52 protein-coding genes and 2 pseudogenes (1 of these 54 running past the window's edge) are annotated in these 57,671 nt (G+C 37.0%); 15 read left to right on the top strand and 39 right to left on the bottom strand.

Annotated elements, in window-relative coordinates; all coding sequences use genetic code 11:
• Nucleotides 1-475, bottom strand: the 5' portion of a protein-coding gene (gene map, locus I2F17_RS08640; RefSeq protein WP_211139612.1) for a type I methionyl aminopeptidase. 320 nt of this gene lie to the left of the window's left edge; only the first 475 of its 795 coding nucleotides appear in the window; its start codon is at nucleotides 473-475; its stop codon lies beyond the left edge, outside the window.
• Nucleotides 476-721: 246 nt separating this feature from the next.
• Between map and brnQ the strand changes: the two genes are divergently transcribed.
• The 3 genes and pseudogenes from brnQ to I2F17_RS12750 form a co-directional block, all read left to right on the top strand.
• Complete coding sequence (gene brnQ / locus I2F17_RS08635; RefSeq protein ID WP_211139611.1) at nucleotides 722-2,017, top strand: branched-chain amino acid transport system II carrier protein; 1,296 nt, start codon at nucleotides 722-724, stop codon at nucleotides 2,015-2,017.
• Between the two features lie 223 nt (nucleotides 2,018-2,240).
• Nucleotides 2,241-2,465 (top strand): hypothetical protein, encoded by a 225-nt coding sequence (locus I2F17_RS08630; protein ID WP_196422340.1) that lies wholly within the window; start codon nucleotides 2,241-2,243, stop codon nucleotides 2,463-2,465.
• Between the two features lie 137 nt (nucleotides 2,466-2,602).
• Nucleotides 2,603-2,738: pseudogene (locus tag I2F17_RS12750) on the top strand (hypothetical protein); the annotation flags it as partial.
• Between the two features lie 131 nt (nucleotides 2,739-2,869).
• Here the strand turns inward: I2F17_RS12750 and I2F17_RS08620 are convergent.
• Complete coding sequence (locus tag I2F17_RS08620) at nucleotides 2,870-3,337, bottom strand: hypothetical protein (protein WP_211139609.1); 468 nt, start codon at nucleotides 3,335-3,337, stop codon at nucleotides 2,870-2,872.
• A gap of 183 nt (nucleotides 3,338-3,520) precedes the next feature.
• On the opposite strand from I2F17_RS08620, the gene purT reads away from it, so the two are divergent.
• From purT to dapC, 3 genes are read left to right on the top strand one after another with little or no spacing between them, the layout of a single operon-like run.
• A complete protein-coding gene (gene purT, locus I2F17_RS08615) occupies nucleotides 3,521-4,723 on the top strand; it encodes a formate-dependent phosphoribosylglycinamide formyltransferase (RefSeq protein ID WP_211139608.1) in 1,203 nt (400 codons plus the stop codon).
• A 24-nt stretch (nucleotides 4,724-4,747) separates the two neighbouring features.
• Complete coding sequence (gene glnD, locus I2F17_RS08610) at nucleotides 4,748-7,420, top strand: [protein-PII] uridylyltransferase (protein ID WP_211139618.1); 2,673 nt, start codon at nucleotides 4,748-4,750, stop codon at nucleotides 7,418-7,420.
• Between the two features lie 16 nt (nucleotides 7,421-7,436).
• Entirely contained in the window at nucleotides 7,437-8,600 is a 1,164-nt protein-coding gene (gene dapC / locus I2F17_RS08605; RefSeq protein ID WP_211139607.1) for a succinyldiaminopimelate transaminase, read from the top strand.
• Nucleotides 8,601-8,644: 44 nt separating this feature from the next.
• On the opposite strand, the gene I2F17_RS08600 is transcribed toward dapC, so the two are convergent.
• Nucleotides 8,645-9,115, bottom strand: coding sequence for an Lrp/AsnC family transcriptional regulator (locus I2F17_RS08600; RefSeq protein WP_196422334.1), 471 nt, complete (start codon nucleotides 9,113-9,115; stop codon nucleotides 8,645-8,647).
• Nucleotides 9,116-9,708: 593 nt separating this feature from the next.
• On the opposite strand from I2F17_RS08600, the gene I2F17_RS08595 reads away from it, so the two are divergent.
• Together I2F17_RS08595 and I2F17_RS08590 are read left to right on the top strand one after the other, a co-directional pair.
• Nucleotides 9,709-10,011 carry an ArsR/SmtB family transcription factor gene (locus I2F17_RS08595; protein WP_196422333.1) on the top strand — a complete coding sequence of 101 codons (303 nt, stop codon included), beginning with the start codon at nucleotides 9,709-9,711 and terminating at the stop codon, nucleotides 10,009-10,011.
• 778 nt (nucleotides 10,012-10,789) lie between these two features.
• Complete coding sequence (locus I2F17_RS08590; RefSeq protein WP_196422332.1) at nucleotides 10,790-11,323, top strand: DUF2058 domain-containing protein; 534 nt, start codon at nucleotides 10,790-10,792, stop codon at nucleotides 11,321-11,323.
• A 39-nt stretch (nucleotides 11,324-11,362) separates the two neighbouring features.
• On the opposite strand, the gene miaE is transcribed toward I2F17_RS08590, so the two are convergent.
• The 10 genes from miaE to cysD all read right to left on the bottom strand — a co-directional run bounded on the left by miaE (nucleotide 11,363) and on the right by cysD (nucleotide 21,406).
• Nucleotides 11,363-12,010, bottom strand: a complete 648-nt coding sequence (gene miaE, locus I2F17_RS08585) for a tRNA-(ms[2]io[6]A)-hydroxylase (protein ID WP_211139606.1) — start codon at nucleotides 12,008-12,010, stop codon at nucleotides 11,363-11,365.
• Nucleotides 11,998-12,735, bottom strand: a complete 738-nt coding sequence (gene pdxJ / locus I2F17_RS08580; protein ID WP_196422330.1) for a pyridoxine 5'-phosphate synthase — start codon at nucleotides 12,733-12,735, stop codon at nucleotides 11,998-12,000. Before pdxJ ends, miaE begins: the two co-directional genes overlap by 13 nt.
• A 13-nt stretch (nucleotides 12,736-12,748) precedes the next feature.
• Complete coding sequence (gene recO / locus I2F17_RS08575) at nucleotides 12,749-13,453, bottom strand: DNA repair protein RecO (protein ID WP_211139605.1); 705 nt, start codon at nucleotides 13,451-13,453, stop codon at nucleotides 12,749-12,751.
• Nucleotides 13,454-13,630 carry an NF038104 family lipoprotein gene (locus tag I2F17_RS08570; RefSeq protein ID WP_196422328.1) on the bottom strand — a complete coding sequence of 59 codons (177 nt, stop codon included), beginning with the start codon at nucleotides 13,628-13,630 and terminating at the stop codon, nucleotides 13,454-13,456.
• 25 nt (nucleotides 13,631-13,655) lie between these two features.
• Nucleotides 13,656-14,678 carry a GTPase Era gene (gene era, locus I2F17_RS08565; RefSeq protein ID WP_196422485.1) on the bottom strand — a complete coding sequence of 341 codons (1,023 nt, stop codon included), beginning with the start codon at nucleotides 14,676-14,678 and terminating at the stop codon, nucleotides 13,656-13,658.
• A 2-nt stretch (nucleotides 14,679-14,680) separates the two neighbouring features.
• Entirely contained in the window at nucleotides 14,681-15,385 is a 705-nt protein-coding gene (gene rnc, locus I2F17_RS08560) for a ribonuclease III (RefSeq protein WP_196422327.1), read from the bottom strand.
• Between the two features lie 196 nt (nucleotides 15,386-15,581).
• On the bottom strand, nucleotides 15,582-16,445 hold the full coding sequence (gene lepB / locus I2F17_RS08555; RefSeq protein ID WP_211139604.1) for a signal peptidase I: 864 nt from the start codon (nucleotides 16,443-16,445) through the stop codon (nucleotides 15,582-15,584).
• Between the two features lie 16 nt (nucleotides 16,446-16,461).
• The gene (gene lepA / locus I2F17_RS08550; RefSeq protein ID WP_196422325.1) at nucleotides 16,462-18,282 is read right to left on the bottom strand and encodes a translation elongation factor 4; all 1,821 of its coding nucleotides are present in this window, start codon (nucleotides 18,280-18,282) and stop codon (nucleotides 16,462-16,464) included.
• A 584-nt stretch (nucleotides 18,283-18,866) separates the two neighbouring features.
• On the bottom strand, nucleotides 18,867-20,480 hold the full coding sequence (gene cysN, locus I2F17_RS08545; protein ID WP_211139603.1) for a sulfate adenylyltransferase subunit CysN: 1,614 nt from the start codon (nucleotides 20,478-20,480) through the stop codon (nucleotides 18,867-18,869).
• 17 nt (nucleotides 20,481-20,497) lie between these two features.
• A complete protein-coding gene (cysD, locus tag I2F17_RS08540; RefSeq protein ID WP_196422323.1) occupies nucleotides 20,498-21,406 on the bottom strand; it encodes a sulfate adenylyltransferase subunit CysD in 909 nt (302 codons plus the stop codon).
• 219 nt (nucleotides 21,407-21,625) lie between these two features.
• Between cysD and nfsB the strand changes: the two genes are divergently transcribed.
• Nucleotides 21,626-22,279, top strand: coding sequence for an oxygen-insensitive NAD(P)H nitroreductase (gene nfsB / locus I2F17_RS08535; protein ID WP_211139602.1), 654 nt, complete (start codon nucleotides 21,626-21,628; stop codon nucleotides 22,277-22,279).
• A 9-nt stretch (nucleotides 22,280-22,288) separates the two neighbouring features.
• On the opposite strand, the gene I2F17_RS08530 is transcribed toward nfsB, so the two are convergent.
• From I2F17_RS08530 to I2F17_RS08520, 3 genes are all read right to left on the bottom strand, one after another.
• The gene (locus I2F17_RS08530; protein ID WP_211139601.1) at nucleotides 22,289-23,152 is read right to left on the bottom strand and encodes a DMT family transporter; all 864 of its coding nucleotides are present in this window, start codon (nucleotides 23,150-23,152) and stop codon (nucleotides 22,289-22,291) included.
• A 103-nt stretch (nucleotides 23,153-23,255) separates the two neighbouring features.
• A complete protein-coding gene (locus I2F17_RS08525; RefSeq protein WP_196422320.1) occupies nucleotides 23,256-23,480 on the bottom strand; it encodes a hypothetical protein in 225 nt (74 codons plus the stop codon).
• Between the two features lie 16 nt (nucleotides 23,481-23,496).
• Nucleotides 23,497-24,681 (bottom strand): phosphoglycerate kinase, encoded by a 1,185-nt coding sequence (locus I2F17_RS08520; protein WP_211139600.1) that lies wholly within the window; start codon nucleotides 24,679-24,681, stop codon nucleotides 23,497-23,499.
• Between the two features lie 144 nt (nucleotides 24,682-24,825).
• Between I2F17_RS08520 and I2F17_RS08515 the strand changes: the two genes are divergently transcribed.
• Together I2F17_RS08515 and I2F17_RS08510 are read left to right on the top strand one after the other, a co-directional pair.
• A complete protein-coding gene (locus I2F17_RS08515) occupies nucleotides 24,826-25,209 on the top strand; it encodes a DUF2237 family protein (RefSeq protein WP_196422318.1) in 384 nt (127 codons plus the stop codon).
• 82 nt (nucleotides 25,210-25,291) lie between these two features.
• Complete coding sequence (locus I2F17_RS08510; RefSeq protein ID WP_196422317.1) at nucleotides 25,292-26,470, top strand: ribosomal protein uL16 3-hydroxylase; 1,179 nt, start codon at nucleotides 25,292-25,294, stop codon at nucleotides 26,468-26,470.
• Here I2F17_RS08510 and I2F17_RS08505 read toward each other — a convergent pair.
• The 20 genes from I2F17_RS08505 to I2F17_RS08410 all read right to left on the bottom strand — a co-directional run bounded on the left by I2F17_RS08505 (nucleotide 26,467) and on the right by I2F17_RS08410 (nucleotide 49,988).
• Nucleotides 26,467-27,495 carry an alpha/beta hydrolase gene (locus I2F17_RS08505; protein ID WP_196422316.1) on the bottom strand — a complete coding sequence of 343 codons (1,029 nt, stop codon included), beginning with the start codon at nucleotides 27,493-27,495 and terminating at the stop codon, nucleotides 26,467-26,469. The two genes, I2F17_RS08510 and I2F17_RS08505, sit on opposite strands and share 4 nt — an antisense overlap.
• Entirely contained in the window at nucleotides 27,496-28,653 is a 1,158-nt protein-coding gene (locus I2F17_RS08500) for a YdcF family protein (protein ID WP_211139599.1), read from the bottom strand.
• 10 nt (nucleotides 28,654-28,663) lie between these two features.
• The gene (murB, locus tag I2F17_RS08495) at nucleotides 28,664-29,701 is read right to left on the bottom strand and encodes a UDP-N-acetylmuramate dehydrogenase (RefSeq protein ID WP_211139598.1); all 1,038 of its coding nucleotides are present in this window, start codon (nucleotides 29,699-29,701) and stop codon (nucleotides 28,664-28,666) included.
• Between the two features lie 8 nt (nucleotides 29,702-29,709).
• A complete protein-coding gene (locus tag I2F17_RS08490; RefSeq protein WP_196422313.1) occupies nucleotides 29,710-30,216 on the bottom strand; it encodes a low molecular weight protein-tyrosine-phosphatase in 507 nt (168 codons plus the stop codon).
• Between the two features lie 9 nt (nucleotides 30,217-30,225).
• The gene (dnaX, locus tag I2F17_RS08485; protein ID WP_211139597.1) at nucleotides 30,226-32,202 is read right to left on the bottom strand and encodes a DNA polymerase III subunit gamma/tau; all 1,977 of its coding nucleotides are present in this window, start codon (nucleotides 32,200-32,202) and stop codon (nucleotides 30,226-30,228) included.
• 228 nt (nucleotides 32,203-32,430) lie between these two features.
• Nucleotides 32,431-33,264 (bottom strand): MaoC/PaaZ C-terminal domain-containing protein, encoded by an 834-nt coding sequence (locus I2F17_RS12700; protein ID WP_211139596.1) that lies wholly within the window; start codon nucleotides 33,262-33,264, stop codon nucleotides 32,431-32,433.
• Nucleotides 33,265-33,282: 18 nt separating this feature from the next.
• Nucleotides 33,283-34,284 carry a tRNA dihydrouridine synthase DusB gene (gene dusB / locus I2F17_RS08475; protein WP_268920048.1) on the bottom strand — a complete coding sequence of 334 codons (1,002 nt, stop codon included), beginning with the start codon at nucleotides 34,282-34,284 and terminating at the stop codon, nucleotides 33,283-33,285.
• 664 nt (nucleotides 34,285-34,948) lie between these two features.
• Nucleotides 34,949-35,641 (bottom strand): ATP-binding cassette domain-containing protein, encoded by a 693-nt coding sequence (locus I2F17_RS08470; protein WP_196422932.1) that lies wholly within the window; start codon nucleotides 35,639-35,641, stop codon nucleotides 34,949-34,951.
• A gap of 2 nt (nucleotides 35,642-35,643) precedes the next feature.
• Nucleotides 35,644-36,327 carry a molybdate ABC transporter permease subunit gene (gene modB / locus I2F17_RS08465; protein WP_211139594.1) on the bottom strand — a complete coding sequence of 228 codons (684 nt, stop codon included), beginning with the start codon at nucleotides 36,325-36,327 and terminating at the stop codon, nucleotides 35,644-35,646.
• A gap of 13 nt (nucleotides 36,328-36,340) precedes the next feature.
• On the bottom strand, nucleotides 36,341-37,096 hold the full coding sequence (gene modA, locus I2F17_RS08460; protein ID WP_211139593.1) for a molybdate ABC transporter substrate-binding protein: 756 nt from the start codon (nucleotides 37,094-37,096) through the stop codon (nucleotides 36,341-36,343).
• Between the two features lie 12 nt (nucleotides 37,097-37,108).
• Nucleotides 37,109-38,344 carry a molybdopterin molybdotransferase MoeA gene (locus tag I2F17_RS08455; protein ID WP_211139592.1) on the bottom strand — a complete coding sequence of 412 codons (1,236 nt, stop codon included), beginning with the start codon at nucleotides 38,342-38,344 and terminating at the stop codon, nucleotides 37,109-37,111.
• A complete protein-coding gene (gene moaCB / locus I2F17_RS08450) occupies nucleotides 38,344-39,267 on the bottom strand; it encodes a bifunctional molybdenum cofactor biosynthesis protein MoaC/MoaB (RefSeq protein ID WP_211139591.1) in 924 nt (307 codons plus the stop codon). Before moaCB ends, I2F17_RS08455 begins: the two co-directional genes overlap by 1 nt.
• Before the next feature lie 31 nt (nucleotides 39,268-39,298).
• On the bottom strand, nucleotides 39,299-39,763 hold the full coding sequence (locus tag I2F17_RS08445; RefSeq protein ID WP_235985936.1) for a molybdenum cofactor biosynthesis protein MoaE: 465 nt from the start codon (nucleotides 39,761-39,763) through the stop codon (nucleotides 39,299-39,301).
• A 4-nt stretch (nucleotides 39,764-39,767) separates the two neighbouring features.
• Nucleotides 39,768-40,019, bottom strand: a complete 252-nt coding sequence (locus I2F17_RS08440; protein WP_211139590.1) for a MoaD/ThiS family protein — start codon at nucleotides 40,017-40,019, stop codon at nucleotides 39,768-39,770.
• A gap of 1 nt (nucleotide 40,020) precedes the next feature.
• Nucleotides 40,021-41,040, bottom strand: coding sequence for a GTP 3',8-cyclase MoaA (gene moaA, locus I2F17_RS08435; protein WP_211139589.1), 1,020 nt, complete (start codon nucleotides 41,038-41,040; stop codon nucleotides 40,021-40,023).
• 26 nt (nucleotides 41,041-41,066) lie between these two features.
• A complete protein-coding gene (gene mobA / locus I2F17_RS08430) occupies nucleotides 41,067-41,666 on the bottom strand; it encodes a molybdenum cofactor guanylyltransferase (protein WP_211139588.1) in 600 nt (199 codons plus the stop codon).
• Nucleotides 41,663-44,437, bottom strand: coding sequence for a nitrate reductase (locus I2F17_RS08425; protein ID WP_211139587.1), 2,775 nt, complete (start codon nucleotides 44,435-44,437; stop codon nucleotides 41,663-41,665). Before I2F17_RS08425 ends, mobA begins: the two co-directional genes overlap by 4 nt.
• Nucleotides 44,438-44,466: 29 nt before the next feature.
• Nucleotides 44,467-46,077: a nitrite reductase small subunit NirD gene (gene nirD, locus I2F17_RS08420; RefSeq protein WP_211139586.1), complete on the bottom strand. Its 1,611-nt coding sequence runs from the start codon at nucleotides 46,075-46,077 to the stop codon at nucleotides 44,467-44,469.
• A gap of 3 nt (nucleotides 46,078-46,080) precedes the next feature.
• On the bottom strand, nucleotides 46,081-48,621 hold the full coding sequence (nirB, locus tag I2F17_RS08415) for a nitrite reductase large subunit NirB (RefSeq protein ID WP_211139585.1): 2,541 nt from the start codon (nucleotides 48,619-48,621) through the stop codon (nucleotides 46,081-46,083).
• A 26-nt stretch (nucleotides 48,622-48,647) separates the two neighbouring features.
• Nucleotides 48,648-49,988: an MFS transporter gene (locus tag I2F17_RS08410; RefSeq protein ID WP_211139584.1), complete on the bottom strand. Its 1,341-nt coding sequence runs from the start codon at nucleotides 49,986-49,988 to the stop codon at nucleotides 48,648-48,650.
• Nucleotides 49,989-50,326: 338 nt separating this feature from the next.
• Here I2F17_RS08410 and I2F17_RS08405 point away from each other — a divergent pair, with 338 nt between their 5' ends.
• Nucleotides 50,327-50,914 carry an ANTAR domain-containing response regulator gene (locus tag I2F17_RS08405; RefSeq protein WP_211139583.1) on the top strand — a complete coding sequence of 196 codons (588 nt, stop codon included), beginning with the start codon at nucleotides 50,327-50,329 and terminating at the stop codon, nucleotides 50,912-50,914.
• 2 nt (nucleotides 50,915-50,916) lie between these two features.
• On the top strand, nucleotides 50,917-51,924 hold the full coding sequence (locus I2F17_RS08400) for an ABC transporter substrate-binding protein (RefSeq protein ID WP_211139582.1): 1,008 nt from the start codon (nucleotides 50,917-50,919) through the stop codon (nucleotides 51,922-51,924).
• 64 nt (nucleotides 51,925-51,988) lie between these two features.
• Here the strand turns inward: I2F17_RS08400 and I2F17_RS08395 are convergent, their stop codons facing one another.
• Nucleotides 51,989-54,628: a bifunctional aconitate hydratase 2/2-methylisocitrate dehydratase gene (locus I2F17_RS08395; protein ID WP_211139581.1), complete on the bottom strand. Its 2,640-nt coding sequence runs from the start codon at nucleotides 54,626-54,628 to the stop codon at nucleotides 51,989-51,991.
• A gap of 427 nt (nucleotides 54,629-55,055) precedes the next feature.
• Nucleotides 55,056-56,126: pseudogene (locus I2F17_RS08390) on the bottom strand (RNA-guided endonuclease InsQ/TnpB family protein).
• Nucleotides 56,127-56,288: 162 nt separating this feature from the next.
• Between I2F17_RS08390 and I2F17_RS08385 the strand changes: the two are divergent.
• Together I2F17_RS08385 and I2F17_RS08380 are read left to right on the top strand one after the other, a co-directional pair.
• A complete protein-coding gene (locus I2F17_RS08385) occupies nucleotides 56,289-57,152 on the top strand; it encodes a LysR family transcriptional regulator (RefSeq protein WP_211139580.1) in 864 nt (287 codons plus the stop codon).
• Nucleotides 57,153-57,264: 112 nt separating this feature from the next.
• Complete coding sequence (locus I2F17_RS08380) at nucleotides 57,265-57,477, top strand: DoxX family protein (RefSeq protein WP_211139579.1); 213 nt, start codon at nucleotides 57,265-57,267, stop codon at nucleotides 57,475-57,477.
• 9 nt (nucleotides 57,478-57,486) lie between these two features.
• On the opposite strand, the gene I2F17_RS08375 is transcribed toward I2F17_RS08380, so the two are convergent.
• Nucleotides 57,487-57,671: transposase (locus tag I2F17_RS08375; protein ID WP_211139578.1), on the bottom strand; the 185-nt coding region annotated here is incomplete at its 5' end.

Genomic DNA, 57,671 nt, shown 5'->3' with positions numbered 1-57,671 from the left:
CAGATTGGATTGCAAATCCAATATCACCAAGTGTTGCTCCGGGTTTTACTTGATGTATTCCTGCTCTCATTGCTTCATATGTGGTTAAAATAAGTGATTCATATTCTGGCTTTATCTTCCCTACTGCATACATTCTGCTTGTGTCACCATAGTAGCCATCTTTAATAATCGCAATATCAATATTTACAATGTCACCTTCTTTTAAGATATCTTGGTCTGATGGAATACCATGACATACAACCTCATTCTTTGAAATACAGGTTGTTTTACTATATCCATGATAACCGATGTTTGCAGGTATGACTTTAAGCTGTTGAATAATAAAATGATGGCATATTTGATCTAAGTAAGCTGTAGATACCCCAGGTTTTACATGTTCTTTAATCATCTCAAGAACTTCAGCTGCGTATTTTCCGGCTATTCGTAGTTTTTCAATATCTTTTTCGGTTTTAATATTTACTTTACTATTTAGCATTTTGTCTCTCTTTAGAATATATAATTTACTTAGGCTATTTTGAGTAATCTAAGAATAAAAACTTACTTTTCAGTAAAGTACTCATTTAATATGTGCTCACTTTAACATTAAAAATACAGATTTAGTCTTTACATGATTTATTTTGAATAGATTGAGTTGCACCAAAATTAATCAAAAGGTAATTAATTTAATGTGTAATAGTATTTTTTGCACTAGAATAAAGCAATTTAGATTTTAGGCAAATTCATGAATCAATTGAATATCAAAGATATTTTAGCATTAGGTTTTATGACCTTTGCTTTATTTATTGGTGCAGGTAATATTATTTTCCCCCCAATTGTTGCACAACAAGCCGGTGAGCATGTTTGGTTGGCCTCTTTCGGGTTTCTAATTACAGCTGTAGGTTTACCTGTATTAACCATTATTGCGTTGGCTCGCGTAGGGGGTTCAATAGAATCATTGAGTTCTCCATTAGGTAAAGTTGCCAGTCTTATTTTAACGTTGACTTGTTATTTAGCTGTAGGCCCATTATTTGCGACCCCACGTACAGCTACTGTTTCATATGCAATAGGTATTGAGCCTCACTTTGGGCATGGTACTACCCCAACACTTATTTATAGTGCGATTTATTTTACTATTGTTGCAATTATCTCGTTATATCCACATAAAATTTTAGATACGATTGGTTATGTACTTGCACCATTGAAATTGATCGCTTTAAGTATCTTATGTATTAGCACTTTATTTATTTCACTACACTTTTTCTCTGCACCGACTGGGAACTATATAGATCGCCCTATTTCAGAAGGTTTAGTGAATGGTTACTTAACTATGGATACTTTAGGTGCTTTGGTTTTTGGTATTGTTATTGTACAAGCCGTTAAGTCACGTGGTGTTACAGAGTCCAAATTTGTTTTCAAATATACTGTCATTGCAAGTATTATTGCGGGTATTGGCCTCACTGCATTATATTTATGTCTATTTCGCTTGGGTGTACAAAGCTACCCTCTCACTCCAAATGCAACAAACGGCGCTGTTATTTTAAATGCCTATGTTGAACATGCTTTTGGTTCTTCAGGTACGATGTTTTTAACGGCATTAATTATTTTAGCATGTGTAGTGACTGCTATTGGTTTAACCTGTTCTTGTGCAAGTTATTTCCATCAATTGACTAAAATCTCTTATAAATTGCTTGTTTTAATACTTGCAGGCTTTGCTTTTATTATTTCAAATCTAGGTTTGGATCAACTTATTGCCTTTTCTGTTCCTGTGCTTACCGCAATTTACCCGCCTGCAATCATTGTTATTATTTTAAGCTTCTTTACACGCTTTTTTTCCAACCCACAACAGATTTTTATTCCTGTAACTGCAGTGGCTTTTATTTTTGGTGTTGTAGAAGGGCTAAAAGCATCTCGTTTTCAAAGTGTCGTTCCAAGCGTATTGCAAAAATTACCGCTTTCAGACCAAAATCTTGCGTGGTTCATTCCGTGTGTTATCGTTTTAATTATTGCTATTGTCTTTAGCAAAATTAAGAAATCTTAAATAAATGAGGGGGGAATTCCCCCCCTTACCGATATTATTTATTGATCTTTCACAATATACAATCATAAAAATTCAGCCATTTAATTATTTTAATTTCCATATTGGCCAACTATACACCAAGCTGTCATATTTTAGTAACAAAACAGTGGTAGCAATTTTTATTGCATTAATCATATAATAAACACACAATAATTTTTAATGTTTTGACTGGAGGACTGTCTTTATGAATTCAATCAAAGTTCAAGTAGATCAAATAAAATCTTACCCGAATATGATGCTTTATGTACTCACAACATGTGCGCTTATGCTGACTTTGGCAATACAAGGTACAATACAAGGTAATCTACAAGTAACTCACTTCTTTTATGCATTCTTGGCTTGTATTGCATTTGCTGTTTGGGCAATTGCCGACTTAAAAGCAAGACAATCACGAAAAAATCAAAGTTAATTGAGTATTAAATTTTACACTAGAATAACAGCAAGTTTATAAAGCCTTACGTTTATAAACTTGCTTAGTCCATCCAATATTCTTTATTCTTTCTAAAGGTAATATTACCTTTTATCTTTATACATATAGGGGTCAGAATGAAAAAAATCACCAGCTCTATCATTGCGTTAACTTTATCTGTTGTTAGTGCAACTGCTTTTGCGTGCCCTAAAGGCACAACACTACAAGGTGGACAAGGCCCGCACCATAAAGGCGGCAAATGTGTTACAGCGCAGGGAAATTCAATCAAAAAATCGAATGTAGAGAAGAAAACGGACACAACAGCAAAAAGTAAAATTGAAAAGCAAAAAGTATAATCATTCTACACAATTAGAAAAGGAAGGCTTAAGCCTTCCTTTTTCTCGTTAAAGGTCTTTACTATTTCCAAGCTCAGGGTTGTCTAGAGCACTTTTACACAATGTTTTATCTCTTAAATACGTTTTTTTTGTATTTTCTAAAATAGAAGGATTTTCTTGTGCCTGTATCGCACGTGCCACACTGTCTAAACTGACCATTGCCTTACGACACAATGCAAAATTTCCTTCAGCAACAGAATCCCCCATTTTTACATTAATCATCCAGCGGTTACCTAGCTCTCGTAAAGGCTTACGTACTTCATCGTCTATCTGATTTTGTTTAAATGAACCATCTAGCAGTTTTTCATCTAATGAAGTCATCAGTCCCCAACTTTCTTTGGCATACTGTGTTGCATCTTTAGTAAGTTTAGGTGCAGGTTTAATTACAACCTTTGGTTCATCTTTTTGATTACAACCTGTTAGTACAACAGCAGATATCATGATCAACATGACAGTTTGTTTCGTAATCGCCCACATGTGATTCATCTCTTATCATCATTACCTATGTTGAGTATGCTATAAGATTAATGAAATTGCCTCAATACTATGCTAGTTGTTCGATTGTCAAGCAAGCAACATTTATAATAGATTATTCAAATAATATGAATTGGGTTAGTATATTTAACCTTCGTGATACAACAATATATAAAGGAAAGGTCAATGAGCGTTACCATTGGTACACCACTACAATCTACCGCATTTAAAGTTTTACTTTTGGGCTCTGGTGAGTTAGGTAAAGAAGTGGTTATTTCGTTACAACGCCTAGGTGTAGAAGTTCATGCTGCAGATCGTTACGAAAATGCACCTGCAATGCAAGTTGCTCATTATTGTCATACGTTAAATATGGCTGATCCAACGGCGCTTAAAACACTCATTGATACTGTGCAACCCCAACTGATTGTGCCAGAAATTGAAGCCATTGCCACAGATGTATTAATTGAAATTGAAAACAATCACATCGCAACGGTCATTCCTTCTGCAAAAGCTGTAAGCCTTACTATGAATAGAGAAGGAATTCGTCGTCTTGCTGCAGAAGAGTTGGGACTTCCTACCTCTCAATTTAGATTTGCAGATTCTTTAGATCGTTTTAGACACGCTTGTCATGAAATTGGTTTTCCTAACTTTGTTAAACCTGTGATGTCATCTTCTGGCAAAGGCCAGTCCTTTGTAAAAAATGCAGATCAGATCGATGCAGCTTGGGAATATGCCATGCAAACTGCTCGTATTAATCAAGGTAAAGTTATTATAGAATCTAAAATTGATTTTGATTTCGAAATTACCTTACTCACTGTAAGAGCAAAAAACCCACAAACTGACATATTAGACACTCATTTTTGTTCGCCCATCGGACATCAACAACAAGACGGCGATTATATTGAAAGTTGGCAACCACAAGCCATGAGTGAAAACGCTTTACTCAAAGCCAAAGAGATTGCAGAAAAAGTAACGACAGCACTTGGTGGTTGTGGAATCTTTGGTGTCGAACTTTTTGTTAAAGGTGATGATGTATGGTTTAGTGAGGTCTCTCCTCGCCCTCACGATACTGGACTTGTCACACTTGCTTCACAATTCCAAAGTGAATTCGAGTTACATGCACGTGCTATTTTAGGATTACCCGTGAACACTACACAACATAGTATTGCAGCCAGTGCTGTAGTTTATGCAGGTGTCGATGGAGAAAATCTCAGATATCAAAACCTTGAACAAGCACTAAGCCATCCAGACAGTGATCTTCGACTCTTTGGAAAGCCTGAAGGGTTTAAAACACGAAGAATGGGGGTTGTTACTGCACGTGCAACCAATACAGACGAAGCACGACACATTGCAAGAGATGCAGCACAAAAAATCACTGTTAAAGCATAAACACTCAGGCCAATCTTTATGAACATGAATACAACGTCTCTTTCAGACTATCTGGCAAATCATCAAGCAAATGCATCTATTCAACAGTGGCATCAGCACATTGAACAACAATTTGACCATTATTATTTTGAAAATGGAACCAGTATTCGCCATATTGTATTGGCTAGATCCCATGCTATAGACGAAAGCCTACGTTTACTTTGGCAACAAGCAGGTCTTGAATCATCAGAGATTTGCTTATTTGCTGTCGGTGGTTATGGCCGTCAAGAAATGCTGCCATATTCAGATGTTGATATTATGCTATTTTCTGAACATGAGCTGAATACAAGCCAAGAACATTCGATTTCAAAATTTATTGCATCATTATGGGATACAGGATTTAAACCCGGCGTTAGTGTACGTACCGCACAATCTTGTATTGAACAAGCAAAACAAGATATTACCATTGCAACATCATTGATCGAATCTCGATTAATTGTTGGTGATGAGCGTTTTTCTCGTTGGCCTAAACAAATGGTCAGCCAAACATGGACAGACCGTGCATTTTTTGATGCCAAAATGACAGAGCAAAAGAAACGTTACTCACAACACAATTATACCGAAAGTAATCTTGAGCCAGATATTAAAAATGCGCCCGGTGGCCTTCGAGATATGAATCAAATTGCATGGGTGGCCAAGCGACACTTTAGAGTAAATCGTATTTATGACCTTGTTCATTTAGGCTTTATTTCAGAGTTTGAATTAAAGATTTTAGAAGAGGCAGAAACCTTCTATTGGGAAATCAGACATTATCTACATCGCTTAACCAAAAGAGATGAAAATAGACTGTTATTCGATTATCAAAAAGAAATTTCTAGTAAATTTGGCCATATTCATTTAAAAGAACAAGAACAACCTACAAATCACGGCGTTGAACAGTTTATGCGCCGTTATTATCGTAAAGCACAACAAGTCGCCACACTCAATGAAGTGTTACTCGCCTTTTTCAATCAGTCCGTGATAGAGCCACGCTCTAAAGACTATATCAAACAAGTCACTGTTCTCAATGAACGATTTACAATCACAGACCATAAAATTGCGGTACAACATCATCGAGTATTTTCTGAAAATCCAAGCGCCATTTTAGAAATATTTCATCTGATTGCAATACACCCAGAAATTAAAGGCATACGAGCACGTACATTACGCTTACTGGTATTGGCTGCAAAAAATATAGATGAACACTTTAGACAACAACCTGAACATCAAGCCTTATTTTTAAAAATCATACAGTCGTCAACCCGTCTATATGAAACATTGTCACACATGCGTAGATATGGCATTTTAGGCAAGTATTTACCCGCCTTTGGCCAAATTATGGGACTCATGCAATATGACTTATTCCATATCTATACGGTAGACCAACACACCCTTTTTCTTATTCGTAATTTAGAACGCTTTAAAGAACCTGAATTTGCTAAAGACTTTCCTGTAGTCAGCTCCGTCTATCAACGTCTTAAAAAACGAGATGTGATTATGATTGCAGCACTCTTTCATGATATTGCAAAAGGCCGTAACGGTGACCATTGTATTTTAGGTGCAGAAGATGCTCGCCAATTTTGTAAGATGCATCGTATTAGTGATGAAGACACTCATCTGATTGCATGGCTCATCGAAAATCACCTACTCATTTCACTTACAGCACAAAAAAAAGATATTTCAGATCCAGACGTCATTCAAGAGTTTGCATCTAAACTCAAAGATATGGATCATCTAGACTATCTATATACCCTTACGGTTGCAGACATCAATGCAACCAACCCCAAATTGTGGAATACATGGCGTGCGTCTTTAATGCGCCAACTTTATACACAAACCCGCGAAGTGATTCGAAAAGGTATAGATCGTCCTGTAGACTATCAAATGCTCATAGAAGACACTAAATTTTACGCAAGTGAGCGATTAGTACAAGATTTCTCATTACAGCGTGTTGAAGCAGTGTGGCAAGCACTAGGTGATGAATACTTCTTAAAAGAGTCTGTTGATGATGTCACATGGTGTACACATGCAATACTAGAACATAATCAAGATACTCAACCCCTCATTAAATTACGTGCTCAGCGTAAAACAGCACAAGATGCCGTACAAATTTTTATTTATACACAAGATAAACCCAATCTTTTTGCAACAACAGTCGCTGTATTAGATCGTATGAATTTAGATGTACAAGATGCGCGAATTATTACCTCTAAAACTGATTTTAGTTTAGATACTTATATTGTGTTAGATCGTTTTGGTACTTTACTCACAGACCCAGAACGTCAAAAAACGGTCATCCAAGCCTTGTCAAATGCGTTAAGTCATGTGGATGAATATCCAAATCTCATGCAAAGACGTATTCCTCGACAGCTTAGACACTTTAATATTGAAAATATTGTGAATATTAAAATAGATGACGTACTTAAACAGCATGAAATAGAAATCTCCACGTTAGATCACCCAGGTCTACTCGCCAAAATTGGTGGACTATTTATGATGCAAGGACTAGACATACATTCAGCAAAAATTGCCACACTCGGTGAAAAAGTCGAAGACATTTTTTATGTCACCAAAAAAAATGGAATGCTAATGTCGGATGAGGAGTCTACACATTTTGCGTTCCAATTAAAGTCTGCACTTGATGAAGCTTCAAACCAAGTGACCAATTCAACACCATAAAACCAGTAGTTAATTTATGAATACCTATTTAGATCAGTTACATCCATACCCATTTGAAAAACTTAACCTACTTTTTCAAGAGATTACCCCTGCCAATTTACCCGCTATTTCACTGTCTATTGGTGAACCCAAACATCCTGCACCACAATTTGTCATAAATAGCTTGGCTGAAAATTTTCAGCATTTGTCGAGCTACCCTGCAAGTAAAGGTTTACTCGAACTGCGTCAAGCAATTGCATCTTGGCTCACACAGCGATTTCATTTACATCACATCAGTGCAGAGCAACACGTGCTTCCTGTTTCGGGTACCAGAGAAGCCATCTTCTCTTTTATTCAAGCAATGGTCAGTAAAGATGATTATGTGGTCATGCCTAACCCATTTTATCAGATCTATGAAGGTGCAACATTACTTGCTGGTGCAACACCTTACTTTATTAATTGCACTGAAGAAAATAACTACTTAGGTGATTTTGATACTGTACCTCAGCATGTTTGGGAAAAAACAGCAGTTTTATTTATCTGTACCCCGGGTAATCCTACAGGTGCAGTAATGTCCTGTGAACAACTAAAAAAACTCATTCAACTCTCAGATCAATACAATTTTATTATTGCATCAGATGAGTGCTATTCAGAGCTTTGGTTTGAGCACCCCCCTGTTGGACTATTAGAGGTTTGTGCAGAGATGGGACGTCACGACTATAAAAATTGTGTTGTATTTCATTCGTTATCCAAACGCTCTAACCTACCAGGAATGCGCTCAGGCTTTATTGCAGGTGATGCCAATCTCCTAGCCCCTTATTTAAAATATCGAACATATCATGGTGCAGCCATGCCTGTTCAGCATCAAATTGCCTCTACACTGGCCTGGGCAGATGAACAACATGTTGCAGATAATAGAGCTTTGTATCAAAAAAAGTTTCAGTTATTCCAACATGAATTAGGTCATTTACTACCCTTAGTAAAACCCGATGCAGGATTTTACTATTGGCTAAAAGTAGATAATGATGAAAAATTTGCCCAACATTTAATGCAACATGCAAACATTAAAGTATTACCAGGTCGCTATCTTTCTAGAGATACAACTCATGGCAACCCAGGGGAAAACCATGTACGTATGGCTTTGGTGGCAGATATTGAACAATGTGAACAGGTAATACAGCGATTAAAAAACATTTTATAAAAATAAAAGCAGAGGCGATTTCATTCGCCTCTGCTGATCACCACTCAAACACGGCTGAGCATGTGTTGACAGTTAAAGACGTTATACTTTTTGATCACAAAACTTGAATGTAATGCCGTTACATTTTCTATTTTAGCTACACGTTTAAGTAAAATCTCACTGTAATTTTCCATATCTTTTGCCAATAGCTCCACAATAAAATCTGCACTTTGCCCTGTGACCAAAAATGCATTAATCACCTCTGGAATAGCTTCAAGTTCAGCCAAAAATCGATCAAAAGTTTCACTGTCATGTTTACTTAAAGATACTTGTAAGAGAATGTGTAGTTTGAAGCCTAATTTATGATAATTAATTTCACGTTTTAACCCTGTCATCATGTCAGATTCAATCAATATTTTAATACGACGATGTACGGAGCTAATTGATAAATTAACACGTTCAGACAGTTCATTGAGGTTTAAGTCTTCGTGGGTCAGTATTTCGAGAATCTGTTTATCAAAGCGGTCTAGTTGCATATTTTTCTCTGGATATAGTGAAAAATATTCGAGAGCAAGATGAGCATTATTATTTTAAAGTCAAGGGAAAACTGACTGTTTACTCTTAGTCGTTACTGTGTTGTACACGGTATACCATCCAACAAATGGGTAAATTTGTTTTCTCTAAAAGCCGAGTTCAGACCTTTTGGGTCAAATTTACGATATCTCCCAATACCATAAACTATTCTCTCGATCCCTCTTACACCCTAATTCATAATATAGCGTAAGTGATATCGAATTATTTTCCTTCGTTGCATTAATTTTTACCGATTTTTAAAAATTTTTCCACAAATAAATAAATAATTTATAAAATTTCTCATCTTGCATCCATATCAATGAATTTTTATGAATTTAAATAGATTTTCTGATATTTATTTCCATCAAACAGATTTCACCATTTAGTAGTTCAAAGATACCGTTAATTGAGTTAAATATGAAATTAAGCTCAATACAATTAAATAACACAAAATAAGGCCTGATATTTACGCTTTTATATGACAAATCCATCTTTTATGCATAGATATTTTGTATATTTTCAATCAATAAATGTATAGATTAAGGATGTCATTTAAATGGATACTGCAATGAATATGAATGTGGTGCGAACACAATCAAATGATATTGTCATTATGTTAAAATCTTTGGCCAATCAAGATCGATTAATTATTTTAAGTCACCTACTTCAAGAGGAATTAAATGTCTCTGAAATTGAACATAAAACAAAAATTTTGCAACCAACATTGTCTCAACAACTGATGATTTTACGCAAAAATGGCGTTGTCACAACACGTCGGTCGGGCAAGCAAATCTTTTATTCGATAAAAGATCCACGCTTTCATACTATTTTAAATAAAGTATCTCAGTTTTATCAGTAATCGATAACACTTTTATGAGGGTATATACCTTTGCAGCCATGCACAATTATATAACTCATCCTAAAGGGATAGGAAATCCGATGAAGTTAATGTTTTATATATTTTGATCTAAATTATTTCCCTTCACCATCTTGTATTACAAATAAGGTGGTTTCACCTAAAAAGATCAGCGTAAACAACCCGAATCCTGTTTAATAAATTCAATTAAATTATTGTTTTATATATTTTTATATCAAATAAATGCTTGGCCGTACAGTCTAGTATAACGAGTAAAGTGATTTCCCTTTAAAAAACAGTTGTGAGTGACTAAAAGTATATGCTACATAATTTCAATATTTGATCAAAATACCATAAGTAAATGATTTTAAAATAAAAGCTTAAAACAGGATTCGGATTAAATAATATAATATTGATGCTATATCAATACGCTATATAAAATAATACCAAGCATTAACCCACACCAAGCAATGATCTTTGCATTCAAATCATTTAATCCTGATTTCAAGCTAAAAATAAGCAAAAGAATTGGAATATTAATAGGTGAAAAATACAAGAGTATAGATATTGAAATAAGTGCTTATCGGTGATTAAAGTTAACGAACATATCAGTATGGTTTTAACGCAAGATACATATGTGTGATCTGATGCATAAATAAACTTCATTAGACCTTTTTATATTCAAGCCCATCTAAGTCAGATAGACAGCACGAAATAGACATAAATCAGATTTTTTATGCGTATAATAGACATATATTTTTGAATATATGTGGAAGATATAATGGTTAAAAATGCATTACAAGCTCAGCTTCTCAAAGCAGGTTTGGTTGACTCAAAAAAAGCTAAGAAGCTGTCTAAACAAGCACAACACGAACAACGCACAGGGCAAGACCATAAAGCAGAATTAATGGCAGATCTTGAAAAAAATAAACAATCAAAACAACAAAAAGATATTGAACTTAATGCAGAAAAACAAAAAAAAATAGAAGAAAAAACACTCAAAGCAAATATTCAACAAATGATTCAACAACATAAAATTGAAAAAACTGAGGGTGATATTGCCTATCAATTTGTTGACGATCAGAAAATCAAAAAAATATATATCAATCAACAAGTATATAATGCCCTTGTTGCAGGCAGTTTAGTGATTGCTAAAACCACACCATATGCTTTGCTTGCAAAAGCGTTGGCTGAACGTATCGATCAAAAAATGCAAGGTTTCATTTTATGGAATAAATCTGAAGACAATACACTCACCACCGATGAAAATGACCCATATGCAGCGTATGTTATTCCTGATGATTTAATGTGGTAATAAAAAAAGTCATGACTTTTGGGTCATGACCTCTTGTTATTAAGCGACAGGCACGCCACTATGAAAACGAAACACAGGATCTGGTGATAAAATCAGGTCTTGTTCTACTGTTTTAAAGTATTCAATACGTTCTGCAATGGTTTCATTGATATTTTTAAGTTTGTGCGTTGTCGCAACATCTTTTGCTAAGGCAATGTAATCTTCAAAATGCCTTGATTCAGACTTAAGTAAATATCTGTAGTATCGGCCTAGCTCATCATCTACAATGGGTGCCAAAGCATAAAATCGTTCACATGAACGTGCTTCTACAAATGCACCAATAATTAAAATATCGATCAAAGCCTCTGGTTCGTAAGTGCGCACTTCTTTACGCAGTCCACCTGCATACCGTCCTGCACTTAAAGCCTGCCAAGATTGGCCACGTCTGTGCATAAAACCAAGCACTTGCTCGTAATGTAACATTTCTTCACGAACAAGCTGAGCCAATCGCACTTGTAAGTCTGAGAAAAAACTATACCGAAACATCAAATTCATTGCTGTACTTGCTGCTTTTTTTTCACAATTTGCATGGTCTTGCATTAATAATTCGAGATTATTTTTTGCTTCGTCCAACCACGCTTGTGGTGTATTGCAGCCTAAAAAATGTATTACAGGCTGCATCAACTGATCGTAATCTATGCTTGACATATCTTCTCTGCGTGTAAAATGGCCTCTTTCATTTGCTTTACTGCAGTCTCTAACCCAACAAAAACGCTTTCGGCAATAATTGAGTGCCCAATATTTAATTCATGGATGTCTTTAATTTTTGCAATTGGCGCAACATTATTGAGATTTAATCCATGCCCTGCGTTCACAATTAAGCCTTTTTGTGTTGCATAAGCTACAGCTGAAATAATACGTTGTAATTCAGCTTGCTGTAATTCAGCCGATGCTTCCGCATATGCACCTGTATGTAACTCAATCGTAGGTGCACCGCATGCTACAGCAGCATCAATTTGTTTGAAATCAGCATCAATAAAGAGTGAAACATCACAACCTATTTCTAGTAATGCTTGTGTTGCTGTACGTACCTTTTCAAATTGACCAACTACGTCTAATCCACCTTCTGTGGTTAATTCTTGACGACGTTCAGGCACAAAACAAATGTGCTGTGGTCGAATCTCTTTAGCAAAACTGACCATTTCATCTGTAACAGCGATTTCTAAATTCATGCGTGTATTGAGTAAAGGTCGCATACGTCTTACATCATCATCTTGTATATGCCGACGATCTTCTCTTAAATGCAATGTGATACCCTCTGCACCTGCTTGCTCACAACATAATGCAGCTTTTATAGGGTCGGGATAGCAAGTGCCACGTGCTTGTCTGAGTGTTGCGACATGGTCAATGTTTACACCGAGCAAAATAGGCATAGTTTTTTCCTGGTTAATATTGATTTTGGTAATACTGTAGCCACAATTGACGGCTTTTTAAAGGGCGATCGCCCAATAAATGACTGATCATTTGGCGATATAAACGCCCTAAAATGAACAGTTGTGAATCTGTGAGAGAACTTTGTGAAAAAAGGTGTTGTAAGGTTAAAATATCTTTGCCCTTAAATGCGGATGGATTTTGGGTATGTAAAAATCCCTGATGAATAACAAATTGATAATAAGCTTGTTCAATCAATGGCTCCCCTACACTATTGATATTAAAGTCAATATCATAACCAAGTTCTTTTAATAATACATACTCAAATTGGCGTAGTAATTGTTTGAGATAATTTTTATTTTGTTGATTTTCATGTAAATATTGCAAAGAGGTCACAGTAAGGTGATATTGCTGGTATAGGTCAACTAGAGCATCTTCTAATGGGCATAATCTCAAGATGAGCTCATTTAAATAAAAACCACAAAAATGGGCTTCGCCATGCAAAAATATAGGCTGATGATCTATTTCAGCGTGGTTAAATGTTTTTAAAGCCGACTTTCCTGATGCATATAATACGACAGGTTGAAAAAGTGGAGGAAGTGCTTGGCGTAATACACCATCAATACGACCATACTCTTGACTAAAGAAATGGATAATGTGGCTACGTTCTTTATACTTACGCGCATGAATCACATAACCATGTAAAGACTGGTTACGCATTTAATCTTTTGACTTTTTATTATCACTGTCTGGAATAGCAGCATCTACTACTGCCGCCGTACCTTTTACAACGCCTTTTGTTGTTTTATACGCAACTTTAACGGGAAAGGTCACAACACTCGTAATACAACCTTGTAGTAATAAAATACATACGAGTATTGAAGATACTTTCATCATGACCTTACCCTCTGTTAGACCGTTACTATATATCGCTATAACCTAAACTTTTAAGTGCGCGCTCATCATCAGACCAGCCGCCTTTCACTTTTACCCAAAGTGTAAGCATGACTTTGTGCTCAAACATCTTTTCCATATCAATACGAGCTTCCATACCAATTTTTTTCAATTTCGCACCTTTATCACCAATTACAATGGCTTTTTGCCCGATACGATCTACAAAAATTGTCGCATCTACATACATACAAGCAGGTTTAACCTTTCCTGTTTTAGGATGTACAGTAGATTGTTCCGTTTTAAAGGATTCGATTTGCACAGTCAAATCATACGGTAGCTCTTCACCAAGCTGACGCATAATTTTTTCACGAATAATTTCACTGGCTAAAAAGCGTTCTGAACGATCAGTCACTTGGTCAAAGGCATACAATGGTTGACCAAATGGTAAGTATTTAGAGATGGTTTCCCTTAAATGCTCTAAATTTGCTCCTCTTAATGCAGAAACAGGAACAATTTCCACAAAGTTCATCAGTTTAGTACGTTCTTGAATCAATGGTAGCAATGATTTTTTGTCTTCTAAAGTATCAATTTTATTGATGACCAAAATCACAGGCATTTCAGCATTTGCAAGTTTTTCAAGAACGAGCTCGTCATTTTGAGTCCATTTTTTACCATCAATCACAAACAAAACTAAATTAACATCACGTAATGCCGAATAGGCAGCTTTGTTCATCATTTTATTCATGACACGCACTTCTTTTTTGTGCATACCCGGTGTATCTACATATACAGCTTGTGATGTCTCACGACTATCAATACCAATGATTTTATGACGTGTCGTTTGTGGTTTACGAGAAGTAATTGAAAGTTTTTGTCCCAACAAATGGTTCATCAACGTCGACTTACCCACATTAGGGCGACCTACAATCGAAACAAAACCGCTTTTAAAATCGGCTGGAATTTTAATATCTTGTGAACTAAAAAATTGATCTATTAGATCATTTTTTTCAGGTGCTGGATTGTTGTCATCATTTTGTTGATCAGATGGCATCGTCATGCAGTTTTTTGCTCCAATAATTTCAAAATTTCTGCCGCTGCGGCTTGCTCTGCAAATCTTCGGCTACTTCCTTCACCATACACTACCGAAAAGTCACTCACTTGACATAAAACTTGGAAGTGTTGGTTTGGTGCATCACCTTGAATATGGGTAACTTCGTAGATTGGTAGAGGTTTCTTACGAGCTTGCAAGTATTCTTGCAAGCGGGATTTAGGATCTTTTAGCTGATCTGTTGGTTCAATATGGCTTAAATATGGATAGTACCAACGCAGTATAATCTCTTTAAGAACATCTAGCTGGCCACAGTCTGTGTAAATTGCACCAATAATTGCTTCTACAGTATCTGCTAAAATAGATTCACGGTGATGACCACCTGACTTAAGCTCGCCTGTGCTCATAATTAAATGTTCACTCAGCTTTAGGTCATTGGCAATTTTTCCTAATGCTTCTTGCCTCACCAAAGTTGCACGCATTCGGGTTAAACGCCCTTCATTTTCATGCGGATAACTGTGGTATAGATAATCTGCAATGATCATACCTAACAATGAGTCACCTAAGAATTCTAAGCGTTCATAGTTATATTTGTGACTTACTGAACGATGTGTTAAAGCAAGCTGTAATAAATCAGCACTTTGGAATTCATAGCCAATATTTAACGCTAATCGCTGATAGTTCAACTTTTTAAATGGTCCTTTAGTCAACTGCTCTCTCGAAAGTTAAAGGAGGATCTTGTGCTTTTACGCCGTTGATCCTTGAGTCTATATATTTTATTACACCGAATGTTTGATCTTGCTTGTTATCTAATGGTGGTTTCACCATTAGATATAAAAATAAAATGTCTTTGGCGTAGGAATGAATGTGTTGTATCTTACCATAAAATTGCGGTAAATATTACAGTTACTTAATTGCACCATTACGACTAAACGTTGGTAAATTCCAGCCAGGTTCTTTATGCATCCACACATAAATTGCACGGCCCGTTAAGTTTTCTTCAGGAATAAAGCCCCAGAAACGACCATCTGAACTTTCATCACGATTGTCACCCATCGCAAAATAATGTCCTTGTGGTACAGTAACTGACCAATCTGCGCCATTACTACGAATAAATGTTGAATTATCTTTTGCAACAAAAGGAATTAAAGATGCATCATTTTGGCTTTGGGCATAATTGAACTGTTCAATCAGTGGGTTTCGATCAGTTAAATAGCGTACTAAATGTTGATGCTCACCTAATGTTTCTAAGCGATAATTGGTAGAAAATGAAGACATTTTATCTTTTTCACGACTAAAATTAGTTTCGACTGAAACCACCTTTTGACCGTTAATAAATAATGTGCCTGCTCTAAAGTCAATTCGGTCACCCGGTAAACCAACAACGCGCTTAATATAGCTAATGCTTGGTTTAACAGGATAACGAAATACGATCACTTCACCACGTTGTGGCTCGCCTATGTCTATCACTTTTTTATTGATCACAGGTAAACGAACACCATAATCAAATTTATTCACCAAAATATAATCACCTGTTTCTAATGTTGGAACCATAGAGTCAGATGGAATATTAAATGGTTCAAATAAAAATGAACGTAAGACCAGTACAATCGCCAAGACAGGCCAAAAATCATATGCCCATGTTATGATAAAATTTTCATTACCACGTCCGTTATTTTCACGTTGCTTAAATAAAAATTTATCTAGTAACCATACTATAAATAAAATTAAAGTTACGGGAACGAGGATTAAATTAAAATCAAAATCCATGGGCTTATCCTAATGATTATTTTTTATCAATTTGCAGTGCGGCCAAAAAGGCTTCTTGTGGAATTTCCACACTACCGACTTGTTTCATTCGCTTTTTACCTTCTTTTTGTTTTGAAAGCAATTTTTTCTTACGAGAAACGTCACCGCCATAACATTTTGCTAACACGTTTTTACGCATTGCTTTTACAGTAGAACGAGCAATAATTTGTGCACCAATTGCAGCTTGTATTGCAACATCAAACATTTGACGAGGAATTAAATCTTTCATTTTTTCAACCAATGAGTTTCCTCGTTGGCGGGCTTCATTTCGATGACAAATCATTGCTAGAGCATCGACTTTATCGCCATTGATTAACACATCTACTTTGACTAAGTTTGAACTTTGAAAGTGTGTAAAATTATAATCTAGCGATGCAAACCCTCTTGAACAAGATTTCAACTTGTCAAAGAAGTCCATGACAACTTCAGCCATTGGAATATCAAATGTAATAGACACTTGATTACCTAAATATTTCATGTCTTTTTGTACACCACGACGTTCAATCGCAAGGGTAATAACATTACCTAAATATTCCTTAGGCACCAAAATATGACATTCAGCAATAGGCTCTCTTAGGTCTTCAACCAACGTACCATCTAACATTTTCGATGGACTATCAATATATACTACTTCACCGCCTTTGGTTAGGGCTTCGTAAACAACAGTCGGTGCAGAGGTAATTAAATCTAAGTTATATTCACGTTCTAAACGTTCTTGCACAATTTCCATGTGCAACATACCTAAGAAACCACAGCGAAAACCAAAACCTAGCGCATCTGAGCTTTCAGGCTCAAAGAAAAGTGCAGAATCATTAATTTGTAACTTTTGTAAAGCTTCACGAAAAGGTTCAAAGTCACTTGCATCAATCGGAAATAGACCCGCATATACTTGTGGTTTAACTTTTTTAAACCCAGGTAAAGAAGTTACTTCAGGCGTACCTACTAAAGTGATGGTATCACCTACAGGTGCACCAAAAATATTTTTGATCCCTGCAATGACAAAGCCAACTTCGCCTGCTTCAAGCATGCCTGTTTCCGTATGTTTTGGACTAAACACACCTACTGAAGTAACAACATGTGATTGCCCCGTAGATTTCACAAGCATTTTATCGCCTTTGCGAATACGACCTTGCTTAATACGAACAAGAGAGACTACACCTAAGTAATTATCAAACCATGAGTCGACGATTAGTGCTTGCAATGATGCATCTCTGTCTCCTTCTGGAGCTGGAATGACATCAACTAAGCGTTCTAAAACATCTTTAACTCCAAGCCCTGTTTTTGCAGAACAAGTTGGTGCTTCTGTTGCTTCTATACCAATAATTTCTTCGATTTCATGAATTACTCGCTCAGGTTCTGCTTGTGGCAAATCAATTTTATTGAGCACAGCAAGTACTTCAAGACCTTGATCGATTGCAGTATAGCAGTTTGCAACAGACTGTGCTTCTACACCTTGTGCTGCATCTACCACTAAAAGTGCACCTTCACATGCGGCTAATGAGCGAGAGACTTCATAAGAAAAATCCACGTGGCCTGGCGTATCAATAAAGTTTAATTGATATTCTTTTCCATCAGAATGCGTGTAATACAATGTGACTGACGCAGCTTTAATGGTGATACCACGTTCACGTTCAATATCCATTGAATCGAGAAACTGTGCTTGCATTTCACGGTCTTGCAATGCGCCACACATTTGAATGAAACGGTCAGCCAAAGTCGACTTACCATGGTCAATGTGAGCAATGATAGAGAAATTTCGTATATTACTGATATTTACAGATTTTTTAGTTACAGCCATGAATCACTCAAAATATATGTACACAATCATGTACTTAATGACTAAAGTATTCATGACGTGTAAGAATTAAAATCTTAATAACGCAACAGTATAAACAGCTATACCAAAAAAAACATCGCTTTTGTAAAAAACTTATATTTTTTCTATTATAAAACAGCATAATCGCTCAATTATAGTAAATTTGAAGTGTATTTTGAATGAAGATTGAATCATCATTTTGTTTTTCATGCTTTTCATTTGCATGTATTTAATGTTTAAACGACACTGAACTTTACTTTTTATGTTTTAAAATTTACTGACTGATATCATTTTTCATTACATTATTAAAGATTAAGTGACAATAATCACTGATTCAAAACTTATTCACCAACTATAAACACCCACTTCAATTACAACATCGTTCAACATCATAGAAAAATGACACTGACTCAATATAGAAGTTTGACTAACTTACGAAAAAAATTGTTGTATGCTGTTGACGATATATATTTTTCGGATTTGAAATGAATTCAATCTTCAAAATTTTATAAAAAACACCCTCATCGGTGTGTCGATGAAGGTGTTTTGAAATAGCCAATAAACGATTAAAGTAAAACTATCGTTTTAATTTGGTTTAATGCCTCGTCAATCGATGAGGTATTAATAAATACATCTGCATGTTCTGCAAGCTTTTCATCAATTAAGATCACAAGCCCTGTTTGTTGCAATAATTTCAGTGCATCTACATGAGAAGTCACTATTGCCACCACACCATCACTGAGTAAAGCGCGCTCAATAGTCACAACATCTTCAAGTAAAGCTGTATTTAAAGCAATAACCGTTGGTTTTTGCCCCAAACGTGCTGCACGTTCTGACGCAGTCACAGCGCCGTGTTTGACAAGTTGTTCGGTACGTTCAATCATCGCAGCACCAACTGTAACGTTGCTTAGGCGATCGATAAAAATAAAGCTTCCTGTATGACGGCTATGCATATATTCATCAAATACCACTGCACGATCAAATTCAACAGTAATGTCAGCAATACCGTTTAATTCTACTGCACCTTCAGGCTCACCATGCGCTAAAGTATTTACATCTATACGATGGTGTATTTGACTCACTTTCGCAGGTACGTTTTGCGTTCCTACTTTCACATTATACAGTTTACCTTCAACCAATGGTTGATCAGCCATCCAAACAACTGTTGCACGTACGGCACGTGAAATATGTGGTTTAGATTGAACATGGGTAATAACATCTCCACGACTGACATCAATTTCATCATGTAATGTTAAGGTAACAGCTTGGCCAACGCCTGCCTTTGACAATGAGCCATCATACGTGACGATATCTTTGATTTGACTGCGCTGCCCAGATGGTAGAACCACAATTTCATCATTCACTTGCACTGAACCTAGTGCAATAGTTCCTGCAAAACCACGAAAATCTAAGTTTGGTCGGTTTACATATTGTACTGGAAAGCGGAAATCTTGCTTTGTTGTATCTTGTGCAATCTGTACCGTTTCCAAAATATTCATTAATGTTTGACCTTGATACCAAGGTGTATTTTCAGACACATTAACGACATTGTCGCCATCTAGTGCTGAAATAGGAACAAAATGAATATTTTGTGGAGCACGTTCCCCTAGATGCTGAATGAATGCATAATAATCTGCTTGAATCTGTTTGAATTTCGCTTCATCAAAACCAACCAAATCCATTTTGTTAATCGCAACAACAATATGGCGAATACCTAACAGTGCAGCAATAAACGTATGGCGACGAGTTTGCGTTTGTACGCCGTAACGTGCATCTATTAAAATCACTGCTAAATCGCAGGTCGATGCTCCTGTAGCCATGTTTCGAGTATATTGCTCATGCCCAGGCGTATCAGCAATAATAAATTTACGTTTATCAGTTGAGAAATAACGATAGGCCACATCAATTGTAATGCCTTGTTCTCTTTCTGCTTGTAACCCATCTACCAACAGTGCAAGGTCAACTTTTTCACCTTGAGTACCTGACTTTTTACTGTCACGTTTTACAGCTTCAAGTTGGTCTTCGTAAATCATTTTTGAATCATGTAACAAACGACCAATAAGGGTACTTTTACCATCATCAACATTGCCACATGTTAAAAAGCGAAGTAAGTCTTTTTGTTCATGCTGTTTTAAGTATGCCAAAATATCCTGGCTGATCAGCTCGGACTGATGCGACATGTGTTTACTCCACTAAATTAAAAATAGCCTTCTTGCTTTTTCTTTTCCATCGACCCTGCTTCATCATGATCAATCATACGGCCTTGGCGTTCTGAGCTGGTGGTTAAAAGCATTTCTTGAATAATATCTGGCAAGGTATCTGCATTCGATTCTACCGCACCTGTAAGTGGGTAACAGCCAAGGGTACGAAATCGTACTGATTTTAGATCTGGAGTTTCTCCGTCACGTAATGGGAAGCGCTCGTCATCAATCATGATAAGGGTACCATCACGTTCAACGACAGGACGTTTTGCAGAAAAATAAAGTGGTACAATTGGAATCTGCTCTAGATAAATATATTGCCAAATATCTAACTCTGTCCAATTAGACAGTGGGAACACACGAATGCTCTCGCCTTTGTTGACTTTACCATTGTAGATATTCCACAGCTCAGGACGCTGATTTTTTGGATCCCAACGGTGTTTACTGTCACGAAATGAATACACTCGCTCTTTGGCACGTGATTTTTCTTCATCACGGCGGGCTCCACCAAAAGCTGCATCAAACTTATACTTATCAAGTGCTTGCTTTAATGCTTGCGTTTTCATAATGTCAGTATATTTTGAGCTACCATGGTCAAAAGGATTAATATTTTCCGCCATTCCTTCTAGATTTTTGTGCTCAATGAGTTCTAAGCCATGTTTTTTCACCATCTCATCACGAAAGGTGATCATGTCTTTAAACTTCCAACCTGTATTGACATGCATGAGTGGGAAAGGCAATTTTGCTGGATAAAAGGCTTTCATAGCCAAATGCAACATCACTGCAGAATCTTTACCAATCGAGTATAACATGACAGGGTTTTCAAACTCTGCAGCGACTTCTCGAATGATATGAATACTTTCAGCTTCAAGCTGTTTCAGGTGAGTTAATCTTTCCTCAGTCATCAATATTACTCAGCTTAATGCAAATGTTAATAAAATATTATGTTACCACGCTTCTAAGGTCAGCGTACCTAGCCTACTTATAACGTTTTTCACATAACTAAATCAATTTTTATGCTTTAGTTTGTTGCAAAAGTTAACGTTTTTTTCTGAATCATTTAAAGGAAAGGGTTTATTTTTTTGTTATAACAGAGCTTTATTTCATAACCAGGAAAATAATACATGGATATTTTAGACGTTGCTCAAACACGTTATACCACTAAAGCATACGATGCCAACAAGATCATTGCAGAAGCAGATTTTCTGAAATTACTTGAAGTATTACGATTGACCCCTTCTTCTGTAAATATTCAACCGTGGCATGTTTATATTGCACAAACACCTACAGCGAAACACCGTATTGCATTGTCTATGGCAGGAATGTATGAGAGCAATGCCCCTAAAGTGCTCGATGCATCACACACACTTGTATTATGTACACGTACAGATGTAACCGACGAGCGTTTAGAGCATCTTTTAGAGCAAGAAGACTTATCAGGGCGTTTTAAAACTGAAGAATCAAAACAAGCCATGGCAAAAGGACGTTCAGGCTATATTAATCTATATCGAAATGAACGACAAAACCTAGATCAATGGCTTGAAAATCAGACATTCATTGCTCTTGGACAATTGCTTTTAGCCGCAGGTGCAGAAGGTATAGATGCAACTCCAATTGGTGGTTTTGATGAAAAAATCCTCTCCGATGAGCTTCAACTTACAGAACACGGCTTACGCCCATCTGTGGTGGTAACTCTTGGTTATCGTAGTGATGCCGATGGTAATGCAACAGCACCAAAAGCACGTTTTCAAGATAAATATATTTTCACAACATTGTAAAATATATATTTAACTTTTCATTGCCCACATTAAACAAAGCACCGCCACAACAGCCATAATGATACTCAGGCTTAACCGTGGCGTGAGCTTTTCTTTAAATAAAAATACGCCACACACTGCACCCAAAATCACCACCAAAATATTCATTGATGCAAAAACAATGGCTGGGCTATCATGTAATGCCCTGTGTGCATTGACGTAAAATGCAATATTTGCAAAATTTAAACCACCAATAATAACACCTGCACTCATGTTATTAGGTTTTAAAAGTTGTTCCTTAGCCTTTAACAGTGTTGCTAAAAGCGATAGTACACCTGCAAAAATAAAAATCAGATTTAAACTGATGGCAAATCCACCCCCTAAACGTGCATTGTACTTTAATAAAATATCTACCAATGCATAACCTATCCATACGGCAAGTAGTGCCCCAACTCCCTTATAAGATAAACTTGGCTGAGAAATCGAGGCTTTTTGTAAAATCATGAGTAAAACTGCAATAACCCCAATCACAAACCCACACACCTTTAATACCGATAGACTTTCATTGAAAACTAAATAGGCGGCTAAAATGGATAACACAACAGATAACCGCTGGGCAATTTCTGTTTTAATCATTCCTGCATGATCTAAAGATTTAGATAAAGCAAAAAATATTGTGGGTAGAAGCCCTCCTAGCAATACAATTAACCACCAAGGAATATACTGTGTTGTGAGGTGTTCAAATTTTGGTTGAAACCAAAAATAACAACAGATAGATGCAACCACATAGTTCCAAGTAATTATTGCAACGGCGTTTAAATTTTGTTTTAGGTATTTTTTGAGTGCGATGGATACAGATACACTGCAAATGGCAGCACATAAAATAAGTAGCATATTCTATTCCTTTATTTCTTAAATTTACTTAGGCTATTTAATCTCAATCATAAAAAAACCTGCAACTTAAAAGTTACAGGTTTTTTTTAAACAGAAAACACACTTAATGGCTTGCTGTCACCGAAGACGCTGAACTGATATCGGTATTTTTTTCATCAAGTACAGGTTTGTCGAGTGCATCAATTTTTGCCTGCTGATCTGCACTAGTGGTGGCTTGTGCTACTGCAGAAGATGCGGTTTCATTTTTAGCTTCATCTGCTTTTTTTGCACAACCAAACATAACAAATGGTGCTACAAGTATAACCATTGCGAGTGCTTTACTGTTCATTGCCTATCCTTTTACATTAACCACGGTCTAACAATGCTGCAACTGCAGGTAATGTTTTTCCTTCGACAAATTCTAAGAAAGCACCACCACCTGTAGAAATATAACCAATATCATTAGCAACATTGTATTTATCAATCGCTGCTAATGTATCACCTCCACCAGCAATTGAAAATGCTTGACTGTCTGCAATGGCAAAAGATAATGCTTTTGTGCCTTCAGCAAATTGATCTACTTCAAACACACCCACAGGACCATTCCATAAAATAGTTTTAGATGCTTGTAGTAAACTTGCAAAGGTTGCTGCTGTTTCAGGACCTACGTCTAAAATCATATCATTTTCAGCAACATCTGCGACCTTTTTAACAATTGCTTTACTATTTGCAACAAAGCTCATAAAGTCATCACCAATATGTGATGCATCTGCAACGACAACATCAACAGGTAAAGGTACATCTACTTTACTGGCAATTTCTTTTGCAGTGTCTACAAGATTAGCTTCGTACAATGATTTGCCCACATTATAGCCTGCAGCAGCTAAGAATGTATTGGCAATACCACCACCGACAATCAATTGATCGCAAACCGTAGAAAGTGATGTTAATACATCTAATTTTGTTGAAACTTTTGAACCTGCCACAATCGCGACCATTGGTTTTGCAGGTGTTTTTAAAGCACGTCCCAAAGCATCTAACTCTGTTGCTAGCAATGGGCCTGCCACAGCAGATGCCGCTAAACGTGCTACACCTTCTGTTGAAGCTTCAGCACGATGAGCTGTACCAAAAGCATCCATTACAAATACATCACACAAATTGGCATATTTTTGTGCAAGCTCTGCACTGTTTTTCTTTTCACCATGGTTAAAGCGTACATTTTCCAAAAGTACCACTTGACCTGCCGCAACTTCAACACCATCGAGATAATCTGTTTCTAAACGTACATTTTGTCCGAGGGCTTCTGACAAATAAGCAGCAACAGGTGCTAAAGATTGTTCTGCTTTAGGTTCACCTTCGACCGGACGGCCTAAGTGTGAACATACCATAACAGCAGCGCCTTTTTGTAGGGCTATTTTAATTGTTGGAAGCGCAGCACGTAAACGAGCATCACTCGTAATTTGCCCCTGTTTTACAGGCACGTTTAAATCTTCTCGAATAAGAACACGTTTTCCTTGTAAATCAAGATCTGTCATGCGTTGAAACGTCATTGTGTTACTCCCTAGTATTATTTGGTGTTCAATGTAAATATATCTTAGACCAAGATATTCAAAAACGTTACTATCTTTAGTATAAGAGATTGATAAAAAATATTATCATCTTCATTTTAACTCAAACTTGTGATTCGAGCCTTTATGTCTATTCATCCAGATCCAAAAATAAATAAATCTAACGTATTTAATGAGCCACTAGCAAGTTGCTGTTTTGATCCAATTACAGGTTACTTTCGTAATGGTTTTTGCCATACTACACCAAGTGATCTAGGACAACATACGGCTTGTGCTGTAATGAGTGCTGAATTTTTAAATTTTTCTCAAAAAATTGGCAATGATTTAATTACTCCCGTACCTGAAATTGGTTTTCCTGGATTACAGCCGGGTGATTATTGGTGTATTTGTGTAGCACGTTGGGTCGAAGCATATGATGCAGGTGTTGCGCCACAGCTTAAACTAAGCGCATGTCATCACTCAATGCTTAGCTATGTACCTATGGATATTTTACTCGACTATGCAATATAGCTAAAAGTACAACAACACGCTATATATCATCATCGTTATCCTTTAAAATACCGACACTTTTATGCGATATCGTGGAATGATTATGTCTCAGGCACTTGATGTTCTTGGCGGTTTATCTGCTGAACTTTTTTTGAAAGAATATTGGCAAAAAAAACCACTCTTAGTACGTAATGCAATGCCTGAGCTTACTACCTTGCTTGAGCCTAGTGACATTAAAGAGCTTGCACTTGAAGAACATGTTTCTGCACGTTTGATCTTGCAGAAAGGCAAAACCCATGATCAATGGCAAACAAAAAACGCTCCGCTCAACGCCAAAGATTTTAAAAAGTTACCTCAGTATTGGACTTTACTGGTTCAAGCTGTAGATCAACATAGTTTAGAACTTGCACAAATGTGGGAAAAGCTTTCATTTATCCCTCAATGGCGTAGAGATGACATTATGGTCTCTTATGCACCACAAGGCGGTTCTGTTGGCAAACATTTCGATTTCTACGATGTTTTTTTAGTACAAGGTTATGGTGAACGCCGTTGGCAATTAGGACAAATGTGTGATGCACAATCTGCACTCGTTCCTAACCAACCACTTAAACTGTTACAAGATATGCACGTTGAATTTGATGAAGTACTACACCCCGGAGATCTACTGTACGTACCCCCGGGATTATCACACTATGGTGTGGCTGAAAATGACTGTCTAACCTATTCTTTTGGTTTTCGTATGCCAAATGTTGCAAGCATGCTAGACCGTGTTAGCGATCAATTTGCCGATACTGATCATTTTAAAACTCCTGTCGTTGACATTGCTCGAAAAAATCCCTCGGCTATGGGTGAAATCTCTACAGATGAAATTGAACATTTAAAACATGCGTTAATGCACTCTCTTAGTCATAGTGATTGCTTTAACGATGCACTGATGCAACTCATGTCTGAGCCGAAATACCCAGATAACATTCCTGACGCTGATCCTTTAGCGCTCGATGAGTTATTCGAGATTGCTGAAGATGGATATCAAATTCAACTTGATCCTGCATCTCGCTTGCTTTACAGACAAATCGCCAATCAAATTGAATTTTGGGGAAATGGCGAAAAAATAACTGTTGCCAATGATAAAGCACGTGAACTGAAATCTTTGGCAGATGGTCAAACGCTTGATTTAAATCAAGAGATATTGTCTAGTGCAGGGATAGAATATGTACTTGATTTAATTAACAATGCAGTGATCATGCTAATTCCACCACAAGACGACGAAGATTTACTTTAATGATAAATACGACCCGTTGACTTAGCATGCAAAAAAGCAGGAATTAATCCTGTTAAAGCAGAGCGAATATCTTCTCGCTCATTAATAAGTTGGTGTGACCCTTCTTCTAAAATGAGAAGGGTTTGCAATCTAAATTTATTCCTCACAAATTCAATATTATATCGCCAATCTACAGTTTGATCTAAAGCACCTTGTGCAAGCCACACAGGTATACGACATGCAGGACGTTGTTCCATCTCTAACATCCATTTAGACATCGCTAAAATCCAAGCCATACCCATCATACGAGGCTGTAAGGGGTCTTTTAAGCGAACAAAGCGTAAAAAAGCGGGGTTGTGATTATTTCGTCTAAAATGGCGAGGTACTTGCTTCTTTATTCGACGAATAATACCTAAACCAACAGGATTATGCCACCATGCAGATTTTGCAGGGCGCAGTAATGGAGAAAGCAACAACACTCTTTCAATATACGGATTTTTACGTTGTTGAGCATACTCTAAAATATGATGCATTAGAATCGCGCCACCTGTGCTTTGTCCAACACCAAACCACGGTTGGGGCAATTGTGGCGCATGATTAACGTAGTGATATACTTTATCTAAAACTTCTTGATAATGATCAAAATGTTCAATATTTGCTGCTGACCCCGTACTTAAACCGTGTCCGGGTAAATCAAAAGTAATGACACTAAAACCTTGCGTTAAAATTTCCTTGAGTAAAGGTTGATACAAAGCACTGTGCTCTAAATAACCATGCAATAAAAAAACCGTGCCTTTAGATGGCTGTTTGGGTGCAAATACTTGCGTATGTAACTTAAATCGCGCAAGTTCAATCATTCCTTGCCAATATTCACAGTCGAGGCGGTCTAAACCATACAACTTTTGGTACGCAAGCAGTTCACCTTGCGGAGTATATGGACGGTATAAATTAAGTGGTTTTAATTGATGCGGTGTATGCTCTCTACTTGGAACAGGCAAATTTAACTGATGTAATATGTTTGGCGTTAAAAATGGAATATCTGTCATTTAAGGAACCTCACGGCAGTCACTCGTGCCAAAAAGAATATCTCTAATTGTGGCCAAAAGCTCATAATTTGCACGACGACTATGATCATAATTTTGTAAAGCAGGTTGCCAGTGTGTGAGTGGCTCAGGCATTGGCGCACTTACAGGGACTGTTGCAATACCATCTAGTGCAAATAAGCGCCGTGTTCTTGGCATGTGGTAGGCATCTGTAATTAAAATAACGTTGGGTGCACCACCCTTTTTTTGCAATAATAATGAGCTAAAACGTGAGTTTTCACAGGTATTCATACTTCTATTTTCTAGTAATTTAGCATCAACCCCACGCTTTTGTAACCATGCCTGCATATAAGGTGCTTCCACCCCACTTAAAAGTATAGGTAAAGCATTTTGCTGTTCAATTTGCAACGTTGTTTCAAGTCTTAGACGTGTGTAACTATTCACTACAATTTGTTTAGTGGCTCGATCTAATGTAAGCCCACCACCTAGAACTACAATTGCCGAGGGTTTAGATGGGTCATTTTTAATTTCTATTGCTGTCGTTGATAGTTTTTTTAATTCTTGTGTGGTTTGAGCAGTCATTGTTGATACTGGCAAATCTATCGGATAATGTGTAAGAAAATATTCATATTTTTCCACCATGATTTGGGTGTTTTCATCACGATCCGTGGTACTAATTGCAATCACTTCTTGTTGCATTTTTTGTTTTAAATTTGAGTGTTGCACACGTTCATTATGCGTATGCTGTTCTACATCATGGGTGCTATGTACAACATCAGATGCACTTTGCTCATTATTTAAAATATTTTGGTCTTGTGCGCGTTGAATTTGTTGCTCTAAGATCTGATAACGTAATGCAATCAGATTTAAACTATTCAAATCTTCTTTTTGAGCTGCATCTTGAAGCAATTTTAAATAGGCTTGACGAGCAATCCATAATGCCGACCCCGGTTCTAAATCATTATGTTCACTTAATACCGCAATTTGTTGACTTCTTGCTGCGACAACATTCACCTCAATTGGAACAAAGTGATTGAGGATATATAGCACTGATTTTGAGTAAAATGGGGTAAATACAAATATTGCGATACAGGCACATAACACAAATAGCCATGCAATCCACTTTATGAACTTTAATAATCGCTGAACATTTTTTGACATCATGAATTACTTAGTCTATATGCAAGGCAATTGTGCCGTTATCTAAAAATCTGACCGGCTCAGGCTCAAGCCAAATCGAAAAACGCTCGTGAACAGCGTGCTGTACCAAAGCATAGGTATATTGAACATCTTGTAACGTGGCTTGATCATAATTTACCAACACCAGTGCTTGATGTTCAAACATACCAACAGCACCGGATCTACGACCTTTCCAACCTGCTTGCTCAATGAGCCAACCTGCTGCGACCTTAACATATCCATTGGGTTGCAGATAGTTTGGCATGTTCGGAAATTGAGCACTCAATTGTTGATATTGTGTGTGTGTAATCATTGGATTTTTAAAGAAACTACCCACATTCGGATATACAAGAGGATCTGGCAATTTAGTTTGTCTAATATTAATGACTTGTTGTTGTAAATTTTCTGCTGTTTGCTCTTGCCCCATTGCTGTTTTCAAGTCTCCATATGCCAAGGTTAAGCGTGCTGTGGTATATAGATGAAATCTCACAGAAACAATAATGTAGCGCATTGGGTATTGTTTGAAGATACTGTGCCTATAAGCAAACTCGCATTCATCAGCCATTAAACGAACAAACGTTTTACAGATACAATCGTATGCGTATACAGACTCAATAAACTCACCAACTTCAATCCCATAAGCACCAATATTTTGTACAGGTGATGCACCTACTAGGCCAGGAATCAGTGCTAAATTTTGTAAGCCATACCATTTTCTTTTTGTGCTATACAAAACAAATTCATGCCATGTTTCACCTGCTGCAACATCAACTTCAATATATGTATCTGTTTCTTTAAAAATCGTAATACCCTTTATATTCATATGCAACACAAGTGCATTTAAATACTCAGGTAACAATACATTGCTCCCACCCGATAAAACCATATAGTTTAATTGAGCGTTTTTTGCAAATTCTAAAGCATCCACAATATCACTATGGCAATTAATCTTGCAGTAATGGCTGGCAATCGCATTGAGTTTTAATGTATTTAATGCCTGTAACTGCTTTTGAGTTTGAATTTCTAGCACGTTTCTCTCTAGCCAATATGTTGTTGTTTAAAATATGTTGCCCATGCGTGGCTTGCAGATTCACACTGGTTCAAAACTTGCTCAAATCCATCTTTACCACCATAATATGGATCAGCAATCGGTTGTTTCTGTTGCGATGCATCATGCTCAGTCATCAAGGCTAGGGTTGCCACAGTTTGTGGCTGTTGAGCAGATAAAATGGCTTTTTGCTGTAACTGTTTTAAATGTTCTAAATTATTTAAATCCATGGCTAAAATAAGATCAAAATAATACCAATCTTTTATTTGAATTTGGCGAGCTTTAAGTTGAGAAAGATCATATCCTCTACGCTTTGCATGCGCCTGACTGCGTGAATCTGGACTGGCATTTGGGTGATAATTACTCGTTCCTGCAGAATCAATCACAACATTCAAATGATGTTGATACATTATTGAACGCAATACCTCTTCAGCCGTTGGAGATCTACAAATATTGCCCAAACACACACACAAGATACGATATGGCTTCATGTTCATTCTCAATCGTTATTTTAATTGAATGTCTTCAATATTTGCATCAAAAGTGCTCAATAAACTCTTGATGACAGGGTCTGTTTCTAGCATGTCCTGCGCTTTACGATAGGCTTTTTGTTTTCTTTTCTCTTGCAGCATTGCTGCAGTCATTCCCTCTATCGTCCCATATTCAATACTAAAATGCGTATTAGGCCATGTTTTGAGTAAAACCTGTTCAAAGTCGGCTTGATGTTCTTGTAAGATTTTTTCGTACTCATTGGGAATATGAAAAATAGACACGCCATCAATTTCACCACTCATTGTACCGTAACTTGCCAGATTCTGAATTGCTGGTGATAAGTCGCTGTGTCTAAACCAATATTCCCACTTTTCAACGCTCCACTGCCCATGCATATCTTGCTTTGGTATTTGTAGTATTTGTTGTGGTGTTAAATCTATGGAAGGTGAATCAGATAAGATAGGTGATTCTTTTGTCATTGCGATTTCAAAAGAATCGCTGACTTGCTCAGATTGAATCAAAGATGAGACTATATGTGTCTCAACATCACCGTGTTGATTTAAAGAAAATGGGAAAATATCCGTTTGGGCTTCGATATCAGATTGTGGTAAAACAGAGTGCTGTGACGGCACATCAACACTCACCAGTGTATGGCAATTTGATTCAAAGTGAACAATCGTTGTATCCGTTGTATCCGTTGTATCCGTTGTATCCGTTGTATCCGTTGTATCCGTTGTATCCGTTGTATCCGTTGTATCCGTTGTATCCGTTGTATCCGTTGTATCCGTTGTATCCGTTGTATCCGTTGTATCCGTTGTATCCGTTGTATCCGTTGTATCCGTTGTGAGTGTGTCAGATTCTATTGCTGTCTTGTGATTTTTTTCGGGTGAAATATATTCATTCGATGCTAAAGGCTTAAATGCAAGTAACCTCAAAACACACATTTCAAACCCCTGTTCTTGGGTAACAGCCCAAGACAGTTCAGCACGTGCCTTACTTGAAATTTGATAATATAGTTGTAAGTCTTGGGCAGAAACGTGCGTGGCAAGTTGTTTTATTTTTTGCTCAATATCTTGACTATACTGCAAAGATAAATCTGGTAAATACTGTATAAGTGCTAATTCGTGCAGTGTTGATATTAATTGGTCTAACACCAATGCAACGTCTAATGCTTGCTGTCTAAACTGTAAAAGTAATGTTGCAACTTTCTGTTGTTGATTTTGATGAATCGCTAAGATCAAATCATAAATGATTGAACGATCAATTAAACCCAACATATCTTTCACATCTTGGTGATTAATTTGACCTTGTCCATACGCAATGGCTTGGTCTGTCAGTGACAATGAATCACGTATTGAACCTTGAGCAGCTTCTGAAATCTGCCACAAGGCATCTTTTTCATAAGGAATCTTTTCTTGGTCTAAGATCGTCACTAAATGCTGACTGATTTCAGTCATATCTAATGGACGCAAAGTAAATTGCAAACAGCGCGAAATAATGGTGACTGGTAACTTTTGTGGATCTGTAGTTGCAAATAAAAATTTTACATGTTCAGGCGGTTCTTCTAGCGTTTTGAGTAAGGCATTAAATGAATGTGTAGATAACATGTGTACTTCATCTATTAAGTACACTTTAAAACGTCCCTGCGTAGGTGCATAAGGAACATTATCTAATAGCTCACGTGTATCTTCAACTCGAGTGCGAGATGCAGCATCAATTTCAATTAAGTCAATGAAGCGCCCTTCGTTTACGGCTTTACACGTATTACACTGTTCGCACGGCGTTGATGTAACACCCGTTTCACAATTCAAACACTTTGCTAATATTCGAGCAATAGTTGTTTTACCAACACCTCGTGTACCTGTAAAAAGATAAGCATGATGCAAACGCCCTCGCTCTAATGCACTTGTGAGTGCTCTAGATACATGGTTTTGTCCAACCAATTCATTAAAGTTACGTGGACGATATTTTCTTGCTAAAACTTGATACATGAATGCTCCCTAACTACGCTTACAAGCATACTGTTTTTCCATGTAATAGTGAACTCACTAACGTTCTGATTCACTTAATTTTAAGCAGTCTATTTTAAATAGTTCTATACTTGAGCTAAATGATCGATAAAACGAGAGACTGATATTATTTAACGGCTCTATATGCATACTTTAAAATATATAATTTTTTGGAGATATTTACGTATTTCACCGAATAAAATACTTAGGCTATTTTAAATAACCAGAAACATAGATTAAATCCGTGTGTTGGTCTATAAGCTTGATATTTTGATCGCACAATGAAAGCGCAACATCAGACCCTAAATATAATGGATGTAAAAATGATACATTAAAATCATATTGTTCTGGCAAATTCAAACGTGCCATTATATTTGCTTGAGTCCACATCCCGTGGGCAATTGCCCGATCTAAACCAAAAAATTTTGCGCCCCAATCGTGTAAATGTACAACATTAAAATCACCCGAAATACACGCATAACGACGAGTTGTTGATTGTACTACTCTCCACTGTGCTTGTATTTCTAATTCAGGAGTTAAGCATTGACGTTGATTTGATAAGTTTTTAGAGCATGCTTGAAAATAAGTACTTTTAATCTTGGCCATTAAAGCCTCTTTATCATACACCTTACTGATAAACTCTACAGAAACACCTTCTTTGGTTTGAATAACTTCCCCAAACTGACATGTTATTTTATATGATTGGTTAGCAATTATTTTTTGATATTGTATAACTTGATTTTTCTCATGTACCAAACTTAATACTGCCAGTGGAAAGTCCTCTTGCGTCATCATATACATATGTAATGTTTGCGCTTGCATAGCAAAATATATCGCTGGAATATAACCGTTGTTTTTAAAACCACAAACTTGATTATATTGCACCAAACGTTTAGGTGAGACCAAATGCTCTGCTACCACATATGTGACTTGAGGTAACGTGAGCGTTTTAGTAATCAGTTTTTTAGAACTAAACGCACCTTTAAGTATAGCTGGATAAGTTAAATATGTTTTTGGCATTTTCTTAAAGTGGCGATATTTCACTTTATTTCCTTTATAAATTTAAGAGAGCTCAGTCTGTATTTCATCAATTCTCACACCAAAATCAAGTAATTGTGTGAAATAGTCCGCCACTACTTTAGCTTGATCTGCTGTATTTTCTACTTGATACATACTTTGTCTAAATGGATTGCTACCACGCAAGCCCTTGGTATACCAAGAGATATGCTTTCTTGCGATGCGACAACCTGAATACTCCCCATAAAATTCGTATAACTCAGATAAATGCCCCAATAAAACATCTCTGACCTCAATAATGTCAGGTGCTGCTCTGTCTTGCCCTGTTTTCAAATAATGCGCAATTTCTCTAAAAATCCATGGTCTACCTTGCGCAGCACGGCCAATCATGAGGGCATCGGCACCTGTATAATCTAACACCCATTTTGCTTTCTTTGGCGAGTCGATATCACCATTAGCAATAATAGGTATACCTACAGTATCTTTGACCTCTTTAATCAAACCATAACGTGCCGTATTTAAATACATGTCTTCACGTGTACGACCATGCAATGCCAATGCACTAATCCCTGCTTGCTCTGCGCGTAGGGCCACACGTAAAATATTTTCCTTGCCATTTAAAAAACCTAACCGTGTTTTTAATGTCACAGGAACATCTACTGCTTGAACAACTGCATCTAAAATACGGGCAACAAGATCCTCATCTTGCAACAGTGCCGAACCTGCTAATTTATTACAGACTTTTTTAGCGGGACACCCCATATTAATATCGACAATTTGTGCACCATTTTCTACTTGATAACGAGCAGCTTCTGCAAGATCTATTGGGTCTGATCCTGCAATTTGCGCGGAGATTGGGGCAAGTTCACCATCAAAATTCGCACGATATAAACTTTTTTTACTCATACGAAGCGTTTTGTCTGATGTCATCATTTCACTGACAGCATGCCCTGCACCAAAATACTTACAGAGTGTTCTAAATGGCCGATCGGTGACTCCTGCCATTGGAGCGACCCAAATCTTCTGATCTATTGATTTATCAAACAATTCTCTAATTACATTGTTTTTGCTCAATCTTTACATTCCATACTTTTAGGGATTTACATCATTCTTAAGTATTCTACACTATTCTTTACGCCTATTTTACGCCATAACACCCCCTTTGGCTTAAAATGAGCACTGTAATCAAACATCAATTAAAAAATTAATATCATCAAAAATAATACCCCACTCAATATATAAAAAAGTAAATAAGTGGCTTAAAACATTACAGTGAAATAGAATAAATTCTCAAAAGATTTAATTCTAATCTTCAACTTGCTGTATTAGCTGTAAATATTCAATAAAAGTTAACGTTAAATTGCTGTTAAAATTAAAAAATAACATAAAATAGTGTACTTACTTCCAAATCGGTAAATAGGAAATTGCCCAAGAGATCACAAATAAATACCAATATAGGTGTTTTGGTTGATTGCATTGAATGTATTTAAAGAATATCCAACGAATAATGTTTAGAATCAATAAAACCATTAAAAAAATGACAGGTGTAACAAAACTTTCTTTACTCATAGCTTTCTCATTGAACGTGTTTAAAGCTTTTATCAGCGCATACCTCATGCACATTCTTTTCTATTTCAAGTATAAATTTTATCAAAGCTCTACTCGTAACATTAAAAATATCAATAGAACCATCATATAAAAAATTATCTTATTATGGTGGTTCGTCAGAGTTGCAAAAGTAACTCTTGATCATTCGGTGTCTATCCGTAACTAAATGTCCATGATCAATCCTCACTAAATCCGCCTCTAAAAAATCAACCTCTTTTAAATGATGAGTCACATAAATCATTGGCAAACTTGTTTCTACTTGAATCGTTTTTAAAAATGGTAAAATTTGATCTTTTAATCGTTCATCTAAGCCTGTGAGTGGTTCATCTAATAACAGAAGTTTGGGTGAAGATAACAATGCCCGCCCAATAGATACCCGTTGCGCTTCGCCACCAGATAACTGATGTGATGATCTTTTAAGTAACGACTTGAGCTCTAATAATTCAACCACTTGATTAAAGCTAAATGTTTTATCTGCTTCATCTATAAACTGTTCTGCATATTTTAAATTTTGTGAAACATTTAAATGAGGAAACAATAAAGGATTTTGAAAGATACATGCAATTTTTCGCTGATGCATTGCCACATGGATATCTTGTACATGATCAAACAAGATTTGATCATTAAAACAAATTGAACCTGATGTAGGTTTTAATAAACCAACTATATTTTTTAAAACTGTACTTTTACCACTGCCTGATGCACCAATAATAGCCAATACTTGATGTTCCATTTGAAGATGAACAGAAATTTTAAACTGTTCTTTATTGCTAAATTCAAAGTCACATTTCAACATATTTACTTGCCTAATCTTTGTTGATATCGCTGTAAAATAAAATAATTTGTAGCAAGGGCTAAAAAAGCCAAAGCTAAAGACAGTATGACCAAGCGCATTGCCATTATTTCGCCATCAGGCTGTTGTAATAGTGAATAGATTGCAATAGGCAACGTTCTTGTTTCATTGGGAATATTGCCAACAAAAGTAATCGTTGCTCCAAACTCACCTAGACTTCGGCTAAAAGCTAAAATACTCCCCACCAAAATACCGGGTAATGCCAAAGGTAAATTAACGGTTATAAAAACTTTTATGGGTGATGCACCTAAACTCGCTGCAATGTGGTCTAACTGTATATTCATATGCTGAAAAGACAGCCGAATTGGTTGTACCATCAATGGAAAAGCCACAATCATTGAAGCTAATACAGCACCTTTCCAATCAAAAGCAAAACGAATCCCAAAATGAGATAAAAACTGCCCAATCCCCCCTTGAGTGCCAAAAACTATTAATAATAAATAACCCAATACAACAGGAGGTAACACCATTGGCAACTGTAATAAAGCTTCAATCAAAAACTTTAAGCGAAAATTATACCGTGCCAAAATCCATGCAACAGCAATTGCACAAGGTAAGCAGATGCATGTGGCAAAACATGCAACCTTTGCAGATAAATACAACGCATTCCATGCTTCTTGGCTCAGCATCTATCGCCCTCGCTTAATACACAATAAAGCCATATTTTTTAAAAACTTGACGTGCTTGATTGTCTGTTTTTATAAATTGAATCACATGTTGAGCTTGTATATTGTTTGCACCTTGCTGTGTTAAAGCAATGGGGTAACTAATAGGGCGATGTGAATTTTCAGGAAAAGAGCCTAATATTTTTACTTTATGGCTAATTAAAGCATCTGTTTTATAGACAATGCCTACAGCACATTCTCCACGTTCTACAAAAGCAAGTGCAGATCGAACATCATCTGTGCCAACAATACGACCATTTAATGTATTTAGCCAATTTAAATACATTAAACTTTGTTTGGCATATTTTCCAACAGGGACAGATTCCATTTGTCCAGTACATACATGTCCATTAAAAGATTGCGCAAACTTAAATTCAGGTTGGGCTTTAAACTGAATCTGAGCATTCACTGGTGCAATTACAACCAATTGGTTCGCAAGCAAAGTATTTACTTGTGTTTGACTAATTTTTTGTTTTTTAACTAAATAATCCATCCAATCTTGATCAGCTGAAAAGAAAATATCACTAGATGCACCTGCTTCAATTTGTTTGGCTAATGTAGAAGAACCTGCATAAACACTCACAATCTGAGTATCTGGATGTTTTTTTTCATATAATTTAGAAACGTCATTAAGCGCATTGGTTAAACTTGCAGCCGCATAAATTTTTATCACATCTGCGCTGACAATCATACATGCAGCCCATGTCATAACACCTAAACACAATTTTTTCATGACCACACCCCATTAAATAAATAAAATTTTTACTGTCTGACCTGCATGGTACTGCTGGTTTTCTTCTAAATAAGCCCAACAATTGGCTTGCATTAAGTTACTTAACATATGAGATTTCTGTTTTTTTAAAGGAGATACACGTAATACTGCCCCTTCAGATTGCACATGCATACGTAAAAAACGAGCACGAAGATCTTGTTTAATTGGGTCAGTTAATTCAGCGTTATACCAAGATAGAGGTTGTTGATGACCTTGTAATGCAGCAATTAATGTAGAGGCATAAATTGATAACCCAACATATACAGCAGCAGGGTTTCCGGGTAAGCCTAATAAATAACAAGATTGGTTTGCATTTTTTGGTAATGTTGCAAAAAACATAGGTTTACCAGGTTTTTGTTTAACTTTCCAAAATATTTCTTTAAAGCCTAAACTCAGTGTTGCTGGTCGAATAAAATCATAATCTCCTACAGAAACACCACCTGTAGTTAAAATAAAGTCATGGCTTTGGCTTAATTGATGAATTAAATGTTGTACTTCGTGTAAAGTATCTTTTACATAAAAATGATCAGCAGATTGCTGAATTGTTTTTAACCAATTCATAATCAGTGGTGTATTGGCATCAAAAATTTTGTTGTGATCTACCTGATCTTGATCTGCTGCGTTATCAGATATTTCATCACCAGATACAATCACTGCAATACGTGGTAACTGATAAACCACAACATATTTCACACCTGCCATACACAATGCAGCAATAGCACCTACCGTTAAATGCTGACCTTTTGGTGCAAGCAGTTGACCATAACTTAGTTCTTCACCTTGAAATCGAGTATCTACTTTTAAATCAATCTCTTGATCAAGACGTATTTTTGAGTTTTCTAAACGATGAACATACTCTTGGCGAGCAATGGTTGTTGTTCCATCAGGAATTTTTGCACCTGTGAAAATTCGAGCAGCTTGCCCCAATGCTAAAGAAATTGTTGCTTCATTCCCTGCTTTTATTTCAGTAATACATTCAAACTGTTGACCTTTTATAACGCTATGTTCTGTACATAAGGCATAACCATCTACAGCACTTTGATCAAATAATGGTAAAGCATAGGGTACATAAATATCTTCTGCAAGATAACGGCCAAACGCATCATGAATAGAAATGACTGATGATGGTAATGGTTTGCTGTGTTCAAGTAACAAAGATAAAGCATGGTCAACATCTATCAATCCCGGTTCTGCCCCACAGCCTGACATTATTGATACCCTCCATGATGAGGAATATTTTTTTGTACATCAAACAGATGAATTAAGGCAGGTAAAATAGCAATTAAAGATTCTTTAGCACCTTGTCGGCTTCCGGGTAAAGTGAGCACTACACTATTTTCAATATATCCAGCAATACCTCGGCTCAATGCAGCATAAGGTGTTCTTTTTTGACCAAAATGTCGGGCAGCTTCCATTAATCCCGGAATTTCTCTTTTTAAAAGCGGCTGAAGCGTTTCTACAGTCAAATCTTTAGGCCCAAGCCCTGTGCCACCTACTGTTAAAATTAAAGGATAATGATTTTTTTGTTGTTCAATTAATGCCAGTAACTGGTTTGGATCATCTGGGATCACTTGATATAACACATTTTCAAAATGAGCCTCTACCAATATATCTAGTACATTTTTGCCTGCTGTATCAGGTTTTTTGCCCATCGCCACAGTGTCTGATAACACAATCACAGAAGCCTGCATTGGCTGTGCCAAAATACGGCTATAATGAGATTTTCCCCCTTTTTTCTGTACCAATTTGCATTGATCTAAACACAAATCATCAGGTTCACAATGTGGCTTTAACATATCGTATAACGTCAGACCGGCTAAACTCACTGCAGTCAAGGCTTCCATTTCAACACCTGTTGGGCCAATGGTTTGAACTTGAGCAATAATTTTGACAGCACCTTCTAGCAATTCAAACTCTACATCTGCTTGATAAATAGGCAATGGATGACATAACGGAATCAGTTCATCTGTACGTTTAGCTGCTAATATGCCTGCAATTCGCGCAGTTTTTAGCGCATCGCCTTTTTCTGTTTGCCCGATTCGTAATAACTCAATACAGTGCTGAGGTGCATATAAAATTGCCTGTGCAACAGCAACACGGTAGCTTTCCGCTTTCATTGCAACATTTTTCATGGTGTGATCTCGTTTAAAATTCTAGTTTTAATTAAAAATGTTCATGTTGGGTATGCTGATCTTTACGAATACAACATCCTTGAACATATTGATGCGTACCATCGCTATAAAACTCTTCTTTCCAAATAGGCACTTCATGTTTCACTCGTTCAACAGCTTCTTCACAAGCTTGAAATGCTTCTACACGATGTGCTGCATAGGCTATTGCAATAATTGCTTTATCCCCAATAGCAAGCCGACCAATTCGATGAATCACTCGTACATAAGGCACTGCATATTTTTGACAAATCTCAGTTTCAATTTGCCGAATCATTTTTTCTGCAATAGGTGTATATGCTGTGTACTTTAATCCATCTACTTCACGGCCTAAATGATGATTACGTACTGTTCCAATAAATACACCAATGCCTCCACACTCAGGAAACATCGAAATATCATCAAATATACTTTGCGCTAACTCAGTATCATGTATTCTTGAAAAATCATTTAAAGTCAAAATATTAACCTCCTGCAACAGGAGATAAAAGCACCAAAGTACAGTCGGTATTAAGGACAGTAGAGCGTGAGATTATTTCATCACCCATGGCACATGCACATTGTTCTAATAAAGACATGCTTTTTGGGTAATCTAAACCGATTTGTTTTAAAATAGTGTATACATCATTCCCTTGATTAAACATAAGACTCAAAGTTGATGGTAATACGGTTTTAACCACACCATATGTTTCAATATTTACTGTTATGGTTGTCATATTATCCTCCCATCATATGCATACTAATTTTTCTTACACGTGGTTGTTGTGCTTGAATTTCTGAAAAACCTTGTGCTTTTGACCAAATCGCTTGCAAAAGCTGTGCCTCTAACTCTGTTTGTGTTGTATTTTGAGGCGTTAAATGATCTAAAAGATATTTAATATTTAAGCCTTTTTTGGCAAATAAACAGTTATAAAACTCACCTTCTGCTGTTAAACGCAAGCGATCGCATTGATGACAAAATGAATGACTAATGGTTGAAATAATGCCAATCACTGTGCCATCAATACTATATTGACGTGCAGGATTATTCATTTGTTGAATCATATCAATTTGATGGAATGCGGTTGCTAACTCATTTAAAATCTCTTGCTCTGTGACAACATCTGTCACTGACCATTTTTGATCCCCATCTAAAGGCATAAATTCAATAAAACGTAATTCAATTTGCTGATGCTTTGCCCAATGTACAAGCGGTATAATTTGATTTTCATTGCAATTTTTGATTAATACACAATTCACTTTCACCACCAGCCCAACACGTTGTGCTTGTGCAATTCCTGCTAAAACAGGTTGTATCTCTTTTTGTGTGAGTTGTTTAAATTGATCTTCATCTAAACTGTCTAAACTAACATTTAGATCATCTAATCCTGCTTGTTTTAATGCTAAAGCATGTTGAGCTAAATAATGACCATTGGTTGTCATAGAAATACGTTTTAAACCGAGTGACCTCAAAGATTGTAATTGAGCAATAAATTCAACCACCCCTTGGCGCATTAAAGGTTCTCCCCCTGTAATACGAATTTGTTCAATACCACGCTGTACCATAAATTGGCAAAATTGATATAGTGCATCAAAGCTGAGTAATTTATGTTTTTTAATCCATTTTGGATGTTCAGGCATACAATAGCTGCATTTAAAATTACAGCGATCTGTAATAGATAACCTTAACTTGCGTTTTTGACGACCATATTGATCAATCAAAGCAGTGTGTTGCGCTATATGCATTGCACTATTCATTCAGGCCCCTATATGCTTTGAAAACGTTAGTCACGCCATGTTTGATATTGTTGTAACTCATCCCATGAGTTAATACTATGAAAATTTATGCCTGTGTGTTCTACCTGTATGGTTTGAGCATTTAATTGTTGAAAACACTGCTTTAATGCATATTTTTTATTCAGCAATTGCTGATCAATAACTGCCTTACTTGACCGATGCATTAAACAAAATGGATATAAAGGTGTTCCATTCATTTCTAAATACACTACATTTGTGCCTAAACATTGTGTCATTTTTTGATGCAATAACAGCACAATATCTGTTGGAATATATGTCACATCACAAGGAATAAATAAAATATAATCTGATTGAATATATGACCATGCGGTTTTTATACCCATTAATGGCCCTAAAAAACCATCAACATCATCATGAAAAACATGAATATTTGGAATCAAATCTTGATATAGCGCTACATCTCGATGACTATTGACCCAAATCTTAGATACCGTATGCGATAACTGCTGATAAATTTTAGTCAGTTGAATTTGACCATCAAAGCATTGTAATAGTTTATTTACACCCGCCATTCTTTGAGCCTGTCCACCCGCTAAAATCACAGCCTCTATGTCTGTATTACTCATGATTGTTCTTGTACACATGCTTTGATTAAACCTCTAATTTCAGGTAAACATGAGCCACAATTACCACCTGCTTTTAAACACGCTGTGACTTCTTTTTCATGTGTTAATTTTTTGCTTTTAATCGTTTCTATAATGCGTAATTTACCCACTTTAAAACAGCTACACACCAATGGCCCTTCTGTTGCTGTCATTGACATCGCTTGACCTGCTAAAAGTGATTTACGATGCATTGCACCTAAGCGTTGACGTTTAAATAATGTATTTAACCATGTACGATCAGGTAATTGTGTTTGATGTGCAATATATAATGTAGCAACCAGCTGATTTTTATATAATATGACTGTATGGCTCATTTGAGCTGATGCATCATCTAAATTTAACCATTCAAATGCTTCATCTTGAAAATCTAAATACGCTTTTAAATGACTTACCATTTGGTGTAGTGGTTTTCGATCAGCAAGCTCATAGCGTATAGCAGGAGTCGCTGCAATTTTTACCCACCATGTGACGCTTTGAATAAAACGTTCAATATGTGTATGAAATTGAGCGTTTACATATAATGTGCCATACCATTCACACTGAAAATTTTGAATTCCAATAGGTGTATGTTTAAATTCAGGTTCGCCAGAAATGGCATCTACTACAGGGTTCACCACTTGCCCAATACGTGCATCAGATGCAAATTGGTCATTCCAATGAATAGGAACAAAAACTTGACCACGGCGTATATTGGCACTGACTTTCACTCGTAAAACACACTGCCCCCATGCAGACTTCACTTGAACTAAGCCATCATGTTGTACACCATATTTTAAAGCATCTTGAGCATGTATTTCACAATAAGGCTCACTTAAATGATGGGTTAAATTGGCAGATAACCCTGTTCTTGTCATGGTATGCCACTGATCTCTAACACGACCTGTATTTAATATCAGCGGATATTCTTCAGTCATTTGGTGTACAGGATCAATTACAGGCGTTGCAATAAATTTTGCTCGACCATTGGCATGACTAAAACGCCCTGATGAGCCATATAATTGTTCTATATTGGTCTGTAATGTATGATTTTCCCACACAGGCCACTGTATTGGTGTTAGCTCGTCATACTCTGTTAAGTTGAGTGTTGTTAATCCTGCTAAATTTAAATATCTAAAATAAGCTGTAGATGTATGTTGATGAAGTGCTGTATTTTTATAGGCTGTAAGTTTTGCGTGTTCTATAAAAATTTCATGGCTATTTTTAAAGTCAAAACCTGAAAAACCCATCTTCTTTGCAACTTCACAAATTGCCCACCAATCAGCTTTGGCTTGCTCAGGTGCAGGTAAAAATGCGCGCTGTCTGGAAATACGGCGTTCAGAATTGGTGACGGTACCATCTTTTTCACCCCAACCTAAGGCAGGCAATACAATATCTGCATATGTTGTTGTATCTGTATCTTGGCAAATATCAGAAACAATAACACATTCACATTGTGCAAGTGCTCGCTTCACTTGATCAGCATCAGGTAAACTTACCACAGGATTTGTAGCCATAATCCAAATGGCTTTAATATCACCCCGCTCAACCGCTTGAAATAAGTCAACTGCTTTTAACCCAGCATGGTGTGCAATATTTGGGCTTTGCCAAAACTCTTGTACAAGGGTTTGATGTTCCACATTATCTAAATCTAAATGTGCAGCAAGCATATTAGATAGACCACCAACTTCTCGCCCGCCCATAGCATTGGGTTGCCCAGTCATTGAAAAAGGCGCTGACCCAAGTTTACCAATTTTTCCTGTAATTAAATGACAGTTAATAATGCTATTGGCTTTATTCACACCTTGTGAAGATTGATTTACACCCATAGAAAACAACGTTATTACTTTTCCAGTATGGGCAAATTTTTCATAAAATTGTATTAAACTGTCAATTGAAATGCCTGTTTTTACTGAAACTTTCGCAAGATCAGATTCATTTTCGCTTGCAAGTATGGCCTTTTGAAGGTCATCTGTCATAGATTGTACAAACGCATGATCTTGATGGCCATGATGTATGAGATATTGTAATAAACCATTAAAAAGACAAACATCTTGCCCTGGTAAAATTGGCAAATGTAGATCTGCACTTTCACATGTGGCGGTAAAGCGTGGGTCAATCACTACCAAAAAAATATTATTTTGTTGTTTAGCCTGCATAATGCGTTGAAATAAAATGGGATGACACCATGCGGTATTTGATCCCACCAACACCACCATTTCAGTATGCTCAAAATCAACATAACTGGCAGGTACAATATCTTCACCAAAACTGCGTTTATGTGCTGCTACAGCAGATGACATACATAAGCGTGAATTAGTATCAATATTGGCTGTACCTAAGTAGCCTTTTACAAATTTATTCACCACATAATAGTCTTCAGTAAGCAACTGACCTGATACATAAAAAGCAATACTCTCTGGCCCATATTGCTCTATACATGCAGTAAATTTTTCAGCAATTTGTGTCACTGCATCTGACCATGTGGTGGGTTGACGTTGTAAATGTCGTCCAACTTGCGGATGAAGCACTCGACGACTCAAACCCACGGTATCTGCTAAATGACTTCCTTTAATACAGAGTTTACCTAAATTAGAAGGATGATGAGGGTCACCTTTGACAATCAGCTTCATGCCTGTTGTAGTATCAGAAATAACATCTGCAATTACCCCACACCCTACTCCACAATATGGACATGTTGTGTGTGTAGTAGTGGCTTTCGGGTCTTGTATATTCAATACTGAAATTGATGTCATCATGCATTCCTCATTTAGAGTTACATCAATTAGCTGGCTTGTTTCATTGCAAAATCACGCCCAAACAATAATTTATGACGAATATCTCGAATTACTGTTTGGTCTGCAATTAACTCTGCATACCATGCGCCATCTTCAGTATCACCAAATAACACTGCACCAATAATCTGATCATTCTGAATAATAATACGTTTATACACCTGTCTTTTTTCATCATTTAAAATAATATTTTCAACATCACCTGTAGGCTCAATATTGCCAGCTGAAAATACATCGCATCCACTTACTTTGAGTTGTGTTGGTACAGTAGGTGATTTAAAAGTCATCCCCCCACGCTCTGCCAATTGATTGGCACAAATAAATGCTTGTCCCCACAATGGCTCAACTAAGCCAAAGGTTTGCTTTCGATGTTCAATGCATTCACCGACTGCATATATACTAGGGTCGAATGTTTGCATCGTATCATTAACAATGACACCTCGCTGACAATACAAACCTGCTTGCTGTGCTAATGCTATATTGGGACGTATACCTACAGCAAAAACCACTAAATCAGTATCAATCACTTGACCAGACTTCAAATGCACTTTGGTCACATGCCCATCATTTCCTTCTAAGTATTCAGTTGATACACCTGTTATCACCTGAATGCCTTTTGCTTCAATACTGGCTTGTAACAATGCACTTGCACGTGCATCTAATTGACGGTTCATAATACGATCTGTCAAATGTAATACCGTGACATTCATTCCTTGTTGTTTTAAACCATAGGCTGCTTCTAAACCTAAAAGTCCTCCACCGACCACCACCGCATGTTGATGATGCTTTGCGTAATGCAACATTTGGTCTACATCATCAATATCTCTAAAACTCATGACGCCTTTTAAATCAGTCCCTAATATGGGTGGAATAAAAGGTGTTGAGCCTGTGGCTAAAATCATTCGATCATAATCAACCACAAGCCCTTGCTCAGTATGTAATTGTTTTTTAGCTCGATCTATTTGAAGGACAGCATCTCCTATAATTAAACGAATACCACGATCTTGATACCATTGTGGTGAATGCAACATAATGTCATCCATTGTTTTATCGCCTGATAAAACAGGAGAGAGCATGATACGGTTATAATTTCCTCTAGGTTCTGCACCAATAACAGTGATGTGATAACGATCTGGTGCCATATCTAATAGATCTTCTAAACAGCGCATACCAGCCAAACCATTTCCAACCAATACCAATTTTAACTGGTGCGATGTTGATGTTTGATTGGTCATGTATGCTTTTTTTGCATGCGGACAAATATATACTCGGCCATCCTCTACTTTGGTTGGAAAAGACTGTAACCGTTGCTCGCTATCTTCTAAACAACGGCCTGTAACTAAACTAAAATGCTGTTTATAAATTGGCGATGCAATGACACGCTCACCTTGTATATCGCCAATAATGCCGCGTGACATCACAAAAGATTGACTAAATGGATCTTGATTGCTTAATGCATACACTCTTTGTTCATGACCTACACGAAATAATGCCATTTGCTCTTGACCAACTAAAACACCAACCCCTGTATTGGGTGTGATGTCATCTAAAGCACAAATTTCAACCCACTCTAAAGCGACATTGTCTTGTAATGTGTTCATCATTTATGCCTCTACCATTGGAATATGACTTGCATGGCGCTCAAGTTGTGTTTTTGGACGAATTTGGCCACGTACTTGAGTAAACTGAATATTTGGATCACTTTGTATTGGTGCATTAATAAAGGTTTTAAAACGCTGACGAATTTCTGGGCTTTCTATAGCTGTACGCCATTCATCTTGATACGTACCAACAACATGTTGCATGCGCTGTTCAAGTTCATGTGCTAGACCTAACGCATCATCAACAATTACAGATTTTAAATAAGCCAGTCCACCTTCTAAATTGTCACGCCAAACACTAGTACGTTGTAAACGATCAGCTGTTTGAATATAAAACATAAAAAACCGATCAATATAACGAATCAAAGTTGGTGTATCCAAATCAGACACCAAAAGCTCTGCATGCCGTGGTTTCATTCCACCATTGCCACATACATATAAATTCCAGCCTTTTTCTGTGGCAATTACCCCTACATCTTTACCTTGTGCTTCAGCACACTCACGGGTACAGCCAGACACTGCCATTTTGAGTTTATGTGGAGAGCGTAAGCCTTTATATCTATTTTCTAAAAAGATTGCCAAAGCCACTGAATCATCAACTCCATAACGACACCATGTACTGCCAACACATGACTTTACTGTTCGTAATGATTTGCCATACGCATGACCAGACTCAAATCCTGCTTGAATTAGCTTTTCCCAAATTTCAGGTAGTTGATGCACTTGTGCACCAAATAAATCAATTCGCTGACCCCCTGTAATTTTGGTATACAGTTGATACTCTTTCGCAATTTGACCAATCGTAATTAAACCATCTGGGGTAATTTCACCACCTGCGATACGAGGTACAATCGAATAAGAGCCATCTTTTTGAATATTACCCAAATAATAGTCATTACTATCTTGTAACCCTGCATGAGATGGTTTCAATACAAAATCATTCCAACATGATGCAAGTATATTTGCGACTGTCGGTTTACAGATATCACAGCCCAAACCATGACCATGCTGTATGATTAACTCATCAAAGCTTTTGATCTCATTGACACGAATCAAGTGATATAACTCTTGTCGTGAATAAGCAAAATGTTCACACAGATTATTATTGACTGTAACGCCTTGTCGCTGTAGTTCAGCTTTTAATACTTGTGTTACTAGTGCTGTACAACCACCACATGCGGTTGCCGCTTTAGTACATTTTTTTAATGCACCGAGTGAAGTTGAACCATCTGCAATCGCTGTACAAATATCAGATTTAGACACATTATTACATGAGCATATCACCGCAGTATCTGGCAATAGGTCAATTCCGCTTGCACCTACTTTTGACGTTGTAGCTGAAGCATTTGGCATAATTAAGTGTTCAGGATGTTCAGGCAGTGCTGACTCATTAAGCATCATTTGTAAAAGATCATGATATTCTTTAGCACAGCCAACTAAAACTGCACCTAATAATTTATTTTTTTGCTGATTAACCACAATTTTTTTATAAATTTTTGCATCTTCATCTGCATAAAAATAACTTAAGCTGTGTTTTGTTAAACCATGTGCATCACCAATCGAAGCAACATCCACCCCCATGAGTTTCAGTTTTGTGCTCATATCTGCACCCGTAAAACCAGATGTTGGCTCATTCATAATATGCTTTGCTGTTAAGCGCGCCATATCATAGCCTGGTGCAACAAGCCCATAAATTTTACTTTGCCATAGCGCACACTCACCAATTGCATAAATATGTGGGTCAGACGTTTGGCAATCGTTATCAATCACAATGCCACCACGTTCGCCCACCATTAAGCCACTTTGACGAGCCAACTCATCACGTGGGCGAATACCTGCTGAAAATAAAACAATATCTGCCTCTAAACTTGAACCATCTGCAAACTGAAGTACATGTGTTGAAACAGTCCCTGCCTCTATTACAGAGGTCGATTTTTGTGTATGAACTTGAACACCCAAATCTTCAATTTTTGAGCGTAAGATATTGCCACCCAAATCATCAATTTGTACGGCCATTAATCTAGGTGCAAACTCAACCACATGTGTTTTTAGGTTTAAATCCATTAAGGCTTTCGCAGCCTCTAACCCAAGCAGTCCTCCCCCAATCACAACACCGCTTTGAGCTGTACAACTTGCAGCTCGAATGGCATCTAAATCATCTATAGTTCGATATACAAAACAATTTTCTCGATCATGACCTGTAATAGGTGGCACAAATGGATAAGAGCCTGTTGCTAAAACCAGTTTGTCATAATCTATACTGTCGCCTGCATCTGTCATAACTGTTCTTTTATGCGTATCAATAGCAATCGCTTTGGTTTTTAAGCGTAAATCTATGCCATACGCATCAGCAAAATCGGCCCGAGCTAAAGATAAATCTTTCACAGTTTTACCTGCAAAATATTCGCTTAAATGAACTCGGTCATAGGCCAAATACGGTTCTTCGGCAAGTATTGTCAACTCAAGTGTATCATCTGCTTGCTCAAGCAATGTTTCGATAAACTTATGCCCAACCATACCGTAACCAATCATCACTATTTTCATTGTAATTCTCCTAGTTTATGTTTGTGTTACGCTACAGCATCTCGATCCATCACAGCTTGATCATATAACTGTTGTTCTTTTTGTTTATGTTCAGCAGAAAAACGTATGCTTAATACCGCAATGGCCGCCACAATCACGAGCCCACCCAATGCCATTAAACACGTTTGAATATCTAACATGCCTTTAAGTAAAAAACCTGCTGCAACTGCACCCACATTGCCACCTGCACCAATAATACCTGCAACACCGCCTAAAGCCCCTCGATCAATAAAAGGAACAAGCGCATATGTTGCACCACATGCCATATGTGTAAATAATGCAAAAACGGTCATACTTAAAATAGCCAGCATAGGTGTTTGCATTTGAGAAAATACAACTAAGAAAACACCTTCTAAAACAATCATCAAAAATAAAACTTTAGTACGGCCATCTAAGCCTTTTTTAACGGCAATACGATCAGAAACAATACCACCCAGTGCACGTGCAAACAGTGCCAATAAACCAAAAATTCCTGCTGTTAAGCCTGCCTCTTTAAGTCCAAATTGAAAATGCTCCACATAATACATCGCCACAACATTATGAATAAAAATCTCAATGCCAAAACAAGCGGCATATGCAATAAATAAAACCCATACACGGTAGTTTTTTGCAGCATGCATTAATATGGCAATACCCCCTTTTTTATCACTTCCTACATGAACACCTTGTGCACGAAGTTCTTTAAAATTACCTTGTGGACAATCTTGAGTATATTTCCAATACATTGCACCAACAATTAACATCATAATTCCCGGAACAACCAAAGCCGCTCTCCAGCCCATGGCTTGTTCTACACCAAACATGACCATAGCAGAAAGCAATAGTGGCATTAAGGCTTGTGTTGCACCGCCTCCTGCATTACCCCAACCTGCAGATGTTGCATTTGCAGTACCTACAACATTTGGTGCAAACATAATACTAGTATGGTATTGAGTCACCACAAAACTTGCGCCAATTGCACCAATGAGTAATCTAAAAAATAAAAATGTTTCATAATTGTTTGATACTGCGACACCAAAAACAGGAATACTGCCAAGCAAAAGTAAAGCTGTATAAGTTTTACGAGGTCCATATTTATCGCATAATGGCCCAACGATTAGACGCACTAAAATGGTGATAGCTACTGCTGCAATATTAATATTGGCAATTTGATTTTTAGTTAAATGAAATTCACCTGCAATCACAGGCATTAAAGGCGCACAGGCAAACCATGCAAAGAAACATACAAAAAAAGCAAGCCAACTCATATGAAAGGCGCGCATTGTTACTGCTTTAAAATTAAATAAATGGATTTTCGTGGCTTTTTTAGCATTTAAATTTATAGACATGGCATGACTCTTTTTTTGAGCTTAACGTATTCAACACACTGTTTTGAAACTCTGTATCAAAACAACATGCATGAGAACGGGCGCCATTGACCGTCATATAAATTTTAGGAGTCGTCTTTGACTCGTTATAATTAATGCATAAATCATACCAAGATTAAAAAAATAAAATAAATCGCGGTTTTATCATAAAAAAACTATTTTATGCACAACCATATCGAATGTAGATCTATAAAAGTGCATTAAATAAGGGCATTATTTTTTCCAATCAGCCAATTTTATACTGGTATAAAAATTGCTTATCTTCAGATGAAATATTCTTTGTATTTAGATTCAAATCTATGTCTACTTTAAAAATTGCGCTTATTGATGATGATATTGATCGTGCTGAACTCATTAAATGCTCTTTACTTGAGTATGATTTAGATGTCGTTGCCTGCTTGAGTATTGAGCACTTAAACACGATACAACTCGAACAATTACATGCAGATGTTATTTTACTTGATATGGCAAATCCACATCGAGATATTATCGAAAATTGCGTCAGTCAATTTGACTTACCTACAGTACTGTTTACTAAAAACACCAATAAAGAGGTCATTAAAAATGCGATAGACGCAGGAGTTACTGCATATATTGTCGATGGGATTGACCCTATAAAATTACAAAGTATTTTAGAAATTTCAATTGAACAATATAAAAAACATAAAAAACTACTCAATGATTTGGCAGACACAAAAAATAAATTAGCAGATCGAAAAGACATTGAAAAAGCAAAAGCCTTTCTCATTCAAATTCATCAAGTCAATGAAGAACAAGCTTTTCAATTACTACGCAAAAATGCCATGAGTTTAAGAATCACCATTGGCGAGGTCGCTCGGCGATTGATTGATGCACAAAAACTACTACAATTTCAAATGAAGGAATAACCATGACCATGTTAGAAAAACACGCCATACAGCTTGGTTATATTCCCTTATTAGATTGTATTGCCATTCTTTGGGCAAAACATCGTGGTTTTTTTGATGAATTCGGCCTAGATGTGACCTTAGTCAAGGAAGCATCTTGGGCAAGCCTGAGAGATCGACTCGCTTTTGGTGTATTAGATACTGCACATTGTTTATCTGCTATGCTCCCTGCTGCGGCAACAGGTACAGATCAAATTGGTATTCCCTTACAAACACCATTAGTGTTGAGCGTGAATCGTGCCTTTATTAGTCTAAATCAAGCAATTTGCTTTGAGTGTGATATTTCGACATCAGATACCGTATTAACAAGTGCAAAAAAATTAGTTGAATACATTAAAAAAGACCATATTATTCATTTAGCACACGTGTTTAAACACTCCATTCATCATTACTGTATTAAAGAATGGCTTGCTTTGGCAGATGTAGAGATCGCCAAAAATATTCAACTCATGACATGTCCACCACCCTACATGATTCAAGCCATTCAAAAACAAACTATTGATGGATTTTGTGTCGGTGAGCCATGGAATATTCAGTCGCAAGTGCAAGGGTATTCGCAAATTGTTGCTCAAAGTAGGGATATTATTCCTGAAGTTGCAGATAAAGTGTTGGCCGTCACACAAAACTGGGCTCAAGAGCACCCTAAAACGCTCATGGCGATCAGTCAAGCCATTATCAAAGCACAATCTGAGTTAAAAACCCTTGAGTCTTTTACAGAAGTTTGGCAAATACTTCAAAAGTATCAGATTATTCAGTTTGAGTGCTCTCCGACTGTGCATGTTCAAGCCTATTATAAACTCATACATATTATTAAAAGCTTTTCAACATCTCAGGCACCAAAGATGGATGATTTTGAATGGATTATTCAACAAATGTGTCAGTGGGAAGGACTATCTTTAACAGCACAAGATGCACGTGCTGTGGCCAACACGTGCATCATAGATTCTGATGAGATCGATACAGTGATGTAAAATACATTCACATCACGGCTATTTATTCAATTGACCTCTATACAATATAGACGTCAATTTAAAATTACGTCAGTTGTGCTGCAGAGATTTTTTTAGTATCTACATTTAATGCAGCCGATTGATAGTGAGCCATTTGGTCAAAATTTAAATACTTATAAATATCTGACGACATACTGTCAATTTGAGATGCATACTGCTGATATTCTTCAGGCGTTGGCAACTGCCCTAATACAGCCGCGACCGAGGCGAGTTCAGCAGATGCTAAATACACATCTGCACCTTGACCCAACCGATTTGGGAAGTTACGAGTAGATGTTGAAACAACTGTTGTATTAGGTGCAACACGGGCTTGGTTCCCCATACAAAGTGAACAACCTGGCATTTCTGTACGTGCACCTGCTCGACCATACGTATTATAAAAACCCTCTTCCATTAATTGGTGTTCATCCATACGTGTTGGTGGTGCAAGCCATAAACGTGTTGTTAATGCACCACTTGGTACTTTATCTAACAATTTACCCGCTGCACGAAAGTGACCAATATTAGTCATACATGAACCAATAAACACCTCATCAATTTTAGCACCTTGTACATCTGAAAGTAGTTTTGCATCATCAGGGTCATTTGGACAACATAACACTGGCTCTTTAATGTCGGCTAAATCTATTTCATAGATACGCGTATACTCAGCATCAGCATCCGCTTTAAGCAATTGAGGATCGGCTAGCCATTTTTCCATATTTTCTACACGGCGTGCCATGGTTCTTGCATCGCCATAACCTTGTGAAATCATCCATTTCAACATGGTTATATTTGAGCGCAGATACTCTGTAACTTTATTTTCAGATAAAGTAATGGCACAGCCTGCCGCAGAACGCTCTGCCGATGCATCTGATAATTCAAAGGCCTGCTCTACAGTTAACTCTGTATCCATTTCAGTTAAATCAATTTCTAAAATACGACCTGAGAAAATATTTTTCTTGCCTTTTTTCTCAACGGTTAAATCACCAGCTTGAATGGCATAATAAGGAATGGCATGTACCAAATCTCGAAGTGTAATCCCTGCTTGCATTTTACCCTTAAATTTTACCAATACAGACTCTGGCATATCTAATGGCATGACCCCTGTTGCAGCTGCAAATGCCACCAGCCCTGAACCTGCAGGAAAAGAAATTCCAATTGGAAAACGTGTATGCGAATCACCGCCTGTCCCCACAGTATCTGGCAATAACATGCGGTTTAACCAAGAGTGAATAATACCATCACCGGGACGAAGTGATACACCACCACGGTTCATAATAAAATCGGGCAATGTATGTTGAGTTTGTACATCGACAGGTTTTGGATACGCAGCCGTGTGACAAAATGACTGCATAACCAAGTCTGCTGAAAATCCTAAACAGGCCAAGTCTTTGAGTTCGTCACGTGTCATAGGCCCTGTTGTATCTTGTGAACCCACCGTGGTCATACGAGGTTCACAATAGGTATCAGGACGAATACCTTGCCCTTCAGGTAGCCCACATGCTCGACCGACCATTTTTTGAGCCAAAGTAAATCCTTTTCCTGTATTGACAGGATGTTTAGGTTGGCGAAATAAAGTAGATACAGGTAACCCTAGAGCTTCTCTTGCTTTTGTGGTTAATCCCCGCCCAATGATTAAATTAATACGCCCACCTGCACGAACTTCATCAAGTAGTACTGGTGTTTTGAGTTTTGAGTGTGCGATTTCTTGCCCATTTTTGAATGCAGTTACTTCTGCAACATTTTTATCAATTTTTAGGGTAATCTCATCGCCCATATTCATTTCTGATACATCTATTTCGACAGGCAATGCACCTGCATCTTCCATGGTATTAAAAAAAATCGGGGCAATTTTGGTGCCCAAACAAACACCACCATCTTTTTTATTTGGAATATGTGGCAAATCATCACCAAAATACCAAAGCACAGAATTGGTGGCCGATTTACGAGATGACCCCGTTCCAACTACATCTCCAACATATGCCACTTGATGCCCCTTGGCAATCAATGCTTGAATTTGCTGAATGGGTCCAATTTCACCTTGTTTTTCAGGCACAATCCCATCACGTTCATTTTTGAGCATTGCTGTTGCATGTAATGGAATGTCTGGACGACTCCATGCATCTTGCGCAGGAGACAAATCATCAGTATTGGTTTCACCTGTTACTTTAAAAACAGTAATTTTAATTTCTTCAGGCACATCTTTACGAGAAGTGAACCACTCTGCATCTGCCCACGACTGCATAACCGCTTGAGCATGGCTATTGCCTGCTTTTGCTTTATCTGCAACATCATGAAATGCATCAAATACCAATAAAGTCTTTTTTAAAGCCGTTGCCGCTAAATCAGACAGCTCAGCATCATCAAGTAAATCAACCAATGGTGCTACGTTATACCCCCCCAACATGGTGCCGAGTAAATATACTGCTCTTTGTTTTGTCACCAATGGTGAATTTGCTGTACCTTTTGCGATGGCTGCTAAAAAAGCAGCTTTCACGTATGCTGCTTGATCAACACCTGCAGGGATTCTATTTTCTAATAGGTCGATCAAGTATACTTCTTCACCAACGGGTGGATTTTTTAGTAATTCAACAAGATCAGCAGTTTGTGCATCATCAAGCGGTTTTGGTGGTATTCCTAGTGCGGCACGTTCTTGAACGTGTTGGCGGTAAGCTACTAGCACGGTGTTCTCCCTGTATTTTAAATGAATGTATAAATATTGATATTGCACATCATCTATACGTCGCTTGTGTCGCGATGATTTTACTAAAATTATGAAATAAAGTTAATGTTATTCATTGTTTTGTGCGTGATGATCGATATTTCCTAGCGAAATGATGCAAACGGAATTTCGAGTAGCAAAGCCATCATATAAGAGTACATAGAAAGATCATGTATCAAAGCGTAAACTGAGTAAAGAAAATTGTGCAACCATGAATATATATTCGCATGACATGTTTTTCGTCTTGCGCTCACGGTCAAATAAACAAATGATTGCTTGTGCTTTTATTGTGCATATGGTCAGTCTATAAATGATCTACCCTTGACATCCTCCCCGACCTGAGAAGCGATTAACTTCGCAAGATGGGGATTCCTCCTGCGAGATGCTCCTATCCTGAGAAACATTGTTTCGTAAAGAGAGTATTCAGTGCCAAGTTTATATCCCGATCATGGAGCGTACCGCACTCCATGCACTGCCATTCTCTTATTCCAAGACCTGAGAAGCACTGCTTCGTAAAACCTTTCGGACTACTGAGCCGTGAGCTACAGCACGAACACGTTTGGATGGTATATGCTTCATTGACTTCCTCAAACCTGAGAAGCACCGCTTCGTAAGATGCGTTCTCGCATTTGTACCTGAGCATGGTTTTTAAGGTCGTCCAACTTGCATCGAGTGCAGACTTGGCTAATCTTGTCTGTGCCAATGCTTTGGCATTTACATTACCAACAATGATTATTGTATGGCTATTCACAAGTGTGTATGTGAATTGATGCAACATATTTTGTCTAATGTTCTTAATCTTGGCATAAATCGCTTTGACACGTTTTTTATTCTTGGCTCTTTGAGCAATACCTAGCTTTTACTCATACTTACAATAGATTTTAGGGGCTTTGAGTTTTACACCATTTGAGCATGTGGTAAGGTCTTTGAGTCCTAGATCAATGCCTATTGCTGTGGTTGATACTGTTTTCTCAATCTTTGGTGTATCTACGACCAAACACACATACCAATGCCCACGACGATCTTCAACGAATGAGCCTGTCTTAACTTTGTATTTTGAAAGTCCGTAACTATCCCATAATTTGAGTTGGTACTTACCATACTGAACATAGCCATCAGCGTACTTCACAGCAACTTTTTTGAATGGAATCCAACCGAGTGAACGTCTTGTAGATTTCTTATTGCTTACCCGCTATTTCAGCTTGGCTTTCTTAAATTGTTTGCATCTTATGATGAGTTCTTCTGTCATTGCTTGAACAGTTTAGTTATGCAAGCCACACATCTTTTGATGTGTATTTAGTGTATTTAGAAACATCATAAGCTGAGAAGCATTGACCTGTTTTTTAAGATGCTTAAAACACAAATCATTGACATAATTTCAAACAAAGTTCACTTCAAATGCGAGTTGGTCTAGCACCTTGCAATGCTTGTCTTTTATGCGTAATTTCAGTGTTTTCACAGGCTTATTATAGCAAATTATTATTTTTACCTCACAAAGAAGGACGGTATTTTAAGGATAGCTTCAAAGCAAATAGATTGCATCGCTATCAATACTCCGTCAATATCTTAACCACTTCATCAAAACGACTTAGTAAACATGGATAGAATGGACTGCGATCGTATGTTTATCGCAATTATCGAAACAGGTAATTTCACTTTAGCATCTAAACGCTTAGGTACAAGCTTAGGTCAAGCCTCTAAACTCATTGCTAAACTCGAAGCAGATTTAGCTGTAACACTACTCAGAAGAACGACCCGTTCAATCACAGCTACTGAAATGGGTACAGCCTATTATGAGCGTATAAAGCCATTGCTCAGTGAATATGAAGCCATCAATGATGATATGCGTTTAACAACACAGACACCTCGGGGCTTATTAAAAATCTCCGTTCCTGTCACTTTTGGGGCTAGTCAACTTACAGACCCACTGCTTCAATTTGCGCAAAAATATCCTGATATTGAACTCGACATACAATTTTCAGATCGTATTGTAAATATTGTAGATGAAGGCTTTGATCTTGCCATTCGTATTGGGCATCTCACCAGTAGTAGTTTAATTGCACGTAAACTTTGCCCCGTGCGAACACTGGTTGTTGCATCAGATGATTATCTTTCAAAAAATAAAACCCCCGAATCATGGAAAGATCTCGCTCAACATAATTGTATTTTAGATACTAATTTTATAGAGCCTTATCTTTGGACATTTAGTGATAAACAAGGAAAAATGCAGATTCAACCCGTTACGGGCAAATTAAAATTCTCGAATGCAGAGGCCTGTTTAAAAGCAGTATGCGCAGGTTTTGGCATTGCTAAACTACCTGACTTTGTTGTAAAAAATGCAATCGATGAAGGTAAACTCAAAACAATTTTGGAGGATTATGAAGCTCCCCCACGTGGTTTATATGTGATTTACCCCCCGACAAAATATTTAGCACACAAATCAAGAGTCATGATTGATTTTTTAGTGCATACATTTTCTCATTAGTATATTTAATATTATTTCTATTTTAGAAACAAATATAATCAAAAACCTCATATAGTAAAAGATATGGAAATACTTATACTCTAATCTAACCTCATACAGATTAGAGAAAATAATGAATCACCAAAACACTACCCCCTATGCAGCACTTGTTTTACGTATCTCACTTGGTATTTTGTTTCTTGCTCATTTTGGCCTAAAGTTTTTCGTATTTACACCGAGTGGTACAGCAGGGTTTTTCTCCTCTTTAGGACTACCCAGTGGTTTAGCCTACCTCACAATGGCACTTGAGTTTTTCGGTGGAATCGCTTTAATTTTAGGCTTATAGTCAAACAATCTAATTACTCATACAGAAATGAAAAAACATCTGAAAGAGTCGATCAATACAATCCTCTTGCCATTCTTTTCTCTTTTTCTTAATCCATGCCCAAGTCTTTTCAATAAAATTCAAATCAGGGCTATAAGCAGGCAACCATAAAATCTGATGCCCATAGTGTTCCAATAACTCCTGTATATCCGATC

The sequence above is a fragment of the Acinetobacter baretiae genome (assembly GCF_015627105.1).
GTDB classification, from domain to species: Bacteria; Pseudomonadota; Gammaproteobacteria; order Pseudomonadales; family Moraxellaceae; genus Acinetobacter; species Acinetobacter baretiae.
Note: the sequence above shows the minus strand (reverse complement) of the source record. Positions and strands in the feature narration are given on the sequence as shown.

What these genes read in the sequence shown, in the direction of transcription:
- modA (WP_211139593.1), bottom strand. Translation starts at nt 37,096, where the DNA reads ATGAAAAAATTGTGTTTAGGTGTTATGACATGGGCTGCATGTATGATT.
- I2F17_RS08410 (WP_211139584.1), bottom strand. Translation starts at nt 49,988, where the DNA reads ATGTCTATAAATTTAAATGCTAAAAAAGCCACGAAAATCCATTTATTT.
- I2F17_RS08440 (WP_211139590.1), bottom strand. Translation starts at nt 40,019, where the DNA reads ATGACAACCATAACAGTAAATATTGAAACATATGGTGTGGTTAAAACC.
- I2F17_RS08490 (WP_196422313.1), bottom strand. Translation starts at nt 30,216, where the DNA reads ATGAACATGAAGCCATATCGTATCTTGTGTGTGTGTTTGGGCAATATT.
- nirD (WP_211139586.1), bottom strand. Translation starts at nt 46,077, where the DNA reads ATGAACACATTACAAGACAATGTCGCTTTAGAGTGGGTTGAAATTTGT.
- pdxJ (WP_196422330.1), bottom strand. Translation starts at nt 12,735, where the DNA reads ATGCCTATTTTGCTCGGTGTAAACATTGACCATGTCGCAACACTCAGA.
- I2F17_RS08385 (WP_211139580.1), top strand. Translation starts at nt 56,289, where the DNA reads ATGTTTATCGCAATTATCGAAACAGGTAATTTCACTTTAGCATCTAAA.
- I2F17_RS08570 (WP_196422328.1), bottom strand. Translation starts at nt 13,630, where the DNA reads ATGATGAAAGTATCTTCAATACTCGTATGTATTTTATTACTACAAGGT.
- I2F17_RS08525 (WP_196422320.1), bottom strand. Translation starts at nt 23,480, where the DNA reads ATGAACAGTAAAGCACTCGCAATGGTTATACTTGTAGCACCATTTGTT.
- moaCB (WP_211139591.1), bottom strand. Translation starts at nt 39,267, where the DNA reads ATGAAAAATGTTGCAATGAAAGCGGAAAGCTACCGTGTTGCTGTTGCA.
- I2F17_RS08630 (WP_196422340.1), top strand. Translation starts at nt 2,241, where the DNA reads ATGAATTCAATCAAAGTTCAAGTAGATCAAATAAAATCTTACCCGAAT.
- I2F17_RS08520 (WP_211139600.1), bottom strand. Translation starts at nt 24,681, where the DNA reads ATGACGTTTCAACGCATGACAGATCTTGATTTACAAGGAAAACGTGTT.
- nfsB (WP_211139602.1), top strand. Translation starts at nt 21,626, where the DNA reads ATGGATATTTTAGACGTTGCTCAAACACGTTATACCACTAAAGCATAC.
- lepB (WP_211139604.1), bottom strand. Translation starts at nt 16,445, where the DNA reads ATGGATTTTGATTTTAATTTAATCCTCGTTCCCGTAACTTTAATTTTA.
- miaE (WP_211139606.1), bottom strand. Translation starts at nt 12,010, where the DNA reads ATGTCAAGCATAGATTACGATCAGTTGATGCAGCCTGTAATACATTTT.
- I2F17_RS08515 (WP_196422318.1), top strand. Translation starts at nt 24,826, where the DNA reads ATGTCTATTCATCCAGATCCAAAAATAAATAAATCTAACGTATTTAAT.
- I2F17_RS08500 (WP_211139599.1), bottom strand. Translation starts at nt 28,653, where the DNA reads ATGTCAAAAAATGTTCAGCGATTATTAAAGTTCATAAAGTGGATTGCA.
- nirB (WP_211139585.1), bottom strand. Translation starts at nt 48,621, where the DNA reads ATGAAAATAGTGATGATTGGTTACGGTATGGTTGGGCATAAGTTTATC.
- I2F17_RS08405 (WP_211139583.1), top strand. Translation starts at nt 50,327, where the DNA reads ATGTCTACTTTAAAAATTGCGCTTATTGATGATGATATTGATCGTGCT.
- I2F17_RS08600 (WP_196422334.1), bottom strand. Translation starts at nt 9,115, where the DNA reads ATGCAACTAGACCGCTTTGATAAACAGATTCTCGAAATACTGACCCAC.
- modB (WP_211139594.1), bottom strand. Translation starts at nt 36,327, where the DNA reads ATGCTGAGCCAAGAAGCATGGAATGCGTTGTATTTATCTGCAAAGGTT.
- brnQ (WP_211139611.1), top strand. Translation starts at nt 722, where the DNA reads ATGAATCAATTGAATATCAAAGATATTTTAGCATTAGGTTTTATGACC.
- dapC (WP_211139607.1), top strand. Translation starts at nt 7,437, where the DNA reads ATGAATACCTATTTAGATCAGTTACATCCATACCCATTTGAAAAACTT.
- cysD (WP_196422323.1), bottom strand. Translation starts at nt 21,406, where the DNA reads ATGACTGAGGAAAGATTAACTCACCTGAAACAGCTTGAAGCTGAAAGT.
- I2F17_RS08505 (WP_196422316.1), bottom strand. Translation starts at nt 27,495, where the DNA reads ATGACAGATATTCCATTTTTAACGCCAAACATATTACATCAGTTAAAT.
- I2F17_RS08530 (WP_211139601.1), bottom strand. Translation starts at nt 23,152, where the DNA reads ATGCTACTTATTTTATGTGCTGCCATTTGCAGTGTATCTGTATCCATC.
- I2F17_RS08455 (WP_211139592.1), bottom strand. Translation starts at nt 38,344, where the DNA reads ATGTCAGGCTGTGGGGCAGAACCGGGATTGATAGATGTTGACCATGCT.
- recO (WP_211139605.1), bottom strand. Translation starts at nt 13,453, where the DNA reads ATGCGTAACCAGTCTTTACATGGTTATGTGATTCATGCGCGTAAGTAT.
- dnaX (WP_211139597.1), bottom strand. Translation starts at nt 32,202, where the DNA reads ATGTATCAAGTTTTAGCAAGAAAATATCGTCCACGTAACTTTAATGAA.
- era (WP_196422485.1), bottom strand. Translation starts at nt 14,678, where the DNA reads ATGCCATCTGATCAACAAAATGATGACAACAATCCAGCACCTGAAAAA.
- I2F17_RS08510 (WP_196422317.1), top strand. Translation starts at nt 25,292, where the DNA reads ATGTCTCAGGCACTTGATGTTCTTGGCGGTTTATCTGCTGAACTTTTT.
- purT (WP_211139608.1), top strand. Translation starts at nt 3,521, where the DNA reads ATGAGCGTTACCATTGGTACACCACTACAATCTACCGCATTTAAAGTT.
- I2F17_RS08470 (WP_196422932.1), bottom strand. Translation starts at nt 35,641, where the DNA reads ATGTTGAAATGTGACTTTGAATTTAGCAATAAAGAACAGTTTAAAATT.
- lepA (WP_196422325.1), bottom strand. Translation starts at nt 18,282, where the DNA reads ATGGCTGTAACTAAAAAATCTGTAAATATCAGTAATATACGAAATTTC.
- I2F17_RS08380 (WP_211139579.1), top strand. Translation starts at nt 57,265, where the DNA reads ATGAATCACCAAAACACTACCCCCTATGCAGCACTTGTTTTACGTATC.
- I2F17_RS08400 (WP_211139582.1), top strand. Translation starts at nt 50,917, where the DNA reads ATGACCATGTTAGAAAAACACGCCATACAGCTTGGTTATATTCCCTTA.
- mobA (WP_211139588.1), bottom strand. Translation starts at nt 41,666, where the DNA reads ATGAGTAATACAGACATAGAGGCTGTGATTTTAGCGGGTGGACAGGCT.
- I2F17_RS08590 (WP_196422332.1), top strand. Translation starts at nt 10,790, where the DNA reads ATGGTTAAAAATGCATTACAAGCTCAGCTTCTCAAAGCAGGTTTGGTT.
- I2F17_RS08595 (WP_196422333.1), top strand. Translation starts at nt 9,709, where the DNA reads ATGGATACTGCAATGAATATGAATGTGGTGCGAACACAATCAAATGAT.
- moaA (WP_211139589.1), bottom strand. Translation starts at nt 41,040, where the DNA reads ATGAATAGTGCAATGCATATAGCGCAACACACTGCTTTGATTGATCAA.
- I2F17_RS08620 (WP_211139609.1), bottom strand. Translation starts at nt 3,337, where the DNA reads ATGTGGGCGATTACGAAACAAACTGTCATGTTGATCATGATATCTGCT.
- glnD (WP_211139618.1), top strand. Translation starts at nt 4,748, where the DNA reads ATGAATACAACGTCTCTTTCAGACTATCTGGCAAATCATCAAGCAAAT.
- cysN (WP_211139603.1), bottom strand. Translation starts at nt 20,480, where the DNA reads ATGTCGCATCAGTCCGAGCTGATCAGCCAGGATATTTTGGCATACTTA.
- I2F17_RS08425 (WP_211139587.1), bottom strand. Translation starts at nt 44,437, where the DNA reads ATGACATCAATTTCAGTATTGAATATACAAGACCCGAAAGCCACTACT.